The following is a 57,671-nucleotide window of genomic DNA, read 5'->3' on the forward strand; positions in this document are numbered from 1 at the left end:
TGTTTGAGTGTCGCTTTAGAGCTTTCGCTTTGAGATTTGAGATTTGAGATTGAGCCTTGACGGCGTTAGTGGGCGATCGAACAAACGTCGAAACAATAGCTTTCTGGGGGACGTGAGGCAAAAGAGAACGAGATTTCTGAGGCAGAGTCTGTTGTTATTGTCGCTGTTAATCGCGATCGCCGGAGTCAAGTCGAATGCTCTGATCTATCCTGGCAAATGCCTCTCACGAGGGATGCCACTGGCTGCACAACCTGTAATTGGATAAATGGCGTACTAGATAGATTTGGTGGTAAAATCAAATTTGGTAACTCCCATCGGTACAAAAGTTGCGGAAAACGTGAAACTGGCCAGTCCATACGGCTGTGCCTTCCGATGTAAAACCCAAAGTACGTTACGGTAAACAGACCATATTTTAAGCAAGTTACACTGCGCAGGAGAACTGACAAATGCTACAGCGCAAAATCTATCAACTCTGTTGTGATGGTCGTGAGGTTTCTATTTTTCTTCGAGATCAGCAACGTTGGATAGAGCGCGCTCGTATCCTAGATATTGAAGGGGATCTAGTCACGCTGCGCTACGAAACCGACGAAGAAGACGAAATCAGCTCCTGGGAAGAAATGGTGCGTCTCGAAAGTATTGGAGCTGTGTCCCAGAAGTTGGCTTCGGTATCCCGAACTAACTGCGAACCCCTAGTTTCTGACGATTGTCCCGAAGCCGAACAAATTCGCAATCACTACCCGGACTCGAATTTGGAATAGTTTTGAGCTCGCGCTTGAGGCACAAGGAAAATTTGGGGGAAAAGAAAACGACTTTTCTCCCTTTTTTGTGGAGAAAGTAGGCAAAAAACCCGGTTGAGGCCAAACATATTCTGGGTTGTGACCCCATAAGCTATTTTACCTTTAAATTTAAGCTTGATGGCGGAATCTCCTGCCCAACCCCTACTCCCCACAACAGCGTAAGTACACAGTAGTTTAAAAATTCAATACGCGACACCCTAGCCCTGCTTAAACCGGGTTTTTTGTCTGGGTGCGTCCAGGACTGTTCTTTTGTTTTCTTTGCGTGCGGACTGGTTTCGAGGTGCCCGACAGCTTATTCGCCGTCTGTTTCCCCATCTTCTAGGAAAAGTTCGGACTCCGGTATCGCTTTAAACACCGGACAGAAACCGTCGGGGGTTACTTTAAAGCCAAACAAAGCACTGGACTGGTTCCAACAGCGCTGGCTGCGGTAGTGCTGGCAATTGCCGCAGCATTCGAGGTTGGCCTGAACGGCGCTGCCTTGAAAAAGGAGTTCCCGCTGGGAGATGCCCCGCAGTACCAGTTCTTCGCCTTGCCAGCGCGCTTCTACCAAACCGGTATCGGCAAAATTGGCCCACCGAGGATCGGCTGTAATCGGACTCGGCAAGCTAATTGCTACCTCTGTCCCCAATTCGCTGAGTTCTCCCTCATAGTTAGTTTCTGGGATAGCGGGCTGCAAAAACATTTCCCCGATCGGCAATTCGACCAGTGTTCCTGCCGCCGGAGTGTGCAACTGGTAGCGGTTTCGCAGCTCGTCCAAGTTAGCCAAATCAGCCAAATATGCAGGGGAACCGTGGACTAAAATGACGTGCTGGGGACGCAAATTGTGGATGAGTTGGGTAGTCCCGGGCCCGTCGCAGTGTTCGGCTAGCAGATAAGTTTCGACACTTGTGACTCCAGATTCGGGCCTGTTGCCCAGCCAGTCGCTGACGGGATATCCTGGTTTTTGAGGGGCGAGCAAAATCCAAGGATGTGTGCCATCGGCAACATACAAAGCCAAATCAGCTAACTTGTCTGTAATTACAATACAGGGCGTGGCTCCCAATCCGGGACGTTGTTCGGCAGACAGCCGGCGGACGCGGGGTTTCACCCTTTCGTCCCAAAACAAAGGTTGGTGCAGAGCAAAATTTTGGACGGCGGTGGGAAATTGGGGTAACAGTTCCAGATAAGCGTCGCACCCGTCGGCGACAGTGCCGTCCACCCAAATATCCAAGTCGCGGCCAGTAAAGTAGTGGTGACTGCGGAGCAGCATCAGCATTTCTTGGCCCAAACCAAGGGCCGGCGCGGGCAGCAGTACCGAGTACCCGTCGGCGATGGCGCGGTGGATGCGATCGGCTAACTGATTTTCTAGTTGTCGGCGGTGAGGGTGGCGCGCCGTGCCGTAACTGCCTTCCAAAATTAACACATCCGGCTTCATGCCCCTGAGTTCTCCCAGGGGCAAACCTTCCACCAAACGAGAATTGGACAGGAAAAAGTCGCCCGTGTAAACCACTGTGTAGGTGCGGTGCGGGGCGGCATAAGTCAGCAGCACAGTGGCGGCTCCGGGCAAATGGCCCGACGGGAACAACTGCACGCTCAGTCCTGGACGCACTTCGAGCGGCGACTGCCAGGGCAGTCCCTGACAGAACCTGGACTCTGGCTGCTGAGCCACTTCTGGCCAGTTGAGCGGTAGCAGTCGCGCTGTCACTTCGCTGGCGTAAATTGGCAAGTGGGGAAAAGATTGATGGAGTGCTAGCAAACCTCTGGCATGGTCAGAGTGGGCGTGGGTACACACCACAAAATCGGCTGGCAGCGATCGATTTAGTGTCGCTGACAGCGGTGCAATATCCTCTATACCGCAGTCGAGTAAAATGCGGTGCGGCCCCATTCGGACTAGCAGACAGACCCCTTCCTGTGCGTGGCCTGCGCCGTAAGGTAAACAATCGAGATCCATCACTGCGGTTAGCTCCCTGCTTTGCACGCAACTTGCAGTATCGCCACATTTAAACATTGGTTGCGACTGCATTCATTCGATCGAGTTCAGTCTCGGACGCAGAAACCGGATTTGATGGACGAAAACACTTTGTTGCCGCCCTCCCGGTAAAAAAACCCGGTTTATCAAAGTTCTGGTGCGTAAGCCCTGGAGTTAAATGTTTGCTCGAAGGCTCCGGCTCTCGTGCAAGGAAAGTAATTGCACTTAAGATTTGATGCAGCGCCAAGAAAGCGATTTTCCGAAGGCATTGGCCGGACGGGCATTCGGCCTTCGACAAAGTTCATGCTACTGGTTTTGGCATCAAAAGTTACATTTTATTGCACCATGTAAGAGTAGCGAACTCGATCTCATATTCTGAGTTTTAAACCTTTTTCCACAATTTGCGCCTGCTAAAAGCTAGTCTTTTTTATGAGAAGATTTTAATTCAGATGCCCAAACATCTTGATAAAACTTTACAATTCTTCATTTTTAGGGTTTTGAGGGCCGCGTATAGTCCAATCTGAAAAACGGAGAACCAGCATCGTGCTAGCTAACTGCTTTTGTCAGGGCAGAGAGAGACTTTATGAGTTTGCTCGGTTTCTTTGTAAAAGTTTGATACATTCTTCTAAGCAAACCTTGTGGCTATCGAGGAGAGAGCTTAAATGGCTTTTTGACCGAAAGCATCCAGGATACAAGCCCCCGGATTCAGCCGTCCAGAAATAAAAACCTGTATCCGATAAAGGAGCCCCCGAATTTATCCGTGAGGTCAATACTTCAATTCTAAAATCTAAAATCTAAAATCTAAAATCTAAAATCGATTGACTGCCCCATAATAGGTTTGTTTACTCCGCTCATTGACTAGGGGACAAAACGATGCGTTGTTTTGTTGAACCCCAAACATAGCCACATCAATCCCCCGACAATAGATGATATTCATCCTGTAAAAACACCACTAACTTGCCAGGAGTAATCTCAGCTCGATGAGTCTCCAACCAGCCTGTAATCTCCTGTTTTTTTTTATCATTGCTGGGTCTTATTTAGGGTTGAGTTTTGGAGTTTTTTTCAGCTAATCCGTGCGCGGTTTAACGGCGAAAGTTTGAATTGCGAGAGTGTTTAATTGTTTGCTATGTCGCCTTTGAATAGTAGCCGATCGCAATTAAAGCTGAAATGAGGAACGATCGCACAAACCCGGTTTGAGCAAAAAATCTGGTTTTTAGATTTGGTATTAATGGGGAGAGTGGGGAGCGCGCCGATCGCCAATAACACCTGCAATTGACACCTGCCTGGAGGTGCGAAGGTTTTTGATAAAAAATATTATGATGTAGCAAAAAAACTTGACATCAGCGGGTAATCGAAAGTAAAAATAAATAATAGCCATAACAAAATGAGGCTTTATGTTTGATTCGCGATCGGCTATCGGCAAGTATGGCATTGAGAAGTTGCTATCGCCTAAAACAATTTCTGCTAAAATACATCCGGTAATATACGGAGTATCTAGGATTTTTTCGCAATGTTAAATCTAAAATCTAAAATCTAAAATGGCAACAGCTATTCTTGAGCTGGAAATCTCCAAACTCCCGCCAGAAATTACGGTTGAGGAGCGTTACAGCAAAGCTTTGGTTTTAATTCGACTGCACGGAAAACCGATCGGCCAAGCTCTTTTTTACGTAGTCGGAGGCCGCATTGGCGGTGACGAATTACGGAAAACACTGAGGAATTGTGCTGGTGACAACTTGTGGAAAAACTTGCTCTACGACACTCTAGAATGGGATGAGCGGGGGTCGGTGGAGGCATTGCCGCTCGCCACAGTAGCAGTTTGCACGCGCGATCGCCCGGAAGATTTGCGGCGCTGTCTAGACGCGCTGATGCTGCTGCCAGACGAGGGTCAGGAATACTTAGTAATTGACAATTGTCCCGCCACGGACGCTACCAAGGAACTGGTCAAAAATTACCCAAAAGTCCGCTATGTGCGCGAAGACTTAGCAGGCTCCAGTGCTGCCCGTAACCGAGCTTTATGCGAAGCTAAACATGAATTCGTAGCGTTTACAGATGACGATGCTGCGCCCGATCCGAACTGGCTGCGATCGCTCTTGCGAAATTTCAGCGATCCGCGAGTGATGTGCGTCACAGGGCTGGTGATGCCCTTGGAACTGGAAACCGAAGCACAAGAATGGTTTGAGTGCTACAGCCCCCACGGGCGGGGATTTGAGCGCCGAGTTGTTGATGGGGCGCACTGCAATCCTCTGATTGTGCATCTTGTGGGAGTTTCGGCGAGTATGGCTTTGCGGAAAAGTTCGATCGACTACATTGGCCTGTTTGATGAAGCTTTGGGGGCGGGAACACCCACGGTGGGCGGCGAAGACTGTGAACTTTTTGCCCGCATTTTGCGCGCGGGCTACTGCATTGTCTACGAGCCGAGAGCATTGAGCTGGCACCGCCATCGGCGCACTTGGGAAGAATTGCGAAAAACGCTCCAAGGCTACGGCATCGGAGTCTATGCTTTCTGGACACGGATGTTTGTAATCAACAGAGAATTCAGTGTGCCTCTATTAGCTTGGGGATGGCTGCGGTATAAGCAAATTCCTGAATTAATTGCTTCTTGGCGAAAGCAACCGGGCTGTATTCCTAGCGATTTACTTTTGGCTCAACTGCGGGGGTGTATTAGCGGGCCAATGGCTTATTTTTATTCTCGCAAGCGGTTGCGGGAAGTTAAAGGGGAAGTCAATCGATTTTAGATTTTAGATTTTAGATTTACTCCACAGATGAATCTGGAAAATCAAACTAAGGTCTAAGCTTTTTGGATTAGTCATTAGTCATTAGTCATTAGTCATTAGTCATTAGTCATTAGTCATTAGTCAGGAGGAACAGGGAAGTTCGGCAACGGATGGTGTAATGGATTTAAGGGATTTAACAGATGGATATTGAGATATTGAGGGTACAGGGAAGAAGTAAGAGTGTTTGAATTTTTAATCACCACTTATAAATTACCAAATACCAAATACCAAGGGTGCATCTCAGTTTTATGCACGGAGGCCCGGCGCGTGCTGATTTGGGCAATCGCGAAAATGTGGGTCGGGCGGGTGAGAACACTCATAAAGTGGGTTGTATAGGAGTGATTCTTAGCTCAACTGGCCCCTACAAGACCCTACAAGATATTATGGTTTTTTGTGCTGTTATACTTAGCATTGGGCTTTATTGTCAAAAAAGAGTATTTCATGGGCTCTGTCTCTATTCTCACAACGGGTTTGGGATTGCTATATAACTACCTAATTGCGAAAGTTGGAATTGCGAGAGTGCTTAATGGTTTGGTATATTGCCCTTGAATAGTACCCGATCGCAATTAAAGCTGAAATGAGGAGCGATCGCACAAACCGGGTTTTGTCAAAAAATCTGGTTTTTAGAGGTGGCATTAATTGCGACGCTTGGTGGCGGTCGGCTGCCAATAACACCTGCAATTGACACAAGCCTCGACGAGAGATCGTTGCCGGTGGTAAAAGTTGTGTGGGGAAAAAACTTGACATCAGCGGGTAATTGAAAGTAAAAATAAATAAAAGCAATAAAAACAATGAGGCTTGATCTTTGATTCGCGATCAGCAATCGGCAAGTATGGCATTGAGAAGTTGCTATCCCCTAAAACAATTTCTGCTAAAATACCTCCGGTAATATAGGGAGTATCTAGGATTTTTTCCCAATCTAAAATCTAAAATCTAAAATGGCAACAGCTATTCTTGACCTGGAAATATCCAAACTCCCGCCAGAAATCACGGTTGAGGAGCGTTACAGCAAAGCCTTGATTTTAATTAGACTGCACGGAAAACCGATCGGTCAAGCTCTTTTGCCCGTAGTCGGAGGCCGCTTTGGCGGTGACGAATTACGGGAAACACTGATGAATGCTGCTGGTGACAACTTGTGGAAAAACTGGCTCTACGACACTCTAGAATGGGATGAGCGGGGGCCGGTGGAGGCATTGCCGCTCGCCACAGTAGCAGTTTGCACGCGCGATCGCCCGGAAGATTTGCGGCGCTGTCTAGACGCGCTGATGCTGATGCCAGATGATGGTCAGGAATACCTGGTAATTGACAATTGTCCCGCCACCGAGGCCAGCAGTGAATTGGTCAAAAATTACCCGAAAATCCGCTATGTCCGCGAAGATGTAGCGGGCGAGAGCGCTGCCCGCAACAGAGCTTTACGCGAAGCTAAACACGAATTCGTAGCGTTTACAGATGACGATGCTGCCCCCGATCCGAACTGGCTGCGATCGCTGTTGCGAAATTTCACAGATCCGCGAGTTATGTGTGTCACGGGGCTAGTGATGCCCCTAGAACTGGAAACCGAAGCGCAAGAATTGTTTGAGGGCTACTGCCCCTACGGGCAGGGCTTCCAGCGCCGAGTTTTTGACGGGGCGTACTGCAATCCGCTGATTGTAGATCCACTGGGGGTTTCGGCGAGTATGGCTTTGCGGAAAAGTTTGATCGACTGCATCGGGCTGTTTGACCAAGATTTGGGCGTGGGTACGCCTGCTAAGGCGGGTTCAGACTGCGAAATGTTTGCCCGCATTTTGCGATCGGGCTACCGCATCGTCTACGAACCGAGGGCCTTGAGTTGGCACCGCCATCGACGCACGTGGGAAGAACTACGCAACTTGCTGCGATGCTACGGAATCGGAGTCTATGCTTTCTGGACGCGGATGTTTGTAATCAACAAAGAATTTAGTGTGCCTCTATTAGCTTGGGCATGGCTGTATTACAAGCAAATTCCTGAATTATTTGCTTCTTTGCGAAAGCAACCGGGCTGTATTCCTAGTGATTTACTTTTGGCTCAAATGCGGGGGTGCATTAGCGGGCCGATGGCTTATTTTTCTTCTCGCAAGCGGTTGCAGGAAGTTAAAGGGGAAGTCAATCGATTTTAGATTTTAGATTTTAGATTTTAGATTTACTCACAAATGAATCTGGGAAATGAAACTAAGGTCTAAGCTTTTTGGATTAGTCATGAGTCATGAGTCATGAGTCATGAGTCATGAGTCATTAGTCAGGAGGAACAGGGAAGTCCGGCAACGGAGGGTGTAATGGATTTAAGGGATTTAACAGATGGATATTGAGGGGACAGGGAAGAAGTAAAAGTGTTGAAAATTTTAATTACCACTTATAAATCCCCAAATACCCAATACCAAATATTAATTTCCCAATCCCAAATAACAACTACCAATTACCAAATACCAATCTGATATGAATAGGGAAAATCCAACAATTAGCATAATTATTCCGAGCCACAATCGCAGTTCTTCGCTGCGGCGCGCTCTTGATGCTGTGCACTCGCAGACTTATCCGATCAACCTGCTCGAAGTTATTGTAGTGGCAGATAGCTGCATTGACGATACTTTGGCAATGCTACAAGGCTACAAAGCTCCGTTTAAACTGCAGGTGATCGAGGTAAATTGCCGGAGCGCGGCCATCGCTCGCAATACAGGAGCGGCTTCGGCTACCGGGCAATTGCTGCTGTTTCTCGACGACGATATCGAAGCGCTGCCGCCTTTGGTGGAAAGCCACGCGCGGGTTCACCGAGAGCGTCCGGGAGCGGCTGTCATGGGGCCCTATCCGCCTAAGTTGCACGGAGCAACTAGGTTTTTTGACGTGGAAGTGCGCTCGTGGTGGGAAGAGAAGTTTTATCAGATGAGCCAACCCGATCACCGATTTACTTATCAAGATTTGCTCAGCGGCAACCTTTCTTTGGATGCAGAACTGTTTGCTCGTCTAGAAGGCTTTGATTCGGCTTTCGGGAACTGCGGCGGGGAAGATTACGAGTTTGGGCTGCGTTTGCTGAAAGCTGATGTACCTTTTGCTTTAGCGGAGGATGCTGTGGGCTATCATTACGAACACGAAACTAACAATCTCGATCGCTCTTTCCGCCGATCTCGTCAGGAAGGGCGATCGGATGTTTTGATCGGCCGCCGACACCCGGAACTCAGACCGACGCTGCACATAAAAGACTACGAAACTCCTTATTTTTTGGTAGACAAGATTGTGGTGGCGCTCACGTTTTTCTGGCCGGCGGTTATGGATTGGCTGGCTGTGGGAGGCAGGAAATCTCTGGATTTGCTCGAAAGCTTGGGGATGCGGGAAACTTGGCGGTGGTTGCGGGCAAAATTGCGCGGTTATTGGTATTTGCGGGGTGTGATTGATGAGCTAAAAAGTCGGTCTGCTATTTCTAGTTTTATGCAAGGGGGCCCGGCCCGTGCTGATTTGGGCGGACATGAAATTAACATTGATTTGCAGCAAGGTTGGGAAGCAGCAGAAAGTCTGCTGGACGCGGAACGACCGGCTGGGGTTTACCTGTATTACGACGAACTAACAGTCGGCCATATTTTTCCGCAAGCGGGCGCGGAACCGCTGCGGGGCGCTCACTTGCGATCGATTCTGGCGCTTCACTTTGCTCAACCGCTGGCTGGGGCGATCGCGGTTAACGGTATGCCCCGCAGTGCTGAAACGCTTGAAGAAAAGCCTTTAGTTGCTTTTGAAACTTACGAGTTAGCCATTAATAGCTAAGTAAATAGGTGCAAATAAAGATTACAGGATTCGGGCAGGTGAGTGCCTTCATCTTCTCGCTTATATCTCGTTATGCTTAGCTAAACTAGCCCCTAGAAGATATTTTTTTTGTGCATCTCTACTGAATTCGGGGAAGTTAAACCAAAAACTCAAACCTCAAAAGTTGGGAAATTGGAAAATTGCCACCCCAAACTTAAAAGTCCCAAGTCAAAACTTTTCTATCTAGTGCCCGCTGCAAAATTTTCAGGAGCAAGTTATGGCAATAAAAGTGATGGAGATTGAGTTTGCCGAACAGATTAATCCGATTAGGCAACTCGAACAATACGAAGGAGTTCGCATTTTAGTTCGCTACCGCGGACGGCCTCTGGGCTGGGCTTATGTTAGTAACAATCCCTGGGAACAAACAATTTCCGCTGAGCGAGTGCGGCAAACAATTGTGGATCAGTTAGGAAAAGAGTTGGTGCGATCGACTTTAGGAGAGCAGTTCGGCGCTGTTTCTGAAGCAGTGGCGGATCGCGACCTGCCGTCAATTAGCGTTGTCATCTGCACGCGCGATCGCACAGATTTGCTCAAAGGCGCTCTGGAAGCTCTGCTCGCCCTCGACTATCCGCACCGCGAAATTATCGTTATAGACAACGCTCCTGCAAGCAGCAGCACCGCTGAATTAGTCGCGCGATTACCTGTACGCTACGTCAAGGAAGAACGGCCAGGATTGGACTGGGCGCGCAATCGCGGGATCGCGGAAGCGCGGCATGAGATTATTGCTTTTACTGACGACGACGTGCGGCCCGATCGCGGTTGGCTGCGGGGTATTGCTTCGGCGTTTGCTGACCCAGAAATTATGGCCGTGAGCGGTTTAGTGGCGGCAGCCGAACTGGAAACCTTGCCACAACAGCAATTTGAACTGATATATGGCGGAATGCTGCAAAACCTCGACCGCCACAAAACCGACGGTAGCAAGCTTTCTGTGCGGGAGTTGCTGTGGGCGAGCAAATACGGCGTGGGGGCGAATATGGCTTTCCGGCGGCAAGTTTTCGAGGCTGTGGGCAATTTTGACGTTGCTCTTGATGTGGGGACTGCGACTCGCGGTGGTGGGGATATTGAGATGTTTCATCGCATTTTGGCGAAGGGATACTCGACTTTTTATGAGCCGAGAGCTTTTGTGTGGCACTTGCACCGGCGCAGCGCCGAGGCTTTGAGCAAGCAGTTGCAGGATAACGGGCGCGGTTTTGGGGCTTATGTACTCACGTGCTATCGCAACCGCACTGTGCCGCGCTGGGAAATTTGGAAATTTGCTATGTTTCAGTGGCTTGGTTGGTGGCTGGTGCGCCGCTTGGGGGCTCCGGGTTGGCTGCCGCGCAAGTTGGTAGTCAGCGAGTTGCTGGGAGCTCTCGACAGTCCTTTTGCTTACAGAAAAGCGCAGTTGCAGGCGCAGCAGTTAGCTGAGATTGAGCCGAAAGAGCAGCTACAGTCGGAACCGCAGGAAGTCGCCGGAGGTGTGCGATGAAAAGTGTTCCCAGGCTGATTAACAGGCGCAAAATCGCTCATTTCTTCGATTTGCTGCGGGTGTTGGTCGATCGCGATATGAAATTACTTTACAAGCGATCGGCTTTGGGGATTGCTTGGACTTTAATCAATCCGCTGTTGCAGTTAGCTGTATTTTCCTTTGTATTTCGCTCTGTTATACCGATTAACATTCCGCAATTTTCTTCCTTTGCTTTCAGCGGTTTGTTAATCTGGAGTTGGTCTCAAACCGCATTATTTCAAGCAACGGGATTAATTACCAACAATAAAGCGCTAATCAGACAGCCGAATTTTCCCACGGCAATTTTGCCGGTAGTCACTACTATGACTGGGCTAATTCACTTTCTGTTAGCTTTGCCGGTGTTAATTATCTTTCTGGCAATTGATGGCGTTCAGCCGAGTGCAGTGCTGTTTGTGTTGCCGCTGCTGATGGTTATTCAGTTTATTTTGACAGTCAGTTTGGCTTATCCCCTCGCCGCTTTGAATGTCACTTTTCGCGATACTCAGCACACTTTGGGCGTAGTTTTGCAGATGCTGTTTTACCTGACTCCGATTTTCTACGACCTCAACAGCGTCCCGAAACAATTTCAGCCTTTTTATCAGTTAAATCCTATGGTGCCACTGCTGGGAGCTTACCGCGCCATACTGCTCAAAGGTACGCAGCCGGATTGGCTGGCGCTGTTAATTGTTAGCTTGGTTGTGGCTGCTCTTTTGCCGATCGGACTGGGAATTTTTAGACGGCAAAGCAATACTTTTGTGGAGGAATTGTAAATGCGTCAAGCTATTGTTGTCAAGGGTTTGGGGAAACGTTTCAACCGCTACTCTGCCGATCGACCTTATACGATTATGCAGGCAGCTTTGGCGGGTTTTCGGCAGATGAAACCGCAGGCGCGTTTTTGGGCCCTGCGGGATATCAATTTCACTGTTTCTCCCGGGGAAATGCTGGGAATTCTCGGCAAGAATGGCGCGGGAAAATCGACGCTGCTGCAACTTGTTGGCGGTATCGGCCATGCTCAAGAAGGAACTATTGAAGTTAATGGCAGAATTGGCGGTTTGTTGGATTTGGGTGCGGGTTTTCACTCGGATTTAACGGGCAGAGAAAATGTGTTTGTGGGTGCGGTGGTGGCCGGTTTGACTCGTCGGGAAGCGGCGCGCCGGTTTGATGATATTGTTGAATTTGCGGAATTGCAACAGTTTATTGATAGTCCGATGCGGACTTACAGTACCGGGATGCAAATGCGGCTAGCTTTTTCGGTGGCGGTGCACACTGATCCAGAAGTGCTGTTAGTTGATGAACATTTGTCGGTTGGTGATGTGGCTTTTCAAAATAAATGTTTGAACAGAATCACGGAGTTTAAGAATCAAGGATGTGCGATTGTTTTGATTTCTCACAACGCGGCGCAAATTCATAAACTGTGCGATCGGGCTTTGTGGCTAAAATCAGGTGAAATCGTGGCTTACGGGGAACCGGAAGTGGTAGTCGGTCAGTATTTGTCAGAAATGCGCTCAGCAACCGAAAAACGCACTCCCATGCGTCCTCCTGAAGTGACGAGTATGGGTTCGCAACTGCGAATCAATGACAATCGCTTCGGTTCTTTAGAAGTAGAAATTACGGATGTTAAAGTGTTGCCGGATGATGAGATAAACAGTGGCGATTCTATTACTGTGGAAATTAATTATTCTGTACCGAAGCCAATTTCTGCTGCTATTTTTGGCGTGACAATTAGCCGGGAAGACGGTCAAAGTTGTTTTGAAACTAATACGAATCAAATGGGCAGATTGCTGCCGCTGGCGGAAGGTAAAGGCACAATCCGCCTGCACGTAGACAGGCTGGATTTAGGCAATGGTCAGTATTACGTGAATGCTGGGGTTTACGAGAAGAGTTTGGCTTACGCCTATGATTATCATTGGCACCTTTATCCGCTGTACGTGCGATCGACTGTAAGCCAAAAAACGATTCTTTGTCCGCCCTACCACTGGGAATTTGATGGCAAAATGCAGGTTGCGGATTTACCCGAACCAATCGAAAAAGTTCACGCCTTGAATAAGGATAATCCCGCCTATGCCAAGATTTCGACTCAGTTGAAAAATAAGCAGGAACCAGACTTTTTAATTATTGGCGCTCAAAAGTGCGGCACGGAACCTCTATCCGGCTATCTCGCAAATCACTTGCAAATTATCAAAGATGGTTCCCGCAACATTCACTTTTTTGATTTGAATTTTGAGCGGGGTGTTGATTGGTACAGCAAGCAGTTGACGCGCAGTGTGGCGGATGAGAAGCTGTTGCTGTGGGAAATGACTCCTTACTATATTTATCATCCGTTGGTGGCCGAGCGGGTTTACAAGTGTTTCCCGGATGTTAAGCTAATTGTAATGCTGCGAAACCCGGTTAGACGAGCTTGGCTGCACTATCATCTAGAAGTCGCGATCGGCTGCGAAAAGCTGGATTTTGAAAAGGCGATCGCTTCCGAACCCGATCGCCTAAAAGGTGAAATTGAAAAAATCAAAGCCGATAAAGATTATTACAGTTTCAACCACCAACATTATTCTTATTTGTCGCGAGGAATTTATGTCGAACAAATCAGGAATTGGCTCGATTATTTTCCTAGGGAACAGTTGCTAATTCTCAAAAGCGAAGATTTTGAAGCAAATACCGATAAAGTTTTTTCGGAAGTGTTAGATTTCTTGGATATTAGTGCGATCGCAAGTAAACAATATGAGATTAATACGATCGAGGAGTACAGCAAAATACCAGCAGCAATCGAACAACAATTGACAGATTATTTCAAACCTTACAATCAGGAACTTTCTGATTTGTTAAAACAGGATTTTACTTGGAGTTAGAATTGGCAGGTTGGGTTCCGAGAACGAAACCCAACCAACCTCAAAATATACCGTTAATTATAATTGCCAAATGTTATGAAACGCATATTTCTCCTAGGATCGCCTCGCAGTGGCACGACAATTCTTCAAAGCTTATTAGCTGCTCATCCCGAAGTTATTTCTTTTCCAGAATCTAAGTTTTTTCACTATTTGCTGTACGATCAGTTTGCGGGAAAGTTGCCAGGTAGAATGGAAGCTTTTTTTAACGATGAGATTAAACGTCCTGAACTTTTGAAAGATTTTGATGACAGCCAAAGTGTGGAAGCTAAAGCTAGTTGGTTTGTGAGAGTTTTGGATGGTTTGGCTGCTGAACAAAAAAAAAGCATTTGGTTGGAAAAAACGCCGGAACACATATATTTTATTGATGACATAGAGCGCTTTTTGCCGGATGCGAAATTTATACATATTTTGCGAAACGGTATGGATACAATAGCTTCTATGTATGATGCTACTAGGAGTTTTAACGAATTGTGGGGCGCTGGTTGGGATTTAAACCACTGTATCTATCGCTGGGAACACGCGATGTTAACTAGCCACAAATACATTAATAAATCCAATCATATATTAGTTAAATATGAGGAGCTTTTAGATAACAAAACACAACTTCTAGGAAAAATTTGTAATTTCATGGGCATTGAATATGACGGCACAATGCTCGTTAATTATCAAGAAAAAGCCGCGAAGCTCAGTTTAAATCTACCTTGGCACAAAGGAATTGAGAGAGATGTCAAAAGTAGTAACGTTCACAAATATCATAAAATTTTCACGCGCAATGAAATCAGATATATTTTAGATAAAGTTAAGCGAGTCAACGCTGAAATGGCCTGGAAAGTTACGGTGGAAGTGAGCGAACCAATTTCGGATATTTACGCTTTGCAAATATGCGATCGCCTGTGCTGTACGATCAAACTAGAAGGAATTCAACTCGGTATTATTGAATTGCCGATTTGCGATGGCATGGTTGCGGCTTCGGTGTTGGCGGATGCGGTTGCAGCCCAGTTTGCTTGGCAAATTCTCGATCGCTTCTTTCAACGCAATCGCTGCGAAAAAGGCAATAAATTGTGGGAAAATTTGCTGGAACCATTGCACCCTAAACATGACTGGACGCTATTTATGCAAGAATTATGGGGGCGTCCGCATTGGCATTTGGAGGATTTCTACAAGCCAGAAATAGCTGAGAAAGTCCCAACAATTACCCTCGAAAAAGATTTGATTGTCTTAGAAATTAGCGAAGAATTTGCTAATATAAAAGTTGAGCTTTCTGAAATAAATGTGCTGGTGAAAGTAGGCGGGGTTGCTGTCGGTATTGTTACTGTTGCGGTGGAAAATAATTTTGTTTCGGCTCAAAAATTGCGATCGACAATTAATCGAAATATGGGTTTTGAGTTGTGCATCACCGCCGTGCGAGAAGCTTTGCTGGGAAAACCACTCAACGGCAAGCAATGGCTACGATCGCGCTTAGCCTCTTGTGCTCAACAAAGGTCTAATTTGCCCGAATGGTTGAATGCACCGGGTGCTGGAGGCATTTACCCCCAAAATGCGGTGATGTTCGGCAGGCGATCGGGTGCGATCGGCACAAGTGTCAGCCGTCGCGCCTCACTCCCGGCGGCGGCGCTGCCGGAAATCGAGTCAGCCGCGGCAATCGCTGGGGAACCGACAATGCAAATTCCCCAAGAAAACGAGTTTCCAAAGCAAGTATTTTACGCACCGGAAATCATTGGCTCAAAATCTTCTTATCGGGAAGTTTCTCACTCGGTGAAACCTCAAGTTTTGGACAATCATAGCCTTACACACAAACTCCCGATTCTCTCCTACCGCCGCATTTCTCCTGACGGTTTAGACGCAGTTACTCCCCAAATTTTTGAACAACAGTTACACAATCTCAAAAATCTAGGTTATTACAGTGCGAGTTGGGAAAATTGGCGAAGCGCGAAACAGGCTAAAACTCCTTTACCCGGTAAAGCTGTATTGATGACATTTGACGGCGGCTATCTCGACTTTTTCCAATATGCTTGGCCTCTGCTAAAACGGTTTAATTTTACAGCAACTGTTTTTCTCGTAGCGGAGTCAATAGGAAAGACAAATAGTTGGGAAAAAGCCGAATTTGAAGAAGTGCCGTTAATGGGATGGCCAGAAATTTTGCAACTGCGGGATGCAGGGATTGAATTCGGTTCTATGTCTGCTACTCATCAACCTTTGACTGCATTGTCGCCGACAGAAATTGTGCGGGAGGCAGCCAAATCTCGTGCTATCTTGGAAGGGGGATTAGAGAAATCTGTTAAATGTTTTGCCTATCCTTACGGCGATGTCGATCCAATTGTAGCGCATTTAATTGGAGCGAGTGGATATACTTTTGGTGTATCATATACATTAAATTTTAGCAGTTTTGAAGATTCTTTATTGTCGCTGCCGCGCATTCAAGTCACCGCAGAAAATGCCTTAAAATTAGCTTAGTAATGTGCGTCAATCAGCGAGAGTTTTCCCTCAACAAACTATCTCTCACCGGACGCACCTTACAAGTGAAATTTCTTAATCAATTCCTTGATCTTTCTCTGCAAATAACCGCCTAACCCTCTGGAAATTTTCTCAAATTTATAATAAAATAAAATATCCATCACATCTTCAGTTTTCATATACTTTAAATAAGAAATTATTTTATCGGTCAGCTCATCATTAACATCATCGATATACTTTCTCACCGCCAACCTTTCCGAAATATGCCATTTCTGATCAAACTTGCGGTGCATTTCCGTCTCATAATCCCGAAAATCTGAGATTTTCCCCTCCAAATACCTTTGAATATATTTCCCCGCGATTTGGGCACCATCCATCCCGTGTCTAATCCCTTCGCCACCCAAAAAATTTACTGTCGAAACACTATCGCCGATCGCAATTATATTATCCTTGCAATAAATATCCTTCAAACCACGACTATACTTCAGCATGGAACCGTGTTTGTCAAGAATTTTATAATTTTTAGACTTTAGATATTCATTAATCAGTAAATCAATGTATTTTTTCAGAGGTGACAAATGCCTCAGCGTTTTCTGCTCTAAAAAAATGCGGGCAGCACCAACTTTCAGCCTATTTGGTTCCATTGGAAATATCCAAGAATAACCTTTAGGCATCCATTTATCGCCCACAAATAAGATTAAATCACCGCTGTATTTATTGTAAACTTCTGGCTCTACTTCAATCAAATATTCGATTCCGGTTCCCGACAAAAAATCAGGCTTATCATTCTCTTTTTCGTACATAATCGCCCTAGCAAAGCCAGTAGCATCAACCAATACTTTAGTGCTAACTTTGATAAGTTGACCGTCGGATAACTGTTTAAATTCGACTGTTGTTTCGCCCTTGCTTTGTGAATGTCCGGTGTAGCGATAACCAAGCCAAACTTCACCGCCAAATCGCTCAACTTCGCTGGCCAAAAATGCTCTAAATTTAGCAAAATTGAGAACAACTCCCAAGCTTTCGGGAGACTCCCAAGTTTGACTGACTTTGCTAGTTTCAATAGTAATTTTGTGCCAAAAACTGCCGATAACGGATTCAGGTAAATCGAATTTAGAGAGGGTTTCTAGAGGTGTAGCGGCGCTAGAGAAGTCATTTTTATAAAAATTGTCGTTTTGCTCTGCCAGCAAGACTTTGTGGCCGGATTGCGCTAGAATTCTCGCGCAGTGACCGCCTGCTGGGCCTGCTCCTACTATTACTATATCAAAACTTTTTAAAGTCATCTTGCTATTAATTCACTTCTAATGTCAAAACACCCGCCGAAATATCAACTATTAACCGCCGATTTTTCAACAAGTGGCTGCCGATTAAAACTTCGGGTACTCCGTCACCTACGTGAACAGGAATATCGAATTCTTGACCCTCAATACGCACTTTTCCTGCATAAATATCAAAATTGAATTCTCCCCTAGCTGTTATCATTTTTTGTCGCCTAACATAAACCCAATCAAGCCCTTCTAAATCTTGACTGTTCATTGCTAACCAGCCAGAAAAACCTGTATCTAGCAGGGCATCAACAGGTAATTCTAAGCCGTTATCAGCAATCAATTCAATTTCAAAAAATAGCTCATCCTCATCACCAAATGTTCCTTGAATCATATCGTGCCACACGCCCCTGTATTGTTGATGCGGAACATGAACGGGATAGCATTTGGGTGTTTCTGTCGGCACATTTTGGTAGCCACCATATCATCTTTGTCAATAAAATAGTCTCCGCTGTCGGGTTCAACCGCTATGTACCAGTTGTAGTGGCTTTTAATCAATTCTGGTTTCAGGCGATCGAAAATTGGTTTGCAGCGTTGATAAAATGCTTCTCTTTCAGCTCGCCACTGGGCTTTTTTTTCTTCTGACCATTGAATTTCTGGGAATAATCTTCCCCGCCGCACGGTACGATTTGGTTTCACGTTAGTCATTGTTTTTTCTCCCTTATCCTCAAATCTTCCTTCAATCATGCTGCTATTTCACTGTCATAGATCGAATCAAGAGTAAGGTGCGCTAGGCGCACCCTACAATTCTAGCTATTTACACGCTAACAGGAGACTGTTTGCGGCTGAATGTTGCTAAGATGCGATCGCACATTTGCGACGGAGTTAATCCTAAACTTGCAAATGATTGCTCTGGCGTTGCATGATCTACTAATGTATCCGGTACGCCCAGCCGCATCAGTGGCACGAGAACATTATTGTCGAGCAAAGATTCAGCAACTGCTGAACCGAAGCCACCCATCAAACAGCCTTCTTCCATTGTGACAACTTTGCCGATTCGCTGTGCCAAAGGCAAGATTAATTCAGTGTCCAAAGGCTTGACAAAACGCGCATTGATCACAGTTGCTTCAATACCGTGCTCGCTCAGCATCTCGGCAGTTTGCATTGCCGGATAAACCATTGAACCGTAACCCAAGATCAGCACATCGTCGCCGTTGCGGAGAATTTCGGCTTTGCCGATCGGCAATTCTTCCCAACCTTCCTCCATCAAAGGCACGCCGTAACCGTTGCCGCGCGGGTAACGCATCGTTATCGGGCCGCTTGTGTGGTTGATTCCCGTGACTATCATCCGCTGCAATTCTGCCTCATCTTTTGGTGCCATAACTACCATATTTGGCAGACACCGCAAGAAGGCAATGTCGTACATTCCTTGGTGAGTGGGGCCGTCAGCACCGACAATGCCGGCGCGATCCAAACAGAAGAAAACTGGCAAATTTTGGATGCAGACATCATGAATTATTTGGTCATAACCTCGCTGCACAAATGTCGAGTAAATTGCCACAACCGGGCGCATTCCTTCGCAGGCTAAACCAGCGGATAAAGTCACGGCGTGTTGTTCAGCAATCCCGACATCAATGTACTGTTTGGGCAGTTTTTCATGAAGTTTATCCAGACCTGTTCCGGTTGCCATTGCAGCGGTAATTCCGACAATTTTGGGATTATCTTCTGCTAGCTTGACCAGGGCGTGGGCAAAGACTTTCGAGTAAGCTGGAGGCTTGGGTTTAGTGGAGGGAATGCCTTTGCCGGTAGCTAAGTTAAAGGGATTTTGGGCGTGATATCCTACTTGGTCTTTTTCGGCGATCGCATATCCTTTGCCCTTCACCGTCACCACATGAACCAGCACCGGCCCTTGGATAGTATGAGCTTGTTTGAAAGTGGTAATTAACTCTTCCAAATTGTGTCCATCTACCGGGCCCATGTAAGTAAAACCCAATTCTTCAATTACTGCTCCAACTTTCGAGACTGCCAAGCGTTTCATCCCTTCTTTGAGGCGTTCCATTTCAGGAGTAAAAGTTTCGCCGACAAAGGGAATGTGTTTGAATTGTTCCTCTAAGTTATCTTTGAGAAACTGCACCGGTGGCGACAATCGCATCTTGTTCAAATACCGCGTAATTGCGCCGACGTTGGGCGAGATTGACATCTCGTTGTCGTTGAGTACAACTAACAAATTGGTTTTCGGCATATGGCCCGCGTGGTTGATGGCTTCGAGTGCCATGCCGCCAGTCAATGCGCCGTCGCCGATGACTGCTACAGTTTTAAAGTTTTCCCCCTTGAGGTCGCGCGCCATTGCCATTCCTAACGCTGCGGAAATGCTTGTGGAAGCGTGGCCGGCGCCGAAGTGGTCAAATTTGCTCTCGCAGCGCTTGAGATAGCCTGCAACGCCGTCTTTTTGGCGTAGGGTGTGGAATTGGTTGTAGCGGCCGGTTATCAATTTGTGAGGATAAGCTTGGTGGCCGACATCCCAAGTAACTTTGTCGCGATCGAGGTCGAGTGTTTGGTAGAGTGCTAAGGTCAGTTCGACTACACCCAATCCTGGGCCGAGGTGGCCGCCGCTAGCGGCTACAGTTTCTAAATGCTTTTCTCGAATTTGTCGGGCAATTTGTTCGAGTTGATGAATCGAGAGGCCGTGTAATTGATTTGGGTGAGTCAGTTCGCTGAGATGCATATTTTAAAATCTTGCTCCTGTGAATCAGGACGAATCCTTAACAGATATAGGTTGAGCCTGCGACGTTGGATACGGGCAAACGTTAGAATAGTTTAACGGTTATTTGAGGAAAACTGTTAGGCGTAAGATTTTTGTTATTTTTGGCCTGGTAATTATAGTTAATAAATTGCGCGCCGTCAATATAAAAAAAGCTTATGTTGTTAGTTGCTAATGGCTAGTTGTTAGCTGCATGGAGATTCTTAAGCATTTTTAACTACTTTTTGTAGTGATGGCTGACTTTTTAGCCATCTTGTTTCTGCAGGCGGACTATGATACAAAATCATTAACTGTGATGGAGCATCTCATATTTGTAAAAACACTTCTTCTGGCTCCTTCCTTCTGCCTCAAAACTTTAATTTCTAGCTTGGCTGCAAAAGTGAGATGCTCCCCTGTGAATTCTGATTGATATACAGCGTATTCCAGGTGTATGAAGTACACGCCAGAAACCTGGTTTCTTTACAGTTCTCGCATCCTTACTGATTCTGTTCAAAAAACCCGGTTTCTAGCGATCTACATCTACAGGGAATATGCTGTAACTCAACAACCTCTACCAAAAATCATTCCATTTACACTGGAAAAGTTTTCCCGAATTTGGATAGTAGATAGCTGCGACGCTCGAAGCATTATTTTGTAAGCTCAAAAGTCCATTCGGGCGACGGCGAGAGACTCTCGCTTACTCCGCTGATGGCAAAGGAGTTTCCGCTTCTTCCGGTGGCGGAATTTCTGCAGGACTCGATTCGGGCGACGGCGAGGGACTCTCGCTATCGGGCAGCGGAATTTCTGCAGGACTCGATTCGGACGACGGCGAGGGAATCTCGGCCCCGGGCGAGGGAATCTCCGAAGGACTTGGGGCGGGAGTTTCCTGCGGTGGCGGAACTTGTGCGGGCTCTGGCTGGGGGTTTTGGCGGCTTTGCACCCACAAACCTAAACCGCCACCGGCTAATATCAGCCCCAACACCCCCAGTAGGGGCAGTGGCAGCTTGGATCGCTGTTTTTGAACGGGTTCCGGGGCGGGGGAAGTTTCGGGGTACAACAACTGTTTGGACGATTCTGAAAGCTGAGATTCTGGAATCCTCCCGGACTTCTGGAGGGACGCAGCGACGAGGGAAGGTGGCAGCGACACCGAGGCTGACACTGGCGCTGACGCCGGCGCTGACGCCACCGCCGGATCAAACAGTACCAATCTCTCCGGCGACATCCGACAGTGAGTCGCTACCACGGAGGTGTTGTCATAACCATTTTTCTCGTTGGCGAGACGAATCCAAGACTGAACTGCCGCTTCCAAAGACATTTTGCCCTCAAGCACCTCTGGGCCATAATTCTCCCAAGATTTCTCTACCCAGTCGTTGTCGCTCAAACCGTCGGAACACAGCAGCAGTAAGCCTTCCTCTTCGACAATAAATCGCTGAATCGTCGGGCGCAGGAAATCGGCATCCCGCGTCCCCAAAGCTTGAGTCAGGGCTCCTGCATCGGATCGCAGTTGAGTCTCCCAGTACAAACAATGTCCTAGCTGGACTTCCCTTGAGGCTACGTCGTCGTCCACAGTCAGCCGGTGACAGTAATTTTTGCCAATCCAATAAGCGCGGCTGTCTCCAACATTGACTAAATAAAGTTCGTGGCTGTTATTCGATGGCAAATCCTCGGAAATTTTCACTTTTTGAGGCAACTGGAGGGCCATCACCAAAGTCGTCCCCATCCGTTGCCGCAACTCTTTTCCCTGCTCGTTATTTTGAGCGGAAATCACATTATTCACAACTCTGACTATTTCTTCGAGTTGCTTGATCACCATTGTTGGCGTCATCAACTCTTCTTGTTGAGCAATTTCTGAGAGCAAATTTTGGATTAAAGCTTTCAGGGACTGCACGGCTAATTGACTGGCAACTTCTCCTCCTTCGTGGCCTCCAACCCCGTCGCAAACCATTGTCAAGTAAGGAATTAGTTTCTCGCCCCCTGAAGTTTTGCTAAATTGAAAATCAGCAGCAGTCGGATAGCAACTGTCTTCATTTTGGGAGCGCTGCGGCCCGGTATCAGTCATGCCGACTACTTCTAAGTGCAGAGGCAATTTAGTGGCTTGTTCTAATAATAAATCGTTTAGTTCCAGGGCGATCGCGTCGAAATTCATGCTGCTGCGGCGCATAAACTGACAAATCTCTCCGAGTCTCGACTGCACCTCGGGTTGCGCTGATTCCACCAAACCTGACCACACATCTCCCAAATCCCGCAGCGTCGGTACAAAATTGCCCCGGTGCAGTTCCAGCAGGCGTACCCGCCAACCTTCCACCCGCAAATTTTCCGGTACCAGCAAACTCGAAGCGACTCCCTGTTCCGATAGCGGCGCCCAAAGTTGGAGCATTTGCCACAGCCAGTATACTTGGCGCGCGCCGGTTGTCCCCGACCAAGCTTCTAAAATAGAAGGATACAGGCGACCGAAATTATTGATGGGCACATTTTCCAACAACAGCACCTCTGTCGCTTCCGGTGCTTCCCCTAGCGAACAATAACCGTATACTTCCGGCGTATGCAGCCGTTGGGGATACAAATGCAGGTAAGGCATAATCGTATCCGGCAGTTGTTCCGGGACGCTCGGAGGCAAAGCTGGACGGCTGTCGAGCCAGATTTGGGGTGCAATGACAAAGTATCGATCGGCTATTACCTTCCCCGTCGGCACTTCCTCGGCTGCTTGTCCCACCACCCACACATAGCGATAAATTAAATCCGTTTCGCACGCTGCACACTGCTGGCGGCCAAAGGTATTGCGGGGATCGGGACAGCTAAGATTCGGGCAATAAATGGGTTCGGAGAAACTGCTGATCATATCGAAATAGTTTGTGTAAAAAGATTCTGAAGATATTTGATTCGCAAGCCCAAATTCATGAGCTTGAGAATAAACTGATTTTAGCCCCTATCAATTTCTTAACTGCCTTTGGGCCCCTAGAAATTGTAGTTTCTGCCAGCCTGCACCGGCTTAAATTGTAATTTAAGTTACTTAACTCAGACTTGGAGTACGATGGAAGCCTCAACCTGGTACCGCTGCGCGAAAAATCGCTCTGAGGGGCTGCAAGTCGCAAACCCTTGCATAGTCAGTTGTTGGCAATTCTTAAATCTTAAATTTCCAATCTAAGATCTAAATAGTATCACCTATTCTTTTTATGATCTTGACTCCTACGCTCCTTTGGCTGATAGCTGGGTCTTTGCTCTGTTTGGCAGAGCTATTTCTCCCGACTGCTTTTGTCGCTTTTATGATGGGACTGAGCGCCTTCGCCGTAGCTGGATGCTCTCTAGTTCTACCTTACGTTAATTTACAAATTTTCCTGTGGATGGTGTTTTCGACAGTTTTTGTGCTGCTGTCTCGGCGGTTGATACCAAAAGGCACCGCAAGGGCGATCGCCGATTCTCAGGAAGCAAAAACTTTAACAGAAATTCCCCCCGGAGAAGCCGGCCGAGTCATTTATGAGGGGAATTCTTGGCAAGCTCGCTGCGAAGACACGAAGGCCACTATCCCCCCCAACCAAAACGTAATTGTCGTGGGACGAAAAGGCACTACTCTGATAGTTTTGCCCGAAAATCTCTTGCATTCTTAAACAAAATGCGTAATTAATCACAGACAATTAGTAGTCAGTAGTCAGTAGTCATTAGTCATTAGTCATTAGTCATTAGTCATTGGTTATTAGTCAATATTTAACAGTCAACAGTCAACAGTCAACAGTCAACAGTCAACACTCAATATTTATAGGAGGCGACCGTGGAACAATTTTTTTTACTTGTATTTTTAGCACTTGGCGGCTCAGCCCTCGCAGGTTCCGTCAAGATTATCAATCAGGGAAATGAAGCGCTGGTGGAAACTTTAGGTAAATACAGTGGCAGGAGACTGGAACCCGGTTTGAATTTTGTCAAGCCATTTCTCGATCGCGTCGTGTACGAGCAAACAATTCGGGAAAAAGTCTTAGATATTCCCCCGCAAGCTTGTATTACCCGCGACAACGTTTCCTTCACCGTTGATGCTGTGGTTTACTGGCGCATTGTAGACTTGGAAAAAGCTTGTTACAAAGTAGAAAATCTCCAGTCAGCAATGGTAAATATGGTGCTGACTCAAATTCGCGCCGAAATGGGTCAACTGGATCTCGAACAAACCTTTACTGCTCGTTCTCAAATTAATGAAATATTGCTCAGAGATTTAGATATTGTTACTGATCCTTGGGGAGTGAAAGTAACGCGGGTAGAATTGCGGGATATTATTCCTTCTAAAACTGTACAGGAATCGATGGAATTGCAGATGGCAGCCGATCGACGCAAGCGGGCGGCAATTCTGACATCCGAGGGCGAACGCGAGTCAGCAGTTAACAGCGCCAAAGGTAAAGCAGAAGCGCAAGTTTTGGATGCAGAAGCGCGCCAAAAAGCGACTATTTTGGAAGCGGAAGCTCAACAAAAGGCGATCGTCCTGAAAGCTCAAGCAGAACGCCAAAGTCAGGTTTTGAAAGCTCAAGCTACTTCCGAGGCCTTGCAAATAATCGGCAAAACTCTGCAAAATGACCCCAATGCTCGGGAAGCTTTACAATTTTTGTTAGCTCAAAACTATCTCGATATGGGCTTAAAAATTGGCAGCAGCGACAGCAGCAAGGTGATGTTTATGGACCCCCGCAGCATTCCCGCTACGATGGAGGGATTGCGATCGATCGTTGGGGAAGGTAATAATAATGAGGTGAAAAAGTAGGGGAGCATCTCATATTTGTAAAAACACTTCTTCTGGCTCCTTCCTTCTGGCTCTTTCCTCCTGCCTCGCAGCAAGAGAGCCTCCTGCCTCAAAACTCCAATTTCTAGCTTGGCTGCTTTCATTGAGATGCTCCCAAAAGTAGGGGAGCATCTCATATTTGTAAAAACACTTCTTCTGGCTCCTTCCTTCTGATATCGTTTCCGGTTGCATCGGAATCATAAAAGCGAGTCAACAGTTAACACTCAACTATTCAGTTTTTCGACCCCTCCTTCTACAGTCAACAGTCAACAGTCAACAGTCAACAATCACGGACGGTGTAACCGGAATTGATATGACTCTTTCCTCCTGCCTCAAAACTCCAATTTTGGGCTTGGCTGCTTTCATTGAGATGCTCCCCTTGGTATCTATTTAAACATCGATATTCAGGCAACTTCTCTTCGCCGTTAACCTAATAACTCGACACAGTTAAAACGATCGCCTCCCTATCTCCCAACACCAAACCATACTCCAAACCCTCAACAACCGCTTGATAAGAAGCATCCAAAATATTACCAGAAACCCCCACAGTCGTCCAGCGGTCTTGACCGTTGCTAAACTCAACCAACACGCGAGTTTTAGCAGAAGTTCCCGCACATCCGTCCAGAATTCGCACCTTATAATCTGTTAAGTTAAAATCAGTAATTGCCGGATAAAAATTCCGCAAAGCCTTCCGCAAAGCCGCATCAAGTGCCGAAACAGGCCCGTTTCCTTCCGCGCATTCCAGAATATCTTGACCGTTAACAGTCACTTTCACCGTTGCTAAAGAATTAACTGTTTCCTCCCTACCTTTATCGCAGTGAACTTGAAAACCTTTGATTTCAAATAAACGCTTACGCTTTCCCAAAGCCTCCCGCATTAACAATTCAAAAGAAGCCTCAGCACCTTCAAATTGATATCCCTGGCTTTCCAAATCTTTCAATTTTTCCAAAATTTGGCGGCAAGCAGGATTTTTGCGATCGAGATCCATGCCAAAAGTGCGCGCCTTCGCCAAAACATTGCTCAAACCAGCTTGATCGGAAATCACAATTCGCCGCCTGTTGCCAATTTTTTCCGGTTCTAAATGTTCGTAAGTTAACGGATTTTTCTCAACAGCCGATACATGAATTCCGCCTTTGTGAGCAAAAGCCGAAAGACCCACAAAAGGAGCATGATCATCGGGAGCAAGATTGACAATTTCACTAATCGATCGGCTAACCTGAGTTAATTTAACTAATTGCTCGTCTTGAATGCAATCATAACCCAACTTGATCTGAAAGTTAGGAATCAAAGAGCATAAATTAGCATTGCCGCAGCGTTCACCGTAACCGTTTATAGTTCCCTGTACCATCCTCACTCCTTCCCGTACAGCAGCCAAAGCATTAGCAACCGCAACTCCTGAGTCGTTGTGAGTGTGAACTCCCAGTTGAATTTGAGACTTTCTCCCCCCCTTAATAAGGGGGGGTTGGGGGGGGTGAATTTCCGATTCAGAAATATCCCAACTTTCTATTATTTCTGCCACCTCGCGAACAACCTGACTGACTTCGTGAGGCAAAGTACCGCCGTTAGTATCGCAAAGCACTAGCCATTCTGCACCGGCATCGGCGGCTACTTCTAAAGTTTTAATAGCATAATCTCGATTGTGTTTATAGCCGTCAAACCAGTGTTCGGCATCGTAAATAACGCGCCTTCCCTGACTCCGCAAATATTCAATTGTATCTCGAATCATCGCCAGATTTTCTTCTAGCGTCGTCTTCAAACTTTCAATAACGTGCAAATCCCACGACTTGCCAAACAGCGTCACCCAGCGAGTACCGGCGGACAAAATAGCCTGCAACATTTCATCATTAGCTGCCGTAGTTCCCGGCCGCCTAGTCGAACAAAAAGCTACAACTTCTGCTTGAGTTAGGGGCTGTTCTTTGAGACGCCAAAAAAATTGTACGTCTTTAGGATTTGCCCCCGGCCAGCCGCCTTCAATAAAGGGAATTCCTAAACTGTCTAACTGTCGAGCAATTCGCAGTTTGTCTTCGAGAGATAAGGAGAGTCCCTCGCACTGAGCACCGTCTCGCAGCGTGGTATCGTAGATCCAGAGCCGATTTGTCATGGGAAATTGCGATCGAGAAATTGGTAATATATCACTTACCATATTAGATGAATTTATTTGAATTTAATGCGATAATATATAGGAAAATTAACATAAATCTAACTGGGGTAAATTACTGTGGTCAAGGTACAAGCGCAAGGAAAAACATTTGAGTGCGATCGCGGAGCGAATCTCCGTGAAGTTTTGCTCAAAAACGGCATCGATCTCTACAACGGCAACGCCAAAGTCATCAACTGCCACGGGCTCGGCACTTGCGGCACCTGCGCCGTCACCGTCGAGGGTGAAGTTTCCGAGCCCCAGTGGCGCGAAAAAGCTCGACTTTCGGTTCCTCCCCATTCTCCCGCCTCCAACCGCCGCTTGTCCTGCCAAACCAAGGTTTTAGGCGATATTAAGGTGACAAAATATGACGGTTTCTGGGGTCAAGGTTCTGAAACTGTCTGGAACCCCCAAGGATAGATTTTTTGTTAAGAAAGGCTGATAGGACGATCGCCTTGCCAGATAATCTGTAAGACTTGCATAATAATTCTAACTGTAAGGTGTGCTTAGCGCACCTTACCCTAAAGAAAGCCGAGAGGTCAAACAAGCCAGAAAGTCCCTATAAAAGTTAATGAATTCATCTAAAGATATTCTGATTATTGGCGGCGGAATAATTGGTCTTTCGCTAGCAGTAGAACTGAAATTGCGAGGGGCATCTGTCGCGGTTCTCACCGCTGATTCTAAACAACCGACGACCCGGGCTGCCGCTGGAATGCTTGCCCCGCAAGCCGAACGAATTCCCCCCAGTCCGATGCTGGATTTGTGCTTGCAAAGCCGCGCACTGTATCCCGCCTGGGTGGAACAGCTAGAAGATATTACCGGATTGAAAACGGGATATTGGCGATCGGGAATTCTCGCACCAGTTTGTCAAAATGAGCCTCAAGAAAAGCCACTTTTGTCAAACCTTAATTATCAATGGTTGGACAGAGATGCTGTTCGCCAGCACCAGTTTGGATTAGGTCAAGAAGTAATTGGCGGTTGGTGGTATCCTGACGACGCTCAAGTTGACAACCGCGCTTTATTTCGGACGCTTCAGGCCGCAACTAAAGAATTGCAGATTGAGATTATTCAAGGCAATGCAGGGGAAATTATTCGGCAGGGAAACCGAGTTGTTGGAGTGGAAACAACGGCAGGAAAATTGCAAGCAGACCGTTATGTTTTGGCTGCGGGTCCTTGGTCTGAGCAGTTATTGAATGTTCCTGTTTTTCCAAGAAAGGGACAAATGCTGTCAGTATGTGTACCAGAAGATTGGGGAGTTATCCAGCCCCTGCAAACCGTTCTATTCGGGAGTGGCATTTATATTGTACCGCGTCAAGATGGCAGAATTATTATTGGTGCAACTAGCGAAAATGTGGATTTCATGCCGGGAAATACGCCTGCGGGAATCCAAACTTTGCTAGCAGGATCGATTAAGTTATATCCCGAATTACAAAATTATCCGATACTGGAGTTTTGGTGGGGATTTCGCCCTGCTACTCCTGATGAGTTGCCGATTTTGGGTGCTAGTGCTTGGGATAATTTGACCTGGGCTACGGGGCATTACCGCAATGGCATTTTGTTGGCTCCGGTGACTGCTAAATTGTTGGCGGATTTGATGGCGAATCAGAAATCAGATCCGTTATTGGCTGCTTTTCATTATTCGAGGTTTCCTGAATCTTGGAAGTTTGAAAATGGTAAATAGTGAGATTTTTTGCTTTTTTTAAGACGAGGCAGAGCCGGGGAACTAGAAACGACAGTCAACCAAAAGGATATTTTTTGCTATAATCTAATCAGCACAATAGGGTTTTGTAAGTTATGACTTTCAGTGATGTGGTCGAGACGATCAAGAATCTTTCTACTGACGAAAAGCAAGAGCTTCAACTGTTGTTGAAGCAATATCTCCGGGAAGAACGTCGCGAAGAGATGTATCAAAACTTTAAGTCAGCGCAGATTGAACAACAAAAAGGGGAACTGAATTTTTTTGCTAACATCAATGAACTCAGAGTAATGATAGAGGAATAATCGTGGAAGTCAGTTTCAGTTCTTCATTCAAGCGTGCTTTCAAAAAGCGGATCAAAGGCGATGCTGATTTGGAGGCTAGGTTTTGGCAAAAGCTGGAACAGTTCATCAGAGAGCCGTTTGAACCAAGCTTAAAAACTCATAAATTGTCCGGTAGGCTCAAGGAGTTTTGGAGCTTTAGCGTAGATTACGACGAAAGGGTACTTTTCTACTTTACAGAAGACGGAAAAGCCGTGTTTGTAGATTTGGGAAGTCATGATGAAGTATATTAATCGACAGAACAGTTGCTACAGTAATCTGTATCTGTAGGGGGCACAGTGCACACCTTACCGCTGGAAGCAGCGCGCCAAACCATTTTTTGGTAAGTCCTGAATTAGTTCGCATCCTGTTTTTTGGGTTGGTTTAATTCCCTGCATTTAGCAGCAGCCAAATCGTAAGCATTTTGGTAATCGCTACCGCCTAACATCAAATCGCCGTAATATTCATAAGGTTGATTGCCATAAATCGGCAGCGGGTCGTCTTCAGGATAATCTTCTTTTGATTCTTCTAGGATTGCTTTGAGTTTCTTGACGCTGAAGCGCTGGACTGGGAAGTAATGAATGTCTTGAGCGATGAAACCGAGATGGGGAAAGGTTGGGTCAACAATTCGCTCGTCTAGTTCAATCCAGCTATACTCGATGGGTTTATATGGCACTCCCGGCACAGCTAAAAAGCCTTGAACATAAATCGCGCCCTCGGTGGCTAATGCTGCTTTACAGGCGTTGTCAAAGCAGTTTTTACGGTTGCTTTTGATGCGAGCGGCCATTTCAATAGAAAGCGTCTCATCTAATAGTTCGGTCATAACCCATTTCTAGTCGCGTGTGCGATTAGATTGTAGCAAATCCGAGCTATCTCCGAGCACAAAAAACGCAGGCAATTGCGATCGTCCTTCAAATTCTCGTCTCAAGGAGTTGATCCAAAATCTTCTGCGGTTATGGATGTTGTGTCAGCTTTGGTTTCCGAGGCGGGCGGTTTGTCGATCGCCCCTATAGCCCGCCAATAAAACGTTTTCGCGTGTAGCCCAAATTTTGAGCGTGCGATCGAGTTGGGGTAGAACCCGCAACCGTAAAGTGTGGCACAGAGGATGCAAGCAAAAATAGCGGCATACATCACCGAATGCCGTGCAACCAACCAATGATATTCATGCCTTCCGGTGCAGCGATTTGTTCGGCTGTTGACAGGCTTCACAGTTTTTTCTGTAAACAAAGCACAGTTGTGATAACCTCATAAATGTGCAAAAATCGGTTCCAACAAAAAAACCTTTGGAAGAAACGGGGAAAGTCCGGCGTAAATCCGCCCCTGTCCCGCAAATGTGATGAGATTATACAGTCTCTACGGTTCCGCATCACTTGCAATTCCTAACTGAATTATCGCTAACAGATTATCTGTAACGACCGTCAAGAGAGCCATCCGCTAGCTCAATTTTGCTTCAAATCATTGCGACATACCATCCCACCCAAGAAATTATTCTGCTAACAAATGACGGTCAAATAGAAATCGATTTTCTGCAACAATTAGACATTACTCTTGCCGTTTGTTATGATTAAGAACGTCAAAGCTGGGATAAATTTCAGCTTGGCGAAACCACCAAAAGGATGAGCTAATGAACTAAATATTATCCGCAGTTTTGTAAAGTATGGGCAAAATTTTAACCGCAATTAACCCAATTACCTGCAATAAAACACAACCCAAAATAGCGAACCTCTCCTGATGCTAAGCTAAGCACTTATCCACACACCATAGATATACTGAATGAAAAACGCGATCAACAAGTCGGATTTTGTGCTAGCTCCTTATATGAAGAGCAACAATTTGACAGCTACTTGCCAAATACTCAATACAGTCATTCCTTATACATTATTATGGTTTTTAGCATTTAAAGCTGCTGCCATTTCTGTATTCTTGCTGCCGCCGATAATGGTGTTGATGACACTTTTTTCAGGACGTTGTTTTTCTTTGATGCACGATTGCGGGCACTATTCTCTTTTTAGTTCCAAAAAAGTCAATCGCCTTATGGGTTTTCTGCTAGGTATCATCAATGCGATTCCTCAGTACCCCTGGTCGAGGGGACACGCTTATCACCACAAACATAATGGTAATTGGGATATGTACCGAGGCCCTTCGGCGTTGATATCCACCGAAAAATTTGCGGCGCTAAGTCCATTTAGTCAAAAGATGTATCAGTTACTCAGACACCCATTGATGCTGTTTCCCGGTGGTTTTTTCTATCTAATTATTAAGCCCCGACTCGCGCTAATCTTGGGAATTACTGGTTTTATCAGACATATTTTTGCTTGTCTCAATCAAGATTTTGGCATGGGTTTATCTGCAATCATTGCTTCTTATAAATCCAAACATTGGTATACGACGGCTGAATTTTGGGATTTACTGTTCAACAATATTTGTGTTGTTGGTAGCTGGATTTATCTGAGCAACTTACTGGGGTTTGGCTTTTTCTGGAGTGTTTACTCAATTGTCATGACTTGTTCGGCGGCAATATTTATCTGTATTTTCTTTGTACAGCATAACTTTGAGGGTTCTTACGCCCACAAAACAGAGGGCTGGGACTATCTGCTGGGCGCAATAGAAGGCAGCAGTTATCTGAAATTACCAACTATTCTTAATTGGTTTTCGGCTGATATTGCTTACCACAATATTCATCATCTTTCTGAGCGAATACCTAACTATAATCTTCGGGCTTGTCACAATGCTAATATTCACCTGCTTGCTAATTCAAAATCCCTGACAATTCGCGATATTCCTGACTGCTTCCAATTCATTCTTTGGGATGCTGCTTCAGATAGTCTGCAATCGATTAAATTATTTCAACAACAAGAAGAAATTCCCTTGAGTAATGTAGCTAATTAAAATCGAGGGGCAATAAATTTGGTTGCTTCTTGCTCCCCAAAATCCTATGGTATCGTTTCCGGTTGCACCGGAATTATATATAGCAATCCTTGCAGGAGTTGTAAACTTTTTACCCCACCCCAACCCTCCCCTTGGTAAGGGGAGGGAGTAAGAAATTCACAAATGATTTAGGATTGCTATAGAGGACACGGCAGTGCCGTCTCCCTACCCGGATTAATTGTAGGGACACGGGACACTCGCGGTGTCGAAAGCTGTGGGTAATATTAATTCCGAGGCTACCGGATTTGGTATAACTCAAAGTATGGGTCACTGGTCAATGCAGCAATTCCTCTAATTTTTGCTGGTTCCACAAATACTGATAAAGCCCTGTTTGCCCTACCAATTCAACGTGACTGCCACTCTGAACTATTTCTCCTCTCTCCATCACAAAAATGCGATCGGCACTAGCCGCCGCCGACATTTGATGCGAGATAAAAATTACCGTTTTGCGATCGGTTCCCGTTGCCAAGTTTCGCAAAATGTCGGTAGCAGTTTGATTGTCAACGCTGGAAAGAGCGTCATCCAAAATTAACACCGGGGCGTCAACTAACAAAGCGCGAGCAAGTGCTGTCCGCTGGCGCTGTCCGCCGGATAAAGTAATGCCGCGCTCGCCGACAACTGTTTTGTACTGCTGCGGAAAGTTGAGGATTTCGGCGTGAATTTGCGCTTGTTTTGCTGCGGCTTCAATCTCCGGCTGTTCCGCTAAAGGGTTTCCGTAGCGGATGTTATTCTTGATGGTAGTGCCGAACAGAAAGCTTTCTTGCGGAACGTAGGCGATCGCCCCGCGCAATTCGGTCAATTTTACCTCGGTAATATCCTGTCCGTCTACAAATAACTGACCCGGAGCGATATCTAGCAAGCGTGGCAGCGCATTAGCTAAAGTTGATTTTCCCGATCCGATCGCCCCAACAATTGCGACAGTTTCTCCCGGTTTTATGGTAAAGTCAACATCTTTAAGCGCGGGTGTCTTAGCGCCCGGATACGTATAATTTAGATGGCGAGCCGCAATTTCGCCTTTGACTGGAGTTGCAAGTTCAACTGCATCGGGAGCATCCTTAATTTGCGGTTCCACAGTCAGAATTGATTCGATGCGATCGACACTCACTTCTCCCCGCTGGTAAGCAGTAATTGTGAAACCCAACAACGCCGTCGGAAACACCAAACGCTCGACATAAATCAGCAACGCCACAAAATCGCCAATGCTAATTTGGCCACTAGCAATTGCCCCGCCACCAGCAGAAAGCAGCACCAATAAACTAATGCTTGCCAAACCGCCCAGCAGTGGAAAAATAAAGTTTCTAGTTTTTGCTAATTCCAAATTTGCTGATAGCAACTTCGCATTGGAATTGCGAAAAGCTCGGCGTTCGTTTTCTTCTTGAGCGTAGATTTTAATTACGGACATCCCGCTCATATCTTCTTGAATTAAATCGCTCATCGCCGACAATTCCTCTTGCACGGCTAACTGTTGGATGCGAAGTTTGTCGCTAAATAACTGTACCAAAACCAGCATTAAAGGATAAACTGCGATCGCAAACAGCGTCAACCTTACATTAATCCCCAGCATCACCGGCAAACTCAAAGCATAAGCAAAAGCTGTATTCGCCAAACTGAGCACCGCAAACCCCACCAAGCGCCGAATATTGTCCAAATCGGAAGTAGCGCGGTTAATTAAATCTCCTACCGTATTGGCTGCAAAATAAGAGGGTTCTAATGTTAATAAATGATTAAATATTTGCTGTTTGAGGTCAAATTCGACTTGACGCCCGACGCCAAACAGCAAAATCCGCGACGCCATCCGAATCACCCACATGATTGAGGCGAGAATCAGAATTAGTGCCACGAAGTTGAAAACTTCGTCAAATTTTGTCGCCACTTGGAGAGTGTCAACTGAATTCCGAATCAGCAGGGGAATGTAAACGCCCACAGCATTGACAACTAATAGCGAAAAAATGCCCCAGAATGTTGGTTTCCAGTGCGGGCGCATATAAGATCCGAGTTTTTGCAGTCGAGAATAACGAGCCATAGGAAGAAGGAAGAAGGAAGAAGGAAGAAGGTTCGGCAGCGGATTTTGTAACGGATGTAACGGATGGATGCTGAAGGAAGAAGGAGTCTTCCCCAAGGTTTTCAGCAATTAAGAACGTCCTAATAGTCTTGGCGGTTGCTATAGAAGGTAGAAGTTTGAAAAAAGAATAGAAGCTCTATCGAAAGGTAGATGACCGAAAACACAAGTTAAGAAAATTTGAATAAAAATTCTGCTTGGGGATGACGCGCCATAAAAGTTGGGTTTGGGGCCGAGCCAAAACCCGATCGAGATGTAACAAACCATATTATATCTGCGGGACAGGATATCTGTGAGGACACGGCAGTGCCGTGCCCCTACCCGCTGTGGCCACACGGCATTGCCCTGTCCTTAGCCACCCGGAACGATCGCCCAAATCCCAATCCGCCCCCGCAATCCCGCCGAGCGTTGAGTCGCGCTACAATCAAAAATCGATCGACTTAGCACTCAGACTCAGAGAGTGCTAAATTTGCTAATGTAAGTGATTGGAGACAAACATGACCAAAATAGTTGCATTTAGCGACAAATCTCGGCGGGCACTAGAACGCGGCGTCAATCAACTCGCCGATGCTGTCCGCATCACCTTGGGCCCGAAAGGCCGGAATGTCCTATTGGAAAAGAAATACGGCGCTCCCCAAATCGTTAACGACGGTATCACCGTTGCTAGGGATATCGAGCTCGAAGACCCCCTGGAAAATGCTGGCGCTCGCTTAATTCAAGAAGTCGCCTCCAAAACTAAAGATATCGCAGGCGACGGCACAACAACCGCAACGGTTCTAGCTCAATCCCTCATTCGCGAAGGTTTGAAGAATGTCGCTGCAGGCGCAAACCCAGTCGCGCTGCGCCGGGGTATTGAAAAAACGATCGCCCACTTGGTGCTGGAAATCGAGAAATTGGCGAAACCCGTCGAAGGGGCTGCAATTGCTCAAGTCGCCACTGTCTCCGCCGGTAACGACGAAGAAGTCGGCGCCATGATTGCCCAAGCCATGGAAAAAGTCACGAAAGACGGCGTAATTACTGTTGAAGAGTCGAAATCTCTGACAACGGAATTGGAAGTGGTCGAAGGGATGCAGTACGATCGCGGATATCTTTCTCCGTATTTCGTCACTAACACCGATCGCATGGAAGTTGAGTACGAAAACGCTCGCATCCTGATTACCGACAAAAAAATTAGCTCGATTCAAGAACTAATTCCAGTTCTCGAAAAAATCGCCCGCACCGGTCAACCGCTGCTAATTATCGCCGAAGATATTGAAGGCGAAGCTTTGGCAACTCTGGTAGTCAACAAAGCCCGCGGCGTATTGAACATCGCAGCAACGAAATCTCCTGGTTTTGGTGAGCGGCGCAAAGCTATGCTTCAAGATATCGCCGTTCTCACTGGCGGTCAACTGATCTCCGAAGAAGTCGGACTCAGCATCGATACCGCAACCCTAGAAATGCTCGGTACCGCCCGCAAAATTACGATCGACAAAGAAAACACGATCGTTGTTGCTGGCGAAGAACACAAAGCTGACGTGCTAAAACGGATCGAGCAAATCCGCAAGCAGCTAGAAGCGACGGATTCCGACTACGACAAGGAAAAGCTAACCGAACGCATCGCCAAACTCGCCGGCGGCATCGCTGTAATTAAAGTCGGCGCAGCTACCGAAACCGAGCTCAAAGACCGTAAACTGCGTATTGAAGACGCTTTGAACGCTACTAAAGCTGCTGTGGAAGAAGGTATCGTTGCCGGCGGTGGCACGACGCTAATTCACCTGATTACAAAAATAGATGCGATCAGAAATACTTTAGACGCCGAAGAACAAGTAGGCGCTGACTTGGTGAAGAAAGCTTTGGAAGCACCTTTGCGTCAAATCGCTGATAATGCCGGCGTTGAAGGTTCGATCGTCATCGAACGAGTGCGGGCGAGCGAATTCAACATTGGCTACAACGCACTCACCGACGTGTACGAAGATATGATTGCCGCCGGGATTATTGACCCGGCTAAGGTGGTGCGATCGGCTTTGCAAAATGCCGGTTCCATCGCTGGTATGGTTTTGACCACTGAAGCTGTGATTGTCGAAAAACCCGAGAAGAAAAAAGCCGGCGGCGACATGGGCGACATGGGCGGCATGGGCGGCATGGGCGGCATGGGCGGCATGGGCGGCATGGGCGGCATGGGCGGCATGGGCGGCATGGGCATGATGTAGTCTTCAGCCATTAGTTTGTAGTGTGTAGACTGCGCCATAAGCACCATGCGTGTAAACAAGCGCGTCTTATGTACTACCCGTCTACTGTTTGACGATTAAGGCAGTTTATCCTCCCGGCATCCCCTGATTGTCCGGGGGGATTTTTTATTCTCTTGTAGGGGCAATCCCCCCGTGGTTGCCCCGATATTTGAAACACCGATTCCCTCGTCCGTGGAGGGGGTAGGCACGGGGGCACTACCCCTACAAAATCCCGATTTTCGTGAGAATGAAACCGCCCTGCTTCTTAAGGGAGATGCAATGGGGCTTGGCATTAAGCTATAGCGATAGTTCTCAGGGATTTTAAGCTTAAGTGGACACCTATGCAGTGCCCACCCTCTCGGTCAACTAAAATCCTTCCCAGAAACCGCGTCTCCCCCTCTCCCCTGATCCTTTAAGACGACGGAGTTACATTGTTGCTGTGCAAGTCTTGAGGAGATTGAAACAGAGTTTCGAGATAAACTCTCGCAGCTTGGCGATAACTGCGCGAAGCTTCAGGCGTACCGCTATCGGCATTCTGCAACAAAAACAGCGATAGGGCGGCGCAAAATACTCGGTCTAGATCCCATTCGGGATGGGTTTCCAGGTAAGTTTTGAGAGAATCGTGCAGCGTTTCGGGAATTTCAGCAAAAATACTGACTGTTGGGTTCATCATTTTTTTTAGTCTCGCTAATAAATTGAAAACAGAACCCCCCCTTCGGCCGGATACAGGTGCAGGGACGGCCGAAATCAGAGCGCTTTTTTTTAGGTCGGTCGCATCATTGTGCGCTATGAGGGGGTGGGTTTGTCAATGTTGCGAAATATTACAAACTCCTTTATATAAAAAAAAGGTTTACCAAAGAATGAGCTTTTTAGGGCATTTTTTGTTACATATCTTTATGTGCTGGGGGGTTTATGAGGAATTAGCCAGCAAGTTAAGGAAATCCCCAATTCCGCAGCAAGATGCTACCGTGCCGTTAATTTCTGTGGAAAACTTTGTCGGATCTGTGGAAAACCTCAGACTTGCCTGTGGAAACGCTGTGGAATGTTTAGGGAAAAGTCAGGGAAAAAATAAGAATTGCAAAGGGCATGGGGCATGGGCATGGGGCATGGGGCATTGTTGACTGTTGACTGTTGACTGTTGACTGTTGATTAATGTTAAGGGCATGGGGCATGGGGCATGGGGCATTGTTGACTGTTGACTGTTGACTGTTGACTGTTGATCAATGTTATTGGTTATTTGTTATTAGCCACTGCAAAGGATTAACAACTGACTACTGACTACTGACTACTGACTACTGACTACTGACTACTGACTAATGACTTCCTAAGTGCCACTCTGCTGCTTTTTGGTGGATGGTTGCCAATTCTGCCGGCGGCATTTTGTCGAGATTGGCTAAGATAAAGCTCATGCGACCGATCGACTGAAGTTTGTCCCGGTGGCGCGCTAGGAAATCCCAGTAGAAGAAGTTGAAGGGACAGGCATTTTCGCCCGATCGCACTGTGCGATCGAATTTGCACCCCCGACAATAATCACTCATTTTATTAATGTAATTGGCAGAAGCAGCATAGGGCTTCGAGGCCAACACACCGCCGTCAGCAAACAAACCCATGCCCAGCACATTAGTCTGCATTACCCAGTCATAGGCATCCACAAACGCACTGTGGAACCATTTTTCTAGCTCCTGGGGCGAGATTCCCGCAATTAGACCAAAATTGCTCAAAATCATCAACCGCTGGATATGGTGCGCGTAACCGCTGCCTTCGACTTGAGTTAAAACTTGGCACAAACAGTTCATATCTGTTTTACTAGCGTCCCAAAAAAACTCCGGCAGTGGCTGAGTGTGGTTGAACCAATTCTTTTCAAAATAATCAGCATCCACGTAAAAATACATACCGCGAATGTATTCTCGCCAGCCCAGAATTTGGCGGATAAAACCTTCGACGCCGTTTAAATTTAAGTTTTTTTCGAGGTAGGCTGTTTCGGCCGCTTGAATAACTTCTAAAGGATGCAGCAAGCCAATATTGAGATAAGGAGAAATTAGGGAATGCCACATTGTTTCCTCCCCCGTTACCATCGCGTCTTGATAAGGGCCAAAAGCGGGGAGACACTGTTCGATGAAATTATCTAATACTTGCAATGCTTGCTCTCGTGTAACCGCCCAGCGAAAAGGTTCAATACTTCCGTAAGTTGGGAAAGATAGAGATTTAACTTGTGCGATAACTTCTTGAGTTATGGCGTCCGGTTCAAACCAGAGAGGTTTCGGTGTATCCAGTTTTCCTTTTGGTGGCTGACGATTTTCTTTGTCAAAATTCCACTTCCCTCCCACAGGTTTATTGCTGCTATCTATTAAAACTTGAAAACGCTGGCGGCTGGCTCGATAGAAGTCTTCCATTAACAAACGTTTGCGGCTTGAAGCCCAATCTTTGAATTCTGTTTCTGTCCAGAGGAATTGATTGTTGGGAATTAGGGTTATTTTACAGGGGAGTTGCAAGTTTTGAACGAGCTGTAAGAAAGGTCGATCGTTCGGAGCCATCACCCGCACTTCAGTGATATTGTGAGCTTGTATCCAAGCTTTGAGAGGTGCTTCAAAGTCCTCCGCTTTTGTGTAAGTAACTTGCCATCCACCGCCGCGCAATTCTTTAGCGAAGTGCCGCATTGCCGACCAAATTAATACTAATTTTTGTTGGTGGTAGCGCCGCTGTTGAACGTGCTGCCAAGATTCAATTAAAATTATCGGTAGGGAGGATTTATCATCTGTGCGGTTGAGAGCAGCTTGGTTCTCCCACAGTTGATCGCCTAATATCCAAACGCCAACAGTCATTTTACTTTTTTAGTGAAACTTATTTTTTAGTTTTTATGAGGCCTGGATGTCTAGTCAAAAAACTTAATTTATTGACAAATCACAACTCATAACTTTTCAGGTTATCCTGAAAACTTACTAGAGCATAACATTGATTTCCAAAGATAGGGACACCGACCAGCAAATTTAAATTTTATGTCGGTGTATCCTTCAGATGTTAATAACTTGGTCAGCGTCTCTACTGAAAAAAATTTAATGTGTCCGTTATCCCAAAGAACGGTAAAATGTTGATCTAGTTTGCCAGAAGCCGCTAAAACCAGATTTTTTAAATAGCCGTGATAGGGTGTGGAAATAATTAGTCTTCCTCCTGGCTTGAGGCATCTTTTTGCAGTTTTTGCTAGTTCTTTAGGATAAAGCAAGTGTTCGATTACTTCAATAGCTAAGACAACATCAAATGAGTTCAGAATATCGATATCTGGAAGGTCGTAAATATCTGCTTCGATAAACTGACAATCGGGGAAACTTTGACGGGAGATGGCAATTCCGGGGGCAGAAGTGTCAACGCCGACAACTTCGCAGCCGTGCTCTGCGATAACGTGACTGAGGCTGCCATTGCCGCAGCCGAGATCCAAAACTCGGAGTTTTGTCTTGCTGGTCTGCTGAAGTGTCGCCAGCATTTCTAAAAGGGGAGATATCAAATATGCGTGATGATATCTCGGACGGTTGTTTGTGTAATAATACGTATAATTGCTAAAGTTTTTTTTCATCGATTAAGCTATGGAGATTATTGCCGAGACCGCGAATTTACGGATCGTGGGTGCACTGTTTGGGCCAAGGTTGCCCACATTAGGGTTGTCAGAGTTGATCGGCAGCTCGATCGTCTCATTCTTTTTGTTTGACCGGTGAATTATTGTCACTGAATCAATCGGATGGCAAAAGAAATCTTTCACAGGATGCCAAATCTCGCATCGCCCATCTCTGGCCCATCTCTCGAAGGCATTGGGAAGAAAAAGTCCGATCGAGCAAGAATTATCTCTGTACACTAGCCGGAAACCGAACTTTTTGCCTGTTAATTTGGGGTGAAGGCATCTATGCGATTCTAGCTTCAAGCAACTGCGGTATGTCCACCCGACGCTTTTTCCAGCCGGAAAAATGTGCCCTGGGGCGATCGGGTGTCACTCGCTCCGAGAATTGAGAAGGGAAGTGTGATCGAAATCACAGGCATTTGCCCAACAAATTGCTGAGCATCTTTTAGTCCACACACTTAGAATCGAGATTACTACAGTGGCTTCTATAATTGTGTTTAAATGTTGTTCTGAAGCTGTGTTGTCCAGTCAGCAGAGCCCCCTAGACAGATTCATGCTTTCGGTCTGGTTTATTTCACTGTAATGGTCGCTGTTGGGTGTTGCACCTTAATTTAGATATTTCCTATGGTTAAGTTAGGTCAATCCTCCTTTCGCCGTATTTTACTGTCGCGGATTTTGTTGCTCAGCGTACCTGTTCTACTGGTGGGGGAGTATGTTACCTATCGCAAGGCACGCTCGACGCTTCTGGAAACTGCTCGTCAAAACTTGACAGAAAGTGCAGTCAGAAAAGCAGAAACTATTGAACAGTGGGCGAAATCGCTGAAGTCGAATCTGATCGGCGCTTCGGAAAGCTCGATGTTGCAGTCGGTAGATCCGAAGGATTATCAAAAGTTTATCGCCCAATTAGGGCAGCGGTTGCCAGCGCAGGTTGATTGCTTGCAATTGACTAATTTAAAGACAAATCAAGTGATAGCAAGCACTTGCGGGCAGCAGCCGATTCAGTCGTTGCCGGCAAAATTTTGGCCACCCGTACAGCAGCAGCAAACGCTGCTGGACGACAAGAGCGTTTACATCAGTCTGTCCTTACCTCCGCAGCGACAGGGGACAGCAAACGATCAGAAGGCGGCTTTGGGGGCTGAGGATTTTCCCGCTGCGGGTAAAGAAGGCTCCGATAGCCAAGCGAGTTTGGTGTTGAGCGCTCCTGTTTACATTCGTCGGGGCAATACCCTGCAGTTGAGTTATGCTTTGAGTTTGCAGTCGGCATTGCCTGTGCAAACCAGCGCTCCCAAGGGTTCTTTAGCCGGCTATACGGTGGCGATCGACCAAGATGGGACGATTTTGGCGCACCCGAATATCAATCGCGTGGGCCGCAATATTGACCAAGAGGCAGATGCCGCTCGACTAAAAAGTATTGTCAGAAGGGCGATCGCAGGCGGAACAGCTTTTCTCCACCTATTTTCCTTTGAAAGAAATGGTGTAGAGTTGCTAGCAGGATACGCCGCAATCCCGAGTCCTTCAACTACACAGGAGAACAGCAAGTGGATTATTTTAGCTGTCTCTCGTTTAGATTACGCTCTGTCGGGTTTGGAAGAAATTCAGCAAGTTTTATTTAATTTAATTGTAGGTTTGGTTGCTGCTAGTATCATCGCGACTTTATATCTGTCTCGCGACTTGGCGCGTCCTGTGGAAAAACTGAGAGACTACGCGATGAAAGTAGATACGGAAGCGTCGCAGACAGTTCCCCAAGATTTCCAAATTAGGGAATTTAATCAACTATCAGAAGCACTCAACAGCATGGTGCAGCGCCTCAGATCCTGGGCCAGAGAATTGGAAGTCGCAACCAAAGAAGCGCAAGTTGCCAATCAATTAAAAAATGAATTTTTGGGGAATATTTCTCACGAATTGAGAACGCCGCTCAACGGGATTATTGGTTTTATTCAAATTGTGCGGGACGGCTACTGCGATGACCGAGATGAAGAAATGGAATTTTTACAGCGGGCCCACGACTCGTCCATGCAATTGCTTAATATTATTAATGATATTTTGGACATTGCTAAAATAGAATCCGGCACCTTCTCCATGATGTTAGAAGTAGTTGATATTACTCAGGTACTGGAAGACGCGATTGATTTGCAATCGGCTCAAATTGAGGAAAAAGGCTTGAAGTTAAGTTTGCCAGCTCCTCACGATCCGATTATTGTTCATGCCGATCCAGAGAAGCTCAAACAGGTGTTTTTAAATGTTTTGAGCAATGCCGTTAAGTTTACAGAGTCGGGCAGCATTAGTATATCTGTGCGGCTAGAATCGAGAACTAATTCTGGTAGTTTTAACGGCAGTGGGGAAAGTACGACTGGCACCAGCGGTCAAAGCGATTGGGTGGTGGTGACAATTAAAGATACGGGAATTGGTATCGATCCCGAGCACCAGCAGAAATTGTTTCAACCTTTTGTGATGGCTGATGGTTCTACAACTCGCAAGTTTGGCGGTAACGGTTTGGGCTTGGCTATCTCGCGAAGGATAATGGAATCTATGATCGGAAGCATTACCCTGCACAGCGCGGGCGTGAATCAAGGTACTACGGTGATGATTTCTTTGCCTGTCAATCAGCCGTCAAGTTTTTATTTTCACAGCCCGGACTTAGTAACGGAAAAGGGAAATTTCAAAAGTTGAGGAGTGATTTTCCCAATCTCAAATCTCAAATCTCAAATCTCAAATGGTATTAGGGGCTGTCCGCCGAGTTCGAGGGATTTGCTCAAAGTGCTGAGAATGCGGATTAATTCGACGGAGGCCGCGCCCGAAGAGGTAGGACAGGCGGTATTAGTTTGCACGCAGTTGAGGAAGCGATCGCACACTCTCATCAGCGGTTCTACTTGTTCTAAACTCAACACTTCGCGGTGTCTGATGCTTGTTGGCTGCGGCGCGATGATCGCACTTTCAAAAGAGTTATTCTCTTCGCCCCCGCAATCTGAATGGCCGCGCTGCACAATCAGCGGAGTTTCTGGCGACATTTCGTCAAAAATCAAGGTTCCCAAACTGCCAACAACTGTTAAGCGCCGTTGTTTGTCGGGATTTAGCCAGCACAGGTGAATAAATGCTTGAAATCCGTCGGGATAGGTGAGCGTTACCCAAACTAAATCTGCTAGTTTTTCTGCAGGATTAGTAGTCAGCAGTGAAGGAGAAAATTGATTTTCAATTTCTGCTGCTTCTTGATTTATTCCTTCTTCCTTCTTCCCTCTTCCTTCTTCCTTCTTCCCTCTTCCTTCTTCCTTCTTCCCTCTTCCTTCTTCCTTCTTCCTTCCTCCTTCTTCCTTCTTCCCTCTTCCTTCTTCCTTCTTCCCTCTTCCTTCTTCCTTCTTCCTTCCTCCTTCTTCCTTCGGAAAAACAGTGCCGATCGCCCTTACTTCAATTGGCGTTTGTTCCAGCCAAGTATTGAAAATAGCGATATCGTGAATAGCCAAGTCCCAAAGGGCATCAACGTCATGGCGAACCGGTTCAAAATGGGTGCGCTGGGCGTAACCGTAGCGCAATTTTCCGAGTTGATGCTGTTGAATAATTCTTTGGCCTCGATCGACTGCTGGATGAAACAGATAAGTGTGGTCAACGAAGAGTTGCCGCTGCTGTTTTTCGGCTAATTGACAGAGTTCTATTGCTTCAGTCAGGTTGAGGGCGAGGGGTTTTTCTGCTAAGACGTGGTAGCCTTGTTTCAGCGCTGCTGCTGCGAGGGTGTAGTGTGTGGAAGCTGGAGTAGCGATCGCCACAGCTTGCAGTCTCGGCAAGGCTTGCACTTGAGACCAATCGGTAGCTAGAATCACCGAGGCATCAAGATTAAACTGTTTTTGAACGGCCTCCAATGAATCTCGATTCGGGTCTACCACCGCTAAAACTTCGCTGTTGGGATGTTCGATAAAGTTGCGAATTAAGTTAACTCCCCAGCGGCCTGCACCCAATACAGCTATTCCGATTTTCATTAATTATAATTTCAAAAATCGCACAGCAATTATAGCATATTTTGTGATTATTATCTATGTTTTAACTCAAAAAAATCACTGTTGACTGTTGACTGTTGGCAGTAGTTATTGGTTATTTGTTATTGGTTATTGGTAGCAGCTAACAAATAACCAATAACTGATAACACCAGTCAACAGTCAACAGTCAACAGTCAACAGTCAACTGACTACCAACTAATTTATTGAAAGCTGCCTGAGCCGCTGCTTGTTCGGCCGCTTTGATCGATCGACCTTTTCCCTCTGCTACCAACTTTCCCTGAATGAGAACTTCTGCGGTAAAACGATCCTCCCCGCCCTGCACTGTCCCGGTTTCTTGCACGCTATATTTGGGCAAAGTTTTGTATTTGCCTTGAGTCAACTCTTGGAGAGCAGCTTTGTAGTTTTGGCGGGCAGGATCGCTGCGGATTTCTGTCGCTAAGCGTTGAAAGTGAGAATCTAGCCAAGGGCGAATTAATTCTAAGCTCTGGGTACTCAAATAAAGCGCAGCCAGTACCGCTTCCAAAGCATCGGCTAGCCGGGGTTCAGCGCCTGTTTTGTCCGAGGCGGCGCTGCTGGAAACAATTAAATAGCGATCGAACCCGTAACTTTCAGCGATTTTAGCAAGAATGCGATCGCTCACCAAGATCGATCGAATAGCAGCAAATTCCCCCACTGTACAGTCAGGATAAATCTCAAACAACAATTCCGACGCAGCCAGCCGCACAACTGCATCGCCGACAAACTCTAGTTGCTCGTAATTTGCCTTAGCTGACGCGCTCGCATGAGTCAAAGCTAAATCGAGGAGATGCCATTTTATCGAAGCATCCTTCGTCAGTCCCAATTTTTGAATTAATGTTTCAAGTTGCTTTTGGCGACCCGGATAAATCAGATTCATACGGAATGGGGAATTGGGCATGGGGCATGGGGCATTGGGCATGGGGCATTGGGCATGGGGCATTGGGAATGTATCTGGTGTATCTCACCTTATTCTAAAAATATCTAAAAATTCTCTGACTCTCCCACTCTCCCACTCTCCCCCTCCCCCACTCTCCCAGTCGGGGATTTTGGGGGGGAAAAAGTCGGACATAAGCCGGGTTCTGTTCTCTCAACTGCAAGCAGTTTTCGAGGGCAGTTATCTATCTGGGACGCCTGTTACCAGACGCCTCAAGCAGTACCAAAAAACGGAACTGGTAAAAAACCAACCATAGTCCCTCCGACCTTGCTCCCAACTGGGGTTTACCGAGCCAGCACCTCTCGATGCTGCTGGTGCGCTCTTACCGCACCTTTGCACCCTTACCAAATTAGTTGTTGCTTCCCAGTCAAAAATCCTCAGTTACTTACTAATGACCAATGACTGCTGACTAATGACTAATTGGCGGTATCTTTCTGTGGCACTATCCTCACGATCGCTCGCACTGGGCGTTACCCAGCAAGTTTGGTTTTTCGGGAGCCCGGACTTTCCTCAGACAAGCTTTCACTCATCCGCAACCGCCTGCGCCTACTTTTTCCCCAGATTTATTGTACGCGATCGTTCGTCAATCAATTTGGGATTTGAGATTGAATATTTTAACTTGTCGCCCACTTAACTTGGACATTTGTGTTTATTCTCACATCTGGCACTATTGTCAATAAGCTTTTTATGAACAGGACAAGATGCCTGTTCCACAATCAAGTTTATTTTTTGTGGAACAGGCATCTTGCCTGTTAAGCGAGAATGTTGCAACATCTCAGTTTATTCAAACTCTTGTACGGTGGGCCCGAAAGCCCGCCCAACAATTAAATTTCCCTGCAACTCCCTTAAAATCACTCACGGATGAATCAGGGGGCACAAAAGTTGGCAATTATCATCCAAGGATTTATGGCACGGATTCAACTAGGGGCAGGAAAGCTTTTTACCTAACAGGATTTTGAATTATTCAATCTTTAATCCCCAATCTCAAATATTCAATTCGGTTACTTTAATGAGTCATCTTTGATAGTAGAAAAATTATCAAACCAGCCCCGCCGCCAGAAGAAGTAAACTAAACCAGAGGCGATTCCTACCATAACAGCCCAACACAGCGGATAGCCAAAATACCAATTCAGTTCCGGCATATTCAATGGCGATTTCTCTGTATTGAAATTCATCCCGTATACTCCCGCCACAAAGGTTAGAGGAATAAATATACTCGAAATTACCGTCAGCAATTTCATGATTTCATTCATTTTATTTCCAACAGATGACAGATAAACATCCATTAAACCCGAAGACAACTCTCGATAGGTTTCCACCATATCCATCACCTGCACCGTGTGATCGTAACAGTCGCGTAGGTAAATTCGCACCTCTGGACTAATCAAATCACTGCTATCTCGAATCAAAACATTAATTGCATCCCGCTGCGGCCAAATGGCACGGCGCAGAGTCAGCAATTCTCGCCGGATTTTATAGATTTTTTCCAGGGTTTTGCGGGTGGGGTTAACCACCACTTCATCCTCTAATTCTTCAATGCGCTCTCCGTAAACTTCTAATACTGGGAAAAATCCATCTATAATCGAATCTAACAAAGTATAAGCCAGATAATCTGCTCCGTGTTTGCGAATAATTCCTTGTCCTTTACGAATGCGATCGCGCACTGGTTCAAAACAATCATAGTCCGGTTCTTCCTGAACAGTTAGCAGGTAATGCTTGCCCAAAATAAAACTTACTTGTTCTTTATGAAACGTATCTGATTCTGGATGCAGCATCACCATCCAAGCAATGATTAAAATGTGTTCTTCATAGTCTACAACTTTCGGTCGCTGGGGAACATTAACTACATCTTCCTGAGCCATTACGTGCAAATTAAATACTTCGGCCATTTGCCGCCAAGTTTCTTTGTTTCCTAATCCCAACACATCAACCCAAGAAACAGATGCTGTATCTAAATACGCAGCAGCTTTTTGAGGATTTGCCAAGTGGGCGCGAGTAGCTGCTGTTTCGCAATAGTCAATTAATACAATCTCGGGAGGCGGCGCATCGGGTTCTAAGTCGAGAGTTCCCGGCGGAGCCCCCTGATCGTCATAAAAATAGTCAACATAGGAATCATCATCATCCTCATCATCTTTAATTGGTTTTGCAACGGCACTAGAAGTATGTATGCTTTTGTATACCATGCTAATATTCCTGACTTTTAGAACCTTTAATTAGATTATCATTTTTCTCGTGCAACTACCAATTACTAATGACTCATTACCTCTGCCGAAGTGGAATCTCGATCGCAAATTCAGTTCCCTCTCCCGGCGCGGAAATGCACTGTAGCGTCCCTCCGTGTCTTTCCACCACAATCTGATAGGAGATAGACAGTCCCAAACCTGTACCTTTGCCTACTGGTTTAGTAGTAAAAAACGGGTCAAATACCCGACATTTAACAGACTCTACCATGCCCGAACCGTTATCTGAAATTACGATCGCCACCCGATTATTCTCCAACACATCCGTGCGAATCCGAATCCACGGCAATGCGGCGCAACTTAAAGGTAAACCAGCAAAATCTTGCCGTTCCTCTTCCGAATAACTCGCTAATTCCAACTTCCTATTCCTGACATTCGCTAAAGCATCAACAGCATTATTTAAAATATTCATAAACACTTGATTTAACTGTCCCACGTAGCACTGTATCTGCGGCAATTTCCCATATTCTTTAACTATTTGAATAGGACGATTTCTGCCATTTTCTTTAATCTTGTGTTGCAAAATCAACAGAGCACTGTCTATTCCTTCGTGGATATCCACACGCTTAAGATCGGATTCTTCCAGGCGGGAAAAGTTACGCAAAGACAGAACAATTTGGCGAATTCGATCCGCTCCGGTTTGAATTGAATTCAGCAGGTGCGGGAAATCCTCTTTCATGAATTCTAGTTCTATTTCTTCTGCCAAATCTTGGATAACCGCAACAGGTTCCGGGTAGTGTGCTTGGTACAAACTGCACAGTTCCAGCAAGTTTTTGGCATACTCACTAGCGTAAGTGATATTACCGTAAATAAAACTGACAGGATTATTGATTTCGTGAGCAATTCCCGCCACTAGCTGTCCCAAACCCGACATTTTTTCCGCTTGAATTAGTTGAGCTTGAGTCCTGCCTAGTTGTTTCAATGTTTGCTCTAGCTGGCGATTTTTATGTTTTAATTGAGCTTCGGCTTGTTTGCGCTTGGTAATATTGCGCGCTAGAATAATAATCTGATCTGAATTAAACGGCAACAGTCGGGCTTCATAAGTTGTTTCTCCTTCCGACATCGAAAGCGAATATTCTATGTCGATTGAGTTTCTTGTTTCGGAAATTTCAAAGATTGCTTGGGCAAATTGGCAGGCGACATTGTGTGGCAATATTTCTGTCATTCGTTGACCCATAAAATGTTCAGGAGGTACGTATAAATTCGAGGAAGTTCCTGACAAATAATCCACAATGATACCGTCAGCATCTAGTCGAAAATACAAATCAGGCAAAGCGCGAAAAACTGCTTCTAACTCTAAAGTTTTTTGGCGCAATGCTTCCTCGGCGTAGTAGCGATCGCTAATATCAAAAATCACCCCGTCCAAATAGCAAACGTTTCCCTCTGCGTCGAACACAGGAGAACCTTTATCCCACACCCATTTAACCGTGCCGTCTGCTGCTAGCAAGCGGTATTCCAAGTTATAAGACTCTTTGTTTTCTATGCTTTGCCGAATAGTTGCTTCTACTTTTGCCAAATCTTCCGGATAAATAATGCTAGCAAAAGTCCGGCCTCTCCTGTCCAAAAGCCAAATAAAATCTGCCGCCGGGTAGCCGGTTAATAAGTAAACGGCATCGCTAATAAAATTAGTCGAAAAATCGCACTTCCAGCGATAAACAACTCCGGGAATATTAGCAACCAAAGACCTAAATCTTGATTCACTTCTACGCAAAGCTGCTTCCGATTCATGTCGTTCGGTAATATCGTGAGCGAAAGCTAGCACTGCAAATACATTACCTTCAGCGTCGCGTAGGGGAAGTTTTTGGGTATCAAAAATATGTACTGAACCGTCAGCAATAGTTGCCGGATCGCAGGGATTGTGGATGATTTCGCCTGCTAGTACAGCAGAGTCGTCTGTGCGGAAGCCTCGGATATTCTGGGCGGAATTACCAAACACTAAATCTTCGGAAAATCCTAACTCTAAATCAGATTTGCCAATTATCTCTTCGACTGTTTTGCCGATCGCTTCAGCGAAACTCTTGTTTGCCAAAATACAGCAAAAATTTTTGTCTTTGGCAAAAATCCAGTCGCTGGTTTTGTCTATTACTGTGCGTAGGAGTTGTTCGGAACGTTCGGTTTTTTCCAAAGACGCCTGTAGTTCTAGTTCTAGGCGCTTGCGAGCAGTAATGTTTTCAAAAGCAACACCGACGCAGTTGTTGGGTAATGGAAAAGCTTTAATAGAAAAAGCGCGAGTTATGCGGCCGCCTTCATCGCCGTCAATATCTTCAAGTTCTACGGCTTTCTGGGTGCGAATTACCGAAGCAAATGCTTGGGGAATGTTTTTCGATCGCAGGTGGGGAAAAATCTCGTCGATTGTCATTCCCAAAACATCAGCCATTTCTAATCCGGTAAATAGGGTAGCAGCGGGATTCGAGGCGATCGCCCTGAGAGTGCTATCATCGTCTATATTTTCTAAATGGTAGACGTACAAACCAATCTGCATATTCTCGACAATTTGGTCGTAGAGGCGCACGCTTTCGTCTACCTGCCTGCGTTCGGTAATATCTTCAGTAATCCCCAAAACGTACTGAGGACGGCCTGCAGCGTCGAGAATTGGCACTTTGCGGGTGTGCAGTATTCTCATACCTTTGTGGCGAGTTTGGATCGGCTCTTCGGCTATGTCTTTAACAGTAGATTGGTTATGATCACCTGTCAATATTTCCCTGTCTTGAGCAGTAAAAACATCAGCTTGTTCTTTCGGGTAAATATCGTAGTCATTTTTGCCGATCGCCTCTTGAGAGGTAACACCTGCGATCGTTTCTCCCGCTTTATTCCACAGCACAAATTTTAGCGAAGAAGCATCTTTAGCAAAAACTCCCACCGGCAGATTTTCTACTACAGAATTGAGGAACCCTCTAGCTGATTTTAATTCAGCTTCTGCACGCTTGCGTTCGATGCCTAAAGCGATGACATCGGCAACCGATGCTAAAGTTTCCTGAAAAGGAGCTGTCAGCGGCTGGCAACTGATAATTACCATGACTCCCACCAGCCGTTCTTCGACTATTAAAGGGTAGCCAGCGAAGGTAAAAATTTGCTTAGGTATTGGGCAATTTGTCGGCTTTTGACTGGTATTGATAATTGCTACTTCGGAACTGTGTGGCGGTGTTGCTTTCGGGGATTCTTCCTCTGGGAGTCCAAAATTATTCAGTTCAAATCCGCAGTCAAATTCTGGTTTTTGCTGTTGGGCGATCGAGTTAACCTTACTTTCAATAAAGCGAGCCCGATCGTCTGTGCGACTGTATATTTCCGATGCTGCTTGCAATTGGCAAACATTATGTTGAGAGTTGAAAGTCCAAATTTCAGCCGAAGCGACATCGAGATTTCGCACCATTGCCTCGCAGCAGGGAAGCAGGATATCTTGAGGGTGTCTGGTGAGGGCAATACCCACATCGGCTACCATTGCTGTGAGGCGAGAAGCTTGGGCTTTTTCTGCTTCCAACCGTTTGCGATCGGTGATATCTTCCACCAAAGAAAGCACGGTAAAAGTGTCGCCGCTGCGAATAATCGAGTTGAACCAGCGACACCAAATTACCTGTCCGCTTTTAGTATAGTTGCGGTTAATTGAAGTATTGCCGTTGCCAGTGGCTAGTTCAAGCTCGATCGCGCTTACAGCCTCTCTATCTTCCTCGCAAACCAAAGCCAAATCGCCGAACTGCTTGCCCATCATATCATCGGATGTCCAGCCAAAGATTTCCTCGGCGCGTTTCGACCACTGAACGATCCGAAAATCTTCATCCCAGCCTACCATTGCCAGCGGACTGTTAGCTGCATTCAACCACAGTAAATGGTTCGATCGGCGTAACTGTTGAGTTTTCTGCTGCTGCCAGCGGTAATGCCGGGTGATATCTCTACCGACGCCCAAAACCCGCATCTGCTTGCTAGAGGCATCCACCGCTGGCGTATAAGCAGTTTCGTAAATTTTAATCCCGCCGTCTGCCGTCGTCACCTCATGAATTGCCAGCCGTTTTTCCCCGGTTATAAATACTTGTTGCAGGCAAGAATCAATCTGCGAGATTATATTTTTTACAGCAGCATTATTGGGATATAATTTTAACAATTCCTGATTAGTTTTGTTGACTATTTCATCCGGATTCAATCCCATCCAAGCAGCAGCTACTGGATTGATCGATATGTACTTTTGCTGTCGATCGCACTCTAGGAAAGCATCAACAGAGTTAGATAAAAAAGACTGAAACGAGTTGATAACTTCCTGCATGGGTATTTTTTCATGAGACAAGCTTTGTATTATGGAAACCTCATGTCTTTAGACTCCTATGTTGCACCATTTTCAATAAGCTTTTATGGGCGGGCAGGATGCCCAACCCTACTCCCCAAAAAAAATTAACTCTTTGTGGAACAGGCATCTTGCCTGTTCTTGAGAATGGTGCAAGATGTGAGTAGACCGATCGAGGTAGCACTCATCAGGCAGTTTTCACCGCCTTGAATATTGATTATTGCTACAGGGGGCTACTTCGACACTTGGTACTTTTATGATCTACTTTCAACGGCACAATTACCGTTTTAAATATTTCACGCGCGATCGCATAGCAGCTTGAGCTTACACCCATAATTTTGATAACGTAATCAGTTAAGACGATAGCTGGTCAACTATGTCTTTTGATTAGGGCATGAAACCCAATCTATTCAGAGGGGTGTGCGGACTTGCAAGTTAAGCTCTAAAATTTTCCTAAAGTTAGTTTAACCCACTCCAATTTTTTTGTACACTTTACTGCTGCGTTTCCCGGTGCAATTTTTGGCGCTGTTCCTATAATACAAAAATTTTAAAGAAATAGTATTTTGGGGAATAGAGCTTAATTACAGCAGATGCTCTTTTTTTAAACAAGACCCAGCGGAGACAAAAGCGAAATCGAGAGACGGGGAGACGGGGAGGTGGGCAGAGGTTAATCGACAACATTCGAGAAAAATGCTTAATAAGTGCCGGAAAGCTTACCAATTCCCGATTCCCAATTCCCAATTTGGTAATCTGAAAGCGGTTTGGCAGTACGCCCAGCAAAGAACGCAAGCCGTGCAAAGCCATGTAACATAAAGATTGCGATATTTTTCTATGTAATATGGAACTATTAGATACCTTGATTGTGGGTGCGGGTATTAGCGGTTTGAGTTTGGCGCACGCACTTCACAAGGAAGCAACGAGTGCATCGCCGCTGAAGATTTTAGTCGCTGAGAGTCAGGGACGTGTGGGCGGGAACATCACAACTGTGACAGCGGGGGGGTTTCTCTGGGAGGAGGGCCCGAACAGTTTTTCGCCGACGCCAGAATTGATGAAGTTGGCTGTGGATGTGGGATTGAAGCAGGAGTTGATTTTTGCCGATCGCAAATTGCCTCGTTTTGTTTATTGGCAAAATAAGCTGCAACCGGTGCCGATGACTCCACCGGCGATGATTCAGTCTCAGTTGCTGAGTTTTCCGGGGAAACTGCGGGCGCTGTTCGGGGCTTTGGGGTTTGTCGCGCCGGCAATGGGCGATCGACTTTCGCAGCAGGGTGACGAGGAAACTGTTTCTCAATTTTTCCGCCGTCATCTCGGTACGGAAGTGATGCAGCGGTTTGTGGAACCTTTTGTTTCTGGGGTTTATGCGGGCGATCCGCAACAACTTAGCGCGGCGGCTGCTTTTGGGCGGGTAACGAAGATGGCCGATGTGGGTGGCGGACTGGTGGCGGGGGCGCTGCTTTCTGCTAGGAACAGACCCCCCCAACCCCCCCTTACCAATGGGGGGCTAAAGACTGTTGCAGACCCGAATGTGCCTAAGACTAAGCCGGGGGAGTTGGGTTCGTTTAAACAGGGGTTGAAGGCTTTGCCAGAGGCGATCGCTGCTCAATTGGGCGATCGAGTGAAACTCAACTGGCATCTAACTCGCCTCCAGCGTACAGAACGCGAAACTTATATTGCTGAATTTTCCACGCCCGACGGACAGCAACAAGTTGAGGCACGCACCGTGGTTTTGACAACGCCCGCTTATGTTACAGCCGATTTGTTGCAGCCTCTGCAACCGGAAATTAGCAGTGTTTTACAAGCTTTTACTTATCCTACGGTTGCCTGCGTTGTGTTAGCATATCCGCACTCGGATGTCAAGGGTAAATTAGTAGGTTTTGGAAATTTAATTCCGAGGGGGCAGGGAATTCGCACTCTGGGGACGATTTGGACATCAAGTTTATTTGCCGATCGCACCCCTGGGGGCTGGCACACTCTCACCAGTTTCATCGGCGGGGCAACAGACTCGGAAATTGGCAATCTTGACTCAGAACAAATCGTTCGGGAGGTACACCGAGATTTGTCTCGGATTTTGCTGAAACCAGATGTGCCACAGCCAAAAGTTTTAGCGGTGAATGTGTGGAAGCGGGCGATTCCTCAGTACAATTTGGGGCATTTCGATCGCCTGCAACAAATCGATGAGGGCTTAAAATCTTTGCCGGGGGTGTATTTGTGCAGCAACTACGTTGGCGGCGTGGCTTTGGGAGATTGCGTGCGAAGGGGTTTTGATCGTGCACGAGAAGTGGGCGAGTATTTGCAGAACAAACAATCAGATACTCGATCGATCTGAATTCTTGTGTGGGGAGGGCGGGTTTACAAATATCGAGTATGCTAATCCGAGATATTGGTGAACCCGCGCCTACAGCCTTCTGCCTTCATATCCGCTGCCCAATGCCGAATGTTACTAGGTTGTGGGTTCAAACTTGTAACCCACCCCCCTGACGGTTTGAATCATCGAAATTTGATTGGCATCTGGTTCAATTTTGCGGCGAATTTGACCTATATGGACATCCACCACGCGATCGGCTCCTACATACTCGTAGTCCCACACTTCATGCAGCAATTCCGATCGCCTCCACACGCGACCGGGTTTGCTGGCCAAACAGTACAGCAGGTCGAATTCTAAAGCAGTCAAAGCAACTATCTGACTGCCGAGAATTACCTCGCGGCGAACCGGATCTATTAGTAGCTCTCCAAAAGTAAGAGTTTGTTGTTCGGCGGGAGTAACAATGCGTTTGCGCTTCAAAATTGCTGCAACGCGAGCTCCAATCTCTACAAGGCTAAAAGGTTTAGTAATGTAGTCGTCAGCACCTTCGGCAAACCCTTTCATTTTGTCAGCTTCATCGGTTCGGGCAGTCAGCATCAACACAAACACGCCCGTGCGTCTTTGCATTTCTTGACACAGTTTGTAGCCAGTTGTATCAGGTAAATTTACATCGAGAACTACTAAGTCAGGATTGAGTTGCTCAAATAATTCCAGACCAGTCTGACCGTCCTCGCCAGACTCAACTTGATAACCTTGCTGGCTCAAAAAACGGTGAATTAAATTTCGGATTGCCGGGTCGTCATCAACCACAAGGATTTTTACAGGGGCCATGACCACAAGTTTGCTTGAAGAATTAGGCAAGAATATTCAGCCATAATAATAGAAAACTGGATACAAATCTCGAAAAAATTGAGCTTTTAATAGTTATAGCTCTATTTATAACCTACGCAAAATTTCAGGCAATAAATCTCCAGGAACTTTGGATAAGGCTAAATTTTGGCCTGGCAGCCCACATTCACTATAGAAAGCTCTAATCGTTTTGACAATATAGCTCAATGCTGTTTGCCGAGAATCAGCAGCTTGGGAGTTTGCCGAGGCTTGCAGGTTGAGTTTATCCCCATATGTTAACCCTTTGTCATTGAGATGTTGTCCCCATTCGGCGCACACTTGCAACTGGTGGTGTAGTGCTGCTTCTAGATGGCTTGTCTGTGCTACTTTGTTGGCGGCGAAATCTGGATCTGTGGCTAGTTGATAGTGGGCTAGTCCGAGATTGTTGCGGGCGGCCAAGGCGTCAAAAGTGAGTTGGGTTCGATCGAGCTTTCCGGCAATATCCAAGGCGGCTTCGTAGGCGGTAATCGCCTGCTGCAATGATTCCGTCCGCGCCTGTTTCTGCTGGAAGTGGTTCGCCAAATGCCAATAAGCGGTACCGAGATTGTTGTAGGTGGCGGCTGCGGCTGCGGGTACTAATTCTCGGGTGCGGTATTTCAATGCTTCGCGGTAGGCGGAAATCGCCCTGACTAGCAGGGGTTCTGAGGGTTGGTGCTGGGCGAGGTTCCAGCAGGCGGTACCGAGGTTGTTTTGCACTCCGGCATAGTTGAGGGGTTCTCGTTCGGGACTGTAGCAGGAGAGTGCTTGGGTGTAAGCTGCGATCGCGCTTTTGAGATATACGATCGGCTCACCATCTTGGGCTAAATTCCAGTATGCTGTCGCCAAATTATTCTGAGCAGCAGCGTACTGCTGAGGCTCCACGGCGGGGTCTAGATCCAGCAGCGCTTGTTGGTAAGCTGCAACTGCGTGCTGCAAGTTCTCTGTCTTGTCTCGATAGCGGGCTAAATCTGCCGAAGCGATGCCCAAATTTTTGTTTAATCTAACGCGGGTTTGGGGTACGGTTTCGGCATCTGTTCGGTTCAAACCTTCAAGGTAGAGGGCGATGCTGCGTTCAAGACAGGATACCGGATCTGATGCGTTATGCTGCGTGCGATCGCGCGATAGCATCCAATAGAGAGTGCCGAGATCGTTAAGCAGATCGGAAATTGGCGGTAGGCTGTTGGACTCCTGGGCGTACTGAGTTAAATTTTGTGTCAATTGGGCAATCAGCCGCGCGCATTCATCAGTTAGTGGTTGATTTTGCTGGGAGTTGGTGTCAACGTCGAGATACGCAATCACTTGTTCGATCGCGCGAATGGCGATTGTCAGGTTTTGCTCTGAAATGTCTCCGCCCAGAATGCGATCGCGGTAGTAATTCCCCAAACTGTGATAAGCCAAAGCCAAAGCTTCGCAAGAACACTGATGTTCTTGCAGCAGTTCGATGTATTGCAGGGTTTGCAGCGGCAGAAAATTTTCCTCTGATTCGGCATTATTTTCCGCTTCCAAATCCTCAGAAGCCGCTGCTAGCACCAAATCTGCCAGTTGGACGGATTTAGAATCTGGCGCTGGGGACGGGGGATGGGAAATTGAGGATTGTTCCTCATCTGCCAATTGGACGGATTGAGAATCAGATGCTGGGGACGGGGGATAGGAAATTGGGAATTGTTCATCGGGAATTGGGGATTGTCCAGACAAAGAAGATATTAAAAGTTTGTTGCCAAAGTCTCCGCTGTCCCGCAGGTTTCGCAAGTCTCCTGAGTTCCCGAAGTCCTCAAAGTGCCCGAAGTCTCCCTTAGCTGGAGTTGGTTCGCCTTCAAACTCAAATACTCCGGTTCGCCAGTGCCAAAATTCCGGGGCCGATTGCTCGATCGAACTTAGCCAAGGCCGCGACACCCACAGCAACAGAGTAGACTCGCACATTTGCAGGTTTGCTTCGATGTCTCTCAAATAGCTCAGGAACGACCACTGCACGGCTGCTGACTGCCTGGTCAGGTGTTCTGCCCCAAGAATTTGAAATCCCGGCAAAGGGCTGTAGCTGCCCCTGTTTTGGGGCGGTGGGTGTTGGGTCAGCCACGCGGCGATCGAGCCCCAAGGATTTGGATCGCTCAAGTCCAGTTCCAAACTGACAAATCGGGGGTAGTAGATCGGGGAGCGAGGATCTGAGCCTGCGCTCTCTGCGGCTAATTCTGCGTGCAAGCGGGCTGCCAGACAGTCCCGCAAGCACAAGTCGTCGCAGGCGGCAATAAAAATTTGACGGCGTAAATTGAGGTCGATCGCCTGTTTCAAGCGTTGATAGATCAGCTTGTTTGAGCTAGAAACTTTTTGGGAAGGAATAGACATCAGGGTCAGCCGATTTTAGATTTTAGATTTTAGGTTTTAGGTTTTAGATTTTGGATTGTAGATTTTAGATTGTAGAGTTGAGAGTTGAAATCTCGATCGCTCATAACTCACAACTAAGCCCCGAAGGCAGTCAATCGATTTTAGATTTGAGATTTTAGATTTGAGATTGAAGCCTTGACCCCACGGATAAATTCGGGGGCTCCTTTATCGGATACAGGTTTTTTATTTCTGGACGGATGAATCCGGGGGCTTGTATCCTGGATGCTTGATTGTCAATCGCACCGATGATGACTAAAGGATTGTAGATTTTCAATTGGCAATTTTATGTGGGTGGCGAACCAGTGTTAGTATTTGCAACCCAAGTCCCTGAACCCCACAGCCAAGAGGAAAACACCAAATTTATGCTTGTCTTATATCAAATCCGTTAGCATCGGAATAGTAAATTCGAGTTCACTGTTCACGGCGTTGACTGTTCACTGTTCACGGCGTCAACCGTCAACCGTCAACCGTCAACCGTCAACATCATTCCGGTGTAACCGGAATTGATATTATTTAGCTTTCCAGCTCGCTCGGCACGCTTCAGGATTGTCGCAACTACCTGCTTTGTATTGAAACACAAAAACCATGTTTCCTTGGGAAAGGAAAACATGGTTTCTCGAAGGATTATTTAAAATTGCGATTTGAAGCAGCTTTGAGTCTCAGGCCAGTTTTCAGACGGAGGCCGCCACGTACACCAAACCGGCGACTAACATGGCTGCTGCAATACCCATGATGATGTAGTTGCGTTGCTGATTTTTGTTGGGAGGTACGGCTTCATACACCTTCGGCTCTTTAGCAAAGTTGTTCAGGCGTCC

Annotated in this window: 42 protein-coding genes, 1 other RNA gene and 1 pseudogene (1 of these 44 only partly in view); 21 read left to right on the forward strand and 23 right to left on the reverse strand. The window is 46.5% G+C overall.

The window, feature by feature from the left end; translation table 11 throughout:
* Positions 1-446 precede the first annotated feature (446 nt).
* Positions 447-758, forward strand: coding sequence for a DUF6679 family protein (locus tag QUA43_RS13530; protein WP_006633466.1), 312 nt, complete (start codon positions 447-449; stop codon positions 756-758).
* A gap of 331 nt (positions 759-1,089) precedes the next feature.
* On the opposite strand, the gene QUA43_RS13535 is transcribed toward QUA43_RS13530, so the two are convergent.
* Together QUA43_RS13535 and QUA43_RS30850 are read right to left on the reverse strand one after the other, a co-directional pair.
* Positions 1,090-2,727 (reverse strand): MBL fold metallo-hydrolase, encoded by a 1,638-nt coding sequence (locus QUA43_RS13535; RefSeq protein WP_333374621.1) that lies wholly within the window; start codon positions 2,725-2,727, stop codon positions 1,090-1,092.
* A gap of 835 nt (positions 2,728-3,562) precedes the next feature.
* Positions 3,563-3,764, reverse strand: a pseudogene (locus QUA43_RS30850) (IS630 family transposase); the annotation flags it as partial.
* A gap of 519 nt (positions 3,765-4,283) precedes the next feature.
* On the opposite strand from QUA43_RS30850, the gene QUA43_RS13540 reads away from it, so the two are divergent.
* The 7 genes from QUA43_RS13540 (at position 4,284) to QUA43_RS13570 (ending at position 16,148) form a co-directional block, all read left to right on the forward strand.
* A complete protein-coding gene (locus QUA43_RS13540) occupies positions 4,284-5,480 on the forward strand; it encodes a glycosyltransferase (protein ID WP_333374534.1) in 1,197 nt (398 codons plus the stop codon).
* Between the two features lie 977 nt (positions 5,481-6,457).
* Entirely contained in the window at positions 6,458-7,654 is a 1,197-nt protein-coding gene (locus QUA43_RS13545; protein WP_333374535.1) for a glycosyltransferase, read from the forward strand.
* A 316-nt stretch (positions 7,655-7,970) separates the two neighbouring features.
* The gene (locus QUA43_RS13550; RefSeq protein ID WP_333374536.1) at positions 7,971-9,287 is read left to right on the forward strand and encodes a glycosyltransferase family 2 protein; all 1,317 of its coding nucleotides are present in this window, start codon (positions 7,971-7,973) and stop codon (positions 9,285-9,287) included.
* 256 nt (positions 9,288-9,543) lie between these two features.
* Complete coding sequence (locus tag QUA43_RS13555; protein WP_333374537.1) at positions 9,544-10,794, forward strand: glycosyltransferase; 1,251 nt, start codon at positions 9,544-9,546, stop codon at positions 10,792-10,794.
* Entirely contained in the window at positions 10,791-11,582 is a 792-nt protein-coding gene (locus tag QUA43_RS13560; RefSeq protein ID WP_333374538.1) for an ABC transporter permease, read from the forward strand. The genes QUA43_RS13555 and QUA43_RS13560 overlap by 4 nt, the downstream gene beginning before the upstream one ends.
* A complete protein-coding gene (locus tag QUA43_RS13565; RefSeq protein WP_333374539.1) occupies positions 11,583-13,655 on the forward strand; it encodes a Wzt carbohydrate-binding domain-containing protein in 2,073 nt (690 codons plus the stop codon).
* Positions 13,656-13,730: 75 nt separating this feature from the next.
* Positions 13,731-16,148 (forward strand): sulfotransferase, encoded by a 2,418-nt coding sequence (locus QUA43_RS13570; protein WP_333374540.1) that lies wholly within the window; start codon positions 13,731-13,733, stop codon positions 16,146-16,148.
* 59 nt (positions 16,149-16,207) lie between these two features.
* Here QUA43_RS13570 and QUA43_RS13575 read toward each other — a convergent pair whose 3' ends face one another.
* From QUA43_RS13575 to QUA43_RS13595, 5 genes are all read right to left on the reverse strand, one after another.
* Complete coding sequence (locus QUA43_RS13575) at positions 16,208-17,428, reverse strand: NAD(P)/FAD-dependent oxidoreductase (RefSeq protein ID WP_333374542.1); 1,221 nt, start codon at positions 17,426-17,428, stop codon at positions 16,208-16,210.
* Positions 17,429-17,435: 7 nt separating this feature from the next.
* A complete protein-coding gene (locus QUA43_RS13580) occupies positions 17,436-17,804 on the reverse strand; it encodes an aspartyl protease (RefSeq protein WP_333374543.1) in 369 nt (122 codons plus the stop codon).
* Positions 17,801-18,157: a hypothetical protein gene (locus QUA43_RS13585; RefSeq protein ID WP_445301968.1), complete on the reverse strand. Its 357-nt coding sequence runs from the start codon at positions 18,155-18,157 to the stop codon at positions 17,801-17,803. Before QUA43_RS13585 ends, QUA43_RS13580 begins: the two co-directional genes overlap by 4 nt.
* 70 nt (positions 18,158-18,227) lie before the next feature.
* Entirely contained in the window at positions 18,228-20,135 is a 1,908-nt protein-coding gene (dxs, locus tag QUA43_RS13590) for a 1-deoxy-D-xylulose-5-phosphate synthase (RefSeq protein WP_333374545.1), read from the reverse strand.
* A gap of 712 nt (positions 20,136-20,847) precedes the next feature.
* Positions 20,848-22,989 (reverse strand): protein phosphatase 2C domain-containing protein, encoded by a 2,142-nt coding sequence (locus QUA43_RS13595; protein ID WP_333374547.1) that lies wholly within the window; start codon positions 22,987-22,989, stop codon positions 20,848-20,850.
* 334 nt (positions 22,990-23,323) lie between these two features.
* On the opposite strand from QUA43_RS13595, the gene QUA43_RS13600 reads away from it, so the two are divergent.
* Positions 23,324-23,755, forward strand: coding sequence for an NfeD family protein (locus tag QUA43_RS13600; protein ID WP_333051437.1), 432 nt, complete (start codon positions 23,324-23,326; stop codon positions 23,753-23,755).
* A gap of 161 nt (positions 23,756-23,916) precedes the next feature.
* The gene (locus tag QUA43_RS13605) at positions 23,917-24,885 is read left to right on the forward strand and encodes an SPFH domain-containing protein (protein WP_333374549.1); all 969 of its coding nucleotides are present in this window, start codon (positions 23,917-23,919) and stop codon (positions 24,883-24,885) included.
* A gap of 9 nt (positions 24,886-24,894) precedes the next feature.
* Here the strand turns inward: QUA43_RS13605 and QUA43_RS13610 are convergent, their stop codons facing one another.
* Together QUA43_RS13610 and cimA are read right to left on the reverse strand one after the other, a co-directional pair.
* On the reverse strand, positions 24,895-25,104 hold the full coding sequence (locus QUA43_RS13610) for a hypothetical protein (RefSeq protein ID WP_333374550.1): 210 nt from the start codon (positions 25,102-25,104) through the stop codon (positions 24,895-24,897).
* A gap of 229 nt (positions 25,105-25,333) precedes the next feature.
* Positions 25,334-27,046, reverse strand: a complete 1,713-nt coding sequence (gene cimA, locus QUA43_RS13615; RefSeq protein WP_445301969.1) for a citramalate synthase — start codon at positions 27,044-27,046, stop codon at positions 25,334-25,336.
* 75 nt (positions 27,047-27,121) lie between these two features.
* Here cimA and QUA43_RS13620 point away from each other — a divergent pair, with 75 nt between their 5' ends.
* The 4 genes from QUA43_RS13620 to QUA43_RS13635 all read left to right on the forward strand — a co-directional run bounded on the left by QUA43_RS13620 (position 27,122) and on the right by QUA43_RS13635 (position 29,310).
* Positions 27,122-27,460 (forward strand): 2Fe-2S iron-sulfur cluster-binding protein, encoded by a 339-nt coding sequence (locus QUA43_RS13620; RefSeq protein ID WP_333240989.1) that lies wholly within the window; start codon positions 27,122-27,124, stop codon positions 27,458-27,460.
* Between the two features lie 151 nt (positions 27,461-27,611).
* Positions 27,612-28,721 (forward strand): glycine oxidase ThiO, encoded by a 1,110-nt coding sequence (gene thiO, locus QUA43_RS13625; protein WP_333374552.1) that lies wholly within the window; start codon positions 27,612-27,614, stop codon positions 28,719-28,721.
* Positions 28,722-28,834: 113 nt separating this feature from the next.
* A complete protein-coding gene (locus QUA43_RS13630; protein ID WP_333374554.1) occupies positions 28,835-29,041 on the forward strand; it encodes a hypothetical protein in 207 nt (68 codons plus the stop codon).
* 2 nt (positions 29,042-29,043) lie between these two features.
* Positions 29,044-29,310, forward strand: a complete 267-nt coding sequence (locus tag QUA43_RS13635; RefSeq protein ID WP_333200466.1) for a type II toxin-antitoxin system YafQ family toxin — start codon at positions 29,044-29,046, stop codon at positions 29,308-29,310.
* A gap of 101 nt (positions 29,311-29,411) precedes the next feature.
* Here the strand turns inward: QUA43_RS13635 and QUA43_RS13640 are convergent, their stop codons facing one another.
* A complete protein-coding gene (locus tag QUA43_RS13640) occupies positions 29,412-29,879 on the reverse strand; it encodes a hypothetical protein (RefSeq protein ID WP_190734193.1) in 468 nt (155 codons plus the stop codon).
* Positions 29,880-29,980: 101 nt separating this feature from the next.
* Positions 29,981-30,265: a hypothetical protein gene (locus tag QUA43_RS13645; RefSeq protein ID WP_333374556.1), complete on the reverse strand. Its 285-nt coding sequence runs from the start codon at positions 30,263-30,265 to the stop codon at positions 29,981-29,983.
* Positions 30,266-30,829: 564 nt separating this feature from the next.
* Between QUA43_RS13645 and QUA43_RS13650 the strand changes: the two genes are divergently transcribed.
* Positions 30,830-31,945, forward strand: coding sequence for a fatty acid desaturase (locus tag QUA43_RS13650; RefSeq protein ID WP_333374557.1), 1,116 nt, complete (start codon positions 30,830-30,832; stop codon positions 31,943-31,945).
* 313 nt (positions 31,946-32,258) lie between these two features.
* On the opposite strand, the gene QUA43_RS13655 is transcribed toward QUA43_RS13650, so the two are convergent.
* Positions 32,259-34,007 carry an ABC transporter ATP-binding protein gene (locus tag QUA43_RS13655; protein ID WP_333374625.1) on the reverse strand — a complete coding sequence of 583 codons (1,749 nt, stop codon included), beginning with the start codon at positions 34,005-34,007 and terminating at the stop codon, positions 32,259-32,261.
* Between the two features lie 533 nt (positions 34,008-34,540).
* On the opposite strand from QUA43_RS13655, the gene groL reads away from it, so the two are divergent.
* On the forward strand, positions 34,541-36,232 hold the full coding sequence (gene groL, locus QUA43_RS13660) for a chaperonin GroEL (RefSeq protein WP_333084624.1): 1,692 nt from the start codon (positions 34,541-34,543) through the stop codon (positions 36,230-36,232).
* A 430-nt stretch (positions 36,233-36,662) separates the two neighbouring features.
* Here the strand turns inward: groL and QUA43_RS13665 are convergent, their stop codons facing one another.
* Positions 36,663-36,920 (reverse strand): DUF2811 domain-containing protein, encoded by a 258-nt coding sequence (locus QUA43_RS13665; RefSeq protein WP_050813024.1) that lies wholly within the window; start codon positions 36,918-36,920, stop codon positions 36,663-36,665.
* Positions 36,921-37,146: 226 nt separating this feature from the next.
* On the opposite strand from QUA43_RS13665, the gene QUA43_RS13670 reads away from it, so the two are divergent.
* A complete protein-coding gene (locus tag QUA43_RS13670) occupies positions 37,147-37,371 on the forward strand; it encodes a hypothetical protein (protein WP_333374559.1) in 225 nt (74 codons plus the stop codon).
* A gap of 192 nt (positions 37,372-37,563) precedes the next feature.
* Here QUA43_RS13670 and QUA43_RS13675 read toward each other — a convergent pair whose 3' ends face one another.
* Positions 37,564-39,072 (reverse strand): cryptochrome/photolyase family protein, encoded by a 1,509-nt coding sequence (locus tag QUA43_RS13675; RefSeq protein ID WP_333374560.1) that lies wholly within the window; start codon positions 39,070-39,072, stop codon positions 37,564-37,566.
* Between the two features lie 101 nt (positions 39,073-39,173).
* The gene (locus QUA43_RS13680) at positions 39,174-39,749 is read right to left on the reverse strand and encodes a class I SAM-dependent methyltransferase (protein ID WP_333374561.1); all 576 of its coding nucleotides are present in this window, start codon (positions 39,747-39,749) and stop codon (positions 39,174-39,176) included.
* Positions 39,750-39,961: 212 nt separating this feature from the next.
* Here QUA43_RS13680 and QUA43_RS13685 point away from each other — a divergent pair, with 212 nt between their 5' ends.
* Positions 39,962-40,246 carry a hypothetical protein gene (locus tag QUA43_RS13685; protein WP_333374563.1) on the forward strand — a complete coding sequence of 95 codons (285 nt, stop codon included), beginning with the start codon at positions 39,962-39,964 and terminating at the stop codon, positions 40,244-40,246.
* Between the two features lie 235 nt (positions 40,247-40,481).
* A complete protein-coding gene (locus QUA43_RS13690; RefSeq protein ID WP_333374564.1) occupies positions 40,482-42,527 on the forward strand; it encodes a sensor histidine kinase in 2,046 nt (681 codons plus the stop codon).
* Positions 42,528-42,559: 32 nt separating this feature from the next.
* Here QUA43_RS13690 and QUA43_RS13695 read toward each other — a convergent pair whose 3' ends face one another.
* From QUA43_RS13695 to QUA43_RS13715, 5 genes are all read right to left on the reverse strand, one after another.
* On the reverse strand, positions 42,560-43,825 hold the full coding sequence (locus QUA43_RS13695) for a Gfo/Idh/MocA family oxidoreductase (protein WP_333374565.1): 1,266 nt from the start codon (positions 43,823-43,825) through the stop codon (positions 42,560-42,562).
* Between the two features lie 184 nt (positions 43,826-44,009).
* Positions 44,010-44,738: a ribonuclease III gene (rnc, locus tag QUA43_RS13700; protein WP_333374627.1), complete on the reverse strand. Its 729-nt coding sequence runs from the start codon at positions 44,736-44,738 to the stop codon at positions 44,010-44,012.
* A gap of 176 nt (positions 44,739-44,914) precedes the next feature.
* Positions 44,915-45,348, reverse strand: an RNA gene (gene rnpB, locus QUA43_RS13705) — RNase P RNA component class A.
* A gap of 448 nt (positions 45,349-45,796) precedes the next feature.
* Positions 45,797-46,978, reverse strand: coding sequence for a magnesium/cobalt transporter CorA (gene corA / locus QUA43_RS13710; RefSeq protein WP_333374567.1), 1,182 nt, complete (start codon positions 46,976-46,978; stop codon positions 45,797-45,799).
* A gap of 76 nt (positions 46,979-47,054) precedes the next feature.
* On the reverse strand, positions 47,055-51,290 hold the full coding sequence (locus tag QUA43_RS13715; protein ID WP_333374569.1) for a PAS domain-containing protein: 4,236 nt from the start codon (positions 51,288-51,290) through the stop codon (positions 47,055-47,057).
* Between the two features lie 708 nt (positions 51,291-51,998).
* Here QUA43_RS13715 and QUA43_RS13720 point away from each other — a divergent pair.
* The gene (locus QUA43_RS13720) at positions 51,999-52,121 is read left to right on the forward strand and encodes a hypothetical protein (RefSeq protein WP_333374571.1); all 123 of its coding nucleotides are present in this window, start codon (positions 51,999-52,001) and stop codon (positions 52,119-52,121) included.
* 25 nt (positions 52,122-52,146) lie between these two features.
* Entirely contained in the window at positions 52,147-53,634 is a 1,488-nt protein-coding gene (hemG, locus tag QUA43_RS13725; RefSeq protein WP_333374573.1) for a protoporphyrinogen oxidase, read from the forward strand.
* Between the two features lie 114 nt (positions 53,635-53,748).
* Here hemG and QUA43_RS13730 read toward each other — a convergent pair whose 3' ends face one another.
* The 3 genes from QUA43_RS13730 to psb34 form a co-directional block, all read right to left on the reverse strand.
* Entirely contained in the window at positions 53,749-54,441 is a 693-nt protein-coding gene (locus tag QUA43_RS13730) for a response regulator transcription factor (RefSeq protein ID WP_333374574.1), read from the reverse strand.
* 105 nt (positions 54,442-54,546) lie between these two features.
* Complete coding sequence (locus tag QUA43_RS13735; protein ID WP_333374576.1) at positions 54,547-56,817, reverse strand: tetratricopeptide repeat protein; 2,271 nt, start codon at positions 56,815-56,817, stop codon at positions 54,547-54,549.
* Positions 56,818-57,527: 710 nt separating this feature from the next.
* A protein-coding gene (gene psb34, locus QUA43_RS13740; protein ID WP_106333461.1) for a photosystem II assembly protein Psb34 crosses the window boundary here: on the reverse strand, positions 57,528-57,671 show its 3' portion. Its footprint extends 24 nt past the window's final position; the window shows 144 of its 168 coding nt (coding positions 25-168); its start codon lies off the right edge, out of view — the gene reads right to left on this strand; it ends in the stop codon at positions 57,528-57,530.

The organism is Microcoleus sp. N9_B4 (assembly GCF_036701635.1).
Lineage (GTDB): Bacteria > Cyanobacteriota > Cyanobacteriia > Cyanobacteriales > Microcoleaceae > Microcoleus.

Excerpts from the sequence above, each read along its gene's own strand:
- QUA43_RS13530 (WP_006633466.1), top strand. The coding sequence starts at position 447 with ATGCTACAGCGCAAAATCTATCAACTCTGTTGTGATGGTCGTGAGGTT.
- QUA43_RS13535 (WP_333374621.1), bottom strand. The coding sequence starts at position 2,727 with ATGGATCTCGATTGTTTACCTTACGGCGCAGGCCACGCACAGGAAGGG.
- QUA43_RS13540 (WP_333374534.1), top strand. The coding sequence starts at position 4,284 with ATGGCAACAGCTATTCTTGAGCTGGAAATCTCCAAACTCCCGCCAGAA.
- QUA43_RS13545 (WP_333374535.1), top strand. The coding sequence starts at position 6,458 with ATGGCAACAGCTATTCTTGACCTGGAAATATCCAAACTCCCGCCAGAA.
- QUA43_RS13550 (WP_333374536.1), top strand. The coding sequence starts at position 7,971 with ATGAATAGGGAAAATCCAACAATTAGCATAATTATTCCGAGCCACAAT.
- QUA43_RS13555 (WP_333374537.1), top strand. The coding sequence starts at position 9,544 with ATGGCAATAAAAGTGATGGAGATTGAGTTTGCCGAACAGATTAATCCG.
- QUA43_RS13560 (WP_333374538.1), top strand. The coding sequence starts at position 10,791 with ATGAAAAGTGTTCCCAGGCTGATTAACAGGCGCAAAATCGCTCATTTC.
- QUA43_RS13565 (WP_333374539.1), top strand. The coding sequence starts at position 11,583 with ATGCGTCAAGCTATTGTTGTCAAGGGTTTGGGGAAACGTTTCAACCGC.
- QUA43_RS13570 (WP_333374540.1), top strand. The coding sequence starts at position 13,731 with ATGAAACGCATATTTCTCCTAGGATCGCCTCGCAGTGGCACGACAATT.
- QUA43_RS13575 (WP_333374542.1), bottom strand. The coding sequence starts at position 17,428 with ATGACTTTAAAAAGTTTTGATATAGTAATAGTAGGAGCAGGCCCAGCA.
- QUA43_RS13580 (WP_333374543.1), bottom strand. The coding sequence starts at position 17,804 with ATGATTCAAGGAACATTTGGTGATGAGGATGAGCTATTTTTTGAAATT.
- QUA43_RS13585 (WP_445301968.1), bottom strand. The coding sequence starts at position 18,157 with ATGATTGAAGGAAGATTTGAGGATAAGGGAGAAAAAACAATGACTAAC.
- dxs (WP_333374545.1), bottom strand. The coding sequence starts at position 20,135 with ATGCATCTCAGCGAACTGACTCACCCAAATCAATTACACGGCCTCTCG.
- QUA43_RS13595 (WP_333374547.1), bottom strand. The coding sequence starts at position 22,989 with ATGATCAGCAGTTTCTCCGAACCCATTTATTGCCCGAATCTTAGCTGT.
- QUA43_RS13600 (WP_333051437.1), top strand. The coding sequence starts at position 23,324 with ATGATCTTGACTCCTACGCTCCTTTGGCTGATAGCTGGGTCTTTGCTC.
- QUA43_RS13610 (WP_333374550.1), bottom strand. The coding sequence starts at position 25,104 with ATGATTCCGATGCAACCGGAAACGATATCAGAAGGAAGGAGCCAGAAG.
- cimA (WP_445301969.1), bottom strand. The coding sequence starts at position 27,046 with ATGGTAAGTGATATATTACCAATTTCTCGATCGCAATTTCCCATGACA.
- thiO (WP_333374552.1), top strand. The coding sequence starts at position 27,612 with ATGAATTCATCTAAAGATATTCTGATTATTGGCGGCGGAATAATTGGT.
- QUA43_RS13630 (WP_333374554.1), top strand. The coding sequence starts at position 28,835 with ATGACTTTCAGTGATGTGGTCGAGACGATCAAGAATCTTTCTACTGAC.
- QUA43_RS13640 (WP_190734193.1), bottom strand. The coding sequence starts at position 29,879 with ATGACCGAACTATTAGATGAGACGCTTTCTATTGAAATGGCCGCTCGC.
- QUA43_RS13650 (WP_333374557.1), top strand. The coding sequence starts at position 30,830 with ATGAAAAACGCGATCAACAAGTCGGATTTTGTGCTAGCTCCTTATATG.
- QUA43_RS13655 (WP_333374625.1), bottom strand. The coding sequence starts at position 34,007 with ATGGCTCGTTATTCTCGACTGCAAAAACTCGGATCTTATATGCGCCCG.
- groL (WP_333084624.1), top strand. The coding sequence starts at position 34,541 with ATGACCAAAATAGTTGCATTTAGCGACAAATCTCGGCGGGCACTAGAA.
- QUA43_RS13665 (WP_050813024.1), bottom strand. The coding sequence starts at position 36,920 with ATGAACCCAACAGTCAGTATTTTTGCTGAAATTCCCGAAACGCTGCAC.
- QUA43_RS13670 (WP_333374559.1), top strand. The coding sequence starts at position 37,147 with ATGTGCTGGGGGGTTTATGAGGAATTAGCCAGCAAGTTAAGGAAATCC.
- QUA43_RS13675 (WP_333374560.1), bottom strand. The coding sequence starts at position 39,072 with ATGACTGTTGGCGTTTGGATATTAGGCGATCAACTGTGGGAGAACCAA.
- QUA43_RS13690 (WP_333374564.1), top strand. The coding sequence starts at position 40,482 with ATGGTTAAGTTAGGTCAATCCTCCTTTCGCCGTATTTTACTGTCGCGG.
- QUA43_RS13695 (WP_333374565.1), bottom strand. The coding sequence starts at position 43,825 with ATGAAAATCGGAATAGCTGTATTGGGTGCAGGCCGCTGGGGAGTTAAC.
- rnc (WP_333374627.1), bottom strand. The coding sequence starts at position 44,738 with ATGAATCTGATTTATCCGGGTCGCCAAAAGCAACTTGAAACATTAATT.
- corA (WP_333374567.1), bottom strand. The coding sequence starts at position 46,978 with ATGGTATACAAAAGCATACATACTTCTAGTGCCGTTGCAAAACCAATT.
- QUA43_RS13715 (WP_333374569.1), bottom strand. The coding sequence starts at position 51,290 with ATGCAGGAAGTTATCAACTCGTTTCAGTCTTTTTTATCTAACTCTGTT.
- QUA43_RS13720 (WP_333374571.1), top strand. The coding sequence starts at position 51,999 with ATGCTTAATAAGTGCCGGAAAGCTTACCAATTCCCGATTCCCAATTCC.
- hemG (WP_333374573.1), top strand. The coding sequence starts at position 52,147 with ATGGAACTATTAGATACCTTGATTGTGGGTGCGGGTATTAGCGGTTTG.
- QUA43_RS13730 (WP_333374574.1), bottom strand. The coding sequence starts at position 54,441 with ATGGCCCCTGTAAAAATCCTTGTGGTTGATGACGACCCGGCAATCCGA.
- QUA43_RS13735 (WP_333374576.1), bottom strand. The coding sequence starts at position 56,817 with ATGTCTATTCCTTCCCAAAAAGTTTCTAGCTCAAACAAGCTGATCTAT.